At 36.8% G+C, this 57,671-nt stretch carries 38 protein-coding genes, 1 tRNA gene and 6 rRNA genes (1 of these 45 running past the window's edge); 6 read left to right on the top strand and 39 right to left on the bottom strand.

What is annotated here, in order from left to right:
• The 3 genes in view from addA to AC0GLY_RS00215 are tightly spaced (at most 10 nt apart) and all read right to left on the bottom strand, a layout consistent with a single transcriptional unit that may run on beyond the window.
• Positions 1-2,365, bottom strand: the 5' portion of a protein-coding gene (addA, locus tag AC0GLY_RS00225) for a helicase-exonuclease AddAB subunit AddA (protein ID WP_496611571.1). The gene continues 1,358 nt to the left of window position 1, outside the view; only the first 2,365 of its 3,723 coding nucleotides appear in the window; the start codon lies at positions 2,363-2,365; the stop codon falls past the left edge of the window.
• Positions 2,355-5,915 carry a PD-(D/E)XK nuclease family protein gene (locus AC0GLY_RS00220; RefSeq protein ID WP_496611570.1) on the bottom strand — a complete coding sequence of 1,187 codons (3,561 nt, stop codon included), beginning with the start codon at positions 5,913-5,915 and terminating at the stop codon, positions 2,355-2,357. Before AC0GLY_RS00220 ends, addA begins: the two co-directional genes overlap by 11 nt.
• 10 nt (positions 5,916-5,925) lie before the next feature.
• On the bottom strand, positions 5,926-6,480 hold the full coding sequence (locus AC0GLY_RS00215; protein WP_496611569.1) for an SDR family oxidoreductase: 555 nt from the start codon (positions 6,478-6,480) through the stop codon (positions 5,926-5,928).
• Between the two features lie 158 nt (positions 6,481-6,638).
• Here AC0GLY_RS00215 and AC0GLY_RS00210 point away from each other — a divergent pair, with 158 nt between their 5' ends.
• On the top strand, positions 6,639-7,949 hold the full coding sequence (locus AC0GLY_RS00210; protein WP_496611568.1) for an NCS2 family permease: 1,311 nt from the start codon (positions 6,639-6,641) through the stop codon (positions 7,947-7,949).
• Positions 7,950-8,090: 141 nt separating this feature from the next.
• On the opposite strand, the gene rrf (AC0GLY_RS00205) is transcribed toward AC0GLY_RS00210, so the two are convergent.
• From rrf (AC0GLY_RS00205) to AC0GLY_RS00175, 7 genes are all read right to left on the bottom strand, one after another.
• A 5S ribosomal RNA gene (gene rrf, locus AC0GLY_RS00205) occupies positions 8,091-8,207 on the bottom strand.
• A gap of 82 nt (positions 8,208-8,289) precedes the next feature.
• Positions 8,290-11,205 (bottom strand): 23S ribosomal RNA (locus tag AC0GLY_RS00200).
• 219 nt (positions 11,206-11,424) lie between these two features.
• A 16S ribosomal RNA gene (locus AC0GLY_RS00195) occupies positions 11,425-13,001 on the bottom strand.
• The 16S, 23S and 5S rRNA genes sit together here, the layout of an rRNA operon.
• A 394-nt stretch (positions 13,002-13,395) precedes the next feature.
• Complete coding sequence (locus tag AC0GLY_RS00190; RefSeq protein ID WP_496611567.1) at positions 13,396-13,713, bottom strand: hypothetical protein; 318 nt, start codon at positions 13,711-13,713, stop codon at positions 13,396-13,398.
• A 287-nt stretch (positions 13,714-14,000) separates the two neighbouring features.
• Positions 14,001-14,258: a hypothetical protein gene (locus AC0GLY_RS00185; protein WP_496611566.1), complete on the bottom strand. Its 258-nt coding sequence runs from the start codon at positions 14,256-14,258 to the stop codon at positions 14,001-14,003.
• Positions 14,259-14,387: 129 nt separating this feature from the next.
• Complete coding sequence (locus tag AC0GLY_RS00180) at positions 14,388-14,663, bottom strand: DUF3892 domain-containing protein (protein ID WP_496611565.1); 276 nt, start codon at positions 14,661-14,663, stop codon at positions 14,388-14,390.
• Positions 14,664-14,783: 120 nt separating this feature from the next.
• A complete protein-coding gene (locus AC0GLY_RS00175; RefSeq protein ID WP_496611564.1) occupies positions 14,784-15,782 on the bottom strand; it encodes a D-2-hydroxyacid dehydrogenase in 999 nt (332 codons plus the stop codon).
• A 135-nt stretch (positions 15,783-15,917) separates the two neighbouring features.
• On the opposite strand from AC0GLY_RS00175, the gene AC0GLY_RS00170 reads away from it, so the two are divergent.
• Together AC0GLY_RS00170 and AC0GLY_RS00165 are read left to right on the top strand one after the other, a co-directional pair.
• Positions 15,918-16,301 carry a fluoride efflux transporter FluC gene (locus tag AC0GLY_RS00170; protein ID WP_496611563.1) on the top strand — a complete coding sequence of 128 codons (384 nt, stop codon included), beginning with the start codon at positions 15,918-15,920 and terminating at the stop codon, positions 16,299-16,301.
• A complete protein-coding gene (locus AC0GLY_RS00165) occupies positions 16,298-16,657 on the top strand; it encodes a fluoride efflux transporter FluC (protein WP_496611562.1) in 360 nt (119 codons plus the stop codon). Before AC0GLY_RS00170 ends, AC0GLY_RS00165 begins: the two co-directional genes overlap by 4 nt.
• A gap of 46 nt (positions 16,658-16,703) precedes the next feature.
• Here the strand turns inward: AC0GLY_RS00165 and rrf (AC0GLY_RS00160) are convergent.
• The 4 genes from rrf (AC0GLY_RS00160) to AC0GLY_RS00145 all read right to left on the bottom strand — a co-directional run bounded on the left by rrf (AC0GLY_RS00160) (position 16,704) and on the right by AC0GLY_RS00145 (position 24,534).
• Positions 16,704-16,820 (bottom strand): 5S ribosomal RNA (gene rrf, locus AC0GLY_RS00160).
• Positions 16,821-16,904: 84 nt separating this feature from the next.
• Positions 16,905-19,820, bottom strand: a 23S ribosomal RNA gene (locus tag AC0GLY_RS00155).
• 219 nt (positions 19,821-20,039) lie between these two features.
• Positions 20,040-21,616, bottom strand: a 16S ribosomal RNA gene (locus AC0GLY_RS00150).
• 386 nt (positions 21,617-22,002) lie between these two features.
• Positions 22,003-24,534: a M1 family metallopeptidase gene (locus AC0GLY_RS00145; RefSeq protein WP_496611561.1), complete on the bottom strand. Its 2,532-nt coding sequence runs from the start codon at positions 24,532-24,534 to the stop codon at positions 22,003-22,005.
• Between the two features lie 173 nt (positions 24,535-24,707).
• Here AC0GLY_RS00145 and AC0GLY_RS00140 point away from each other — a divergent pair, with 173 nt between their 5' ends.
• The gene (locus tag AC0GLY_RS00140; protein WP_496611560.1) at positions 24,708-25,901 is read left to right on the top strand and encodes an MFS transporter; all 1,194 of its coding nucleotides are present in this window, start codon (positions 24,708-24,710) and stop codon (positions 25,899-25,901) included.
• A 40-nt stretch (positions 25,902-25,941) separates the two neighbouring features.
• On the opposite strand, the gene femX is transcribed toward AC0GLY_RS00140, so the two are convergent.
• On the bottom strand, positions 25,942-26,955 hold the full coding sequence (femX, locus tag AC0GLY_RS00135; protein ID WP_496611559.1) for a UDP-N-acetylmuramoylpentapeptide-lysine N(6)-alanyltransferase: 1,014 nt from the start codon (positions 26,953-26,955) through the stop codon (positions 25,942-25,944).
• Between the two features lie 110 nt (positions 26,956-27,065).
• A complete protein-coding gene (locus AC0GLY_RS00130; protein ID WP_496611558.1) occupies positions 27,066-27,848 on the bottom strand; it encodes a sulfite exporter TauE/SafE family protein in 783 nt (260 codons plus the stop codon).
• 303 nt (positions 27,849-28,151) lie between these two features.
• Here AC0GLY_RS00130 and AC0GLY_RS00125 point away from each other — a divergent pair, with 303 nt between their 5' ends.
• Positions 28,152-29,420: an MFS transporter gene (locus AC0GLY_RS00125; RefSeq protein ID WP_496611557.1), complete on the top strand. Its 1,269-nt coding sequence runs from the start codon at positions 28,152-28,154 to the stop codon at positions 29,418-29,420.
• An 812-nt stretch (positions 29,421-30,232) separates the two neighbouring features.
• Here the strand turns inward: AC0GLY_RS00125 and AC0GLY_RS00120 are convergent.
• From AC0GLY_RS00120 to yycF, 10 genes are all read right to left on the bottom strand, one after another.
• Positions 30,233-31,528: an arsenic transporter gene (locus AC0GLY_RS00120; protein WP_496612276.1), complete on the bottom strand. Its 1,296-nt coding sequence runs from the start codon at positions 31,526-31,528 to the stop codon at positions 30,233-30,235.
• Between the two features lie 125 nt (positions 31,529-31,653).
• A complete protein-coding gene (gene spxB, locus AC0GLY_RS00115; RefSeq protein ID WP_496611556.1) occupies positions 31,654-33,468 on the bottom strand; it encodes a pyruvate oxidase in 1,815 nt (604 codons plus the stop codon).
• 112 nt (positions 33,469-33,580) lie between these two features.
• Positions 33,581-34,339: a YibE/F family protein gene (locus AC0GLY_RS00110; RefSeq protein ID WP_496611555.1), complete on the bottom strand. Its 759-nt coding sequence runs from the start codon at positions 34,337-34,339 to the stop codon at positions 33,581-33,583.
• Entirely contained in the window at positions 34,336-35,454 is a 1,119-nt protein-coding gene (locus AC0GLY_RS00105; RefSeq protein WP_496611554.1) for a YibE/F family protein, read from the bottom strand. Before AC0GLY_RS00105 ends, AC0GLY_RS00110 begins: the two co-directional genes overlap by 4 nt.
• 36 nt (positions 35,455-35,490) lie before the next feature.
• Entirely contained in the window at positions 35,491-35,970 is a 480-nt protein-coding gene (gene rlmH, locus AC0GLY_RS00100; RefSeq protein ID WP_496611553.1) for a 23S rRNA (pseudouridine(1915)-N(3))-methyltransferase RlmH, read from the bottom strand.
• A gap of 609 nt (positions 35,971-36,579) precedes the next feature.
• Positions 36,580-37,383 carry an MBL fold metallo-hydrolase gene (locus tag AC0GLY_RS00095; RefSeq protein ID WP_496611551.1) on the bottom strand — a complete coding sequence of 268 codons (804 nt, stop codon included), beginning with the start codon at positions 37,381-37,383 and terminating at the stop codon, positions 36,580-36,582.
• Complete coding sequence (locus AC0GLY_RS00090; RefSeq protein WP_496611550.1) at positions 37,376-38,230, bottom strand: two-component system regulatory protein YycI; 855 nt, start codon at positions 38,228-38,230, stop codon at positions 37,376-37,378. The genes AC0GLY_RS00095 and AC0GLY_RS00090 overlap by 8 nt, the downstream gene beginning before the upstream one ends.
• The gene (gene yycH / locus AC0GLY_RS00085) at positions 38,220-39,539 is read right to left on the bottom strand and encodes a two-component system activity regulator YycH (protein ID WP_496611549.1); all 1,320 of its coding nucleotides are present in this window, start codon (positions 39,537-39,539) and stop codon (positions 38,220-38,222) included. The genes AC0GLY_RS00090 and yycH overlap by 11 nt, the downstream gene beginning before the upstream one ends.
• Entirely contained in the window at positions 39,523-41,370 is a 1,848-nt protein-coding gene (gene walK / locus AC0GLY_RS00080; RefSeq protein WP_496611548.1) for a cell wall metabolism sensor histidine kinase WalK, read from the bottom strand. Before walK ends, yycH begins: the two co-directional genes overlap by 17 nt.
• A 16-nt stretch (positions 41,371-41,386) precedes the next feature.
• Entirely contained in the window at positions 41,387-42,100 is a 714-nt protein-coding gene (yycF, locus tag AC0GLY_RS00075) for a response regulator YycF (protein ID WP_496611547.1), read from the bottom strand.
• Between the two features lie 211 nt (positions 42,101-42,311).
• Here yycF and AC0GLY_RS00070 point away from each other — a divergent pair.
• Positions 42,312-42,384 (top strand) — tRNA-Lys (locus AC0GLY_RS00070).
• Positions 42,385-42,479: 95 nt separating this feature from the next.
• Here the strand turns inward: AC0GLY_RS00070 and AC0GLY_RS00065 are convergent.
• The 13 genes from AC0GLY_RS00065 to dnaA form a co-directional block, all read right to left on the bottom strand.
• Complete coding sequence (locus AC0GLY_RS00065; RefSeq protein WP_496611546.1) at positions 42,480-43,433, bottom strand: DMT family transporter; 954 nt, start codon at positions 43,431-43,433, stop codon at positions 42,480-42,482.
• A 102-nt stretch (positions 43,434-43,535) separates the two neighbouring features.
• The gene (gene dnaB, locus AC0GLY_RS00060) at positions 43,536-44,969 is read right to left on the bottom strand and encodes a replicative DNA helicase (protein ID WP_496611545.1); all 1,434 of its coding nucleotides are present in this window, start codon (positions 44,967-44,969) and stop codon (positions 43,536-43,538) included.
• A 28-nt stretch (positions 44,970-44,997) separates the two neighbouring features.
• Complete coding sequence (gene rplI, locus AC0GLY_RS00055; RefSeq protein ID WP_496611544.1) at positions 44,998-45,450, bottom strand: 50S ribosomal protein L9; 453 nt, start codon at positions 45,448-45,450, stop codon at positions 44,998-45,000.
• Between the two features lie 24 nt (positions 45,451-45,474).
• Entirely contained in the window at positions 45,475-47,493 is a 2,019-nt protein-coding gene (locus tag AC0GLY_RS00050; RefSeq protein ID WP_496611543.1) for a DHH family phosphoesterase, read from the bottom strand.
• Positions 47,494-47,603: 110 nt separating this feature from the next.
• The gene (rpsR, locus tag AC0GLY_RS00045) at positions 47,604-47,858 is read right to left on the bottom strand and encodes a 30S ribosomal protein S18 (RefSeq protein ID WP_395319749.1); all 255 of its coding nucleotides are present in this window, start codon (positions 47,856-47,858) and stop codon (positions 47,604-47,606) included.
• Between the two features lie 41 nt (positions 47,859-47,899).
• Positions 47,900-48,412, bottom strand: a complete 513-nt coding sequence (ssb, locus tag AC0GLY_RS00040; protein ID WP_496611542.1) for a single-stranded DNA-binding protein — start codon at positions 48,410-48,412, stop codon at positions 47,900-47,902.
• Between the two features lie 31 nt (positions 48,413-48,443).
• Positions 48,444-48,740 carry a 30S ribosomal protein S6 gene (gene rpsF, locus AC0GLY_RS00035; protein WP_496611541.1) on the bottom strand — a complete coding sequence of 99 codons (297 nt, stop codon included), beginning with the start codon at positions 48,738-48,740 and terminating at the stop codon, positions 48,444-48,446.
• Positions 48,741-48,936: 196 nt separating this feature from the next.
• Positions 48,937-51,462, bottom strand: a complete 2,526-nt coding sequence (gyrA, locus tag AC0GLY_RS00030; protein WP_496611540.1) for a DNA gyrase subunit A — start codon at positions 51,460-51,462, stop codon at positions 48,937-48,939.
• A gap of 29 nt (positions 51,463-51,491) precedes the next feature.
• Positions 51,492-53,441, bottom strand: coding sequence for a DNA topoisomerase (ATP-hydrolyzing) subunit B (gyrB, locus tag AC0GLY_RS00025; protein ID WP_496611539.1), 1,950 nt, complete (start codon positions 53,439-53,441; stop codon positions 51,492-51,494).
• Positions 53,442-53,461: 20 nt separating this feature from the next.
• On the bottom strand, positions 53,462-54,574 hold the full coding sequence (gene recF, locus AC0GLY_RS00020; RefSeq protein WP_496611538.1) for a DNA replication/repair protein RecF: 1,113 nt from the start codon (positions 54,572-54,574) through the stop codon (positions 53,462-53,464).
• An 8-nt stretch (positions 54,575-54,582) separates the two neighbouring features.
• Positions 54,583-54,801: a S4 domain-containing protein YaaA gene (gene yaaA / locus AC0GLY_RS00015; RefSeq protein ID WP_496611537.1), complete on the bottom strand. Its 219-nt coding sequence runs from the start codon at positions 54,799-54,801 to the stop codon at positions 54,583-54,585.
• Between the two features lie 165 nt (positions 54,802-54,966).
• Positions 54,967-56,106 carry a DNA polymerase III subunit beta gene (dnaN, locus tag AC0GLY_RS00010; protein ID WP_496611536.1) on the bottom strand — a complete coding sequence of 380 codons (1,140 nt, stop codon included), beginning with the start codon at positions 56,104-56,106 and terminating at the stop codon, positions 54,967-54,969.
• Between the two features lie 209 nt (positions 56,107-56,315).
• Positions 56,316-57,665 (bottom strand): chromosomal replication initiator protein DnaA, encoded by a 1,350-nt coding sequence (dnaA, locus tag AC0GLY_RS00005; protein ID WP_496611535.1) that lies wholly within the window; start codon positions 57,663-57,665, stop codon positions 56,316-56,318.
• Positions 57,666-57,671: the final 6 nt, after the last annotated feature.

Genomic DNA, 57,671 nt, shown 5'->3' with positions numbered 1-57,671 from the left:
CCGAATTTGGATCAATCTCAGCTGTGGCTTCTGCTAAATCATCATCACGATTTTGAAGTCGTTTCACAAATTGAACAAAGGCAAAAAGCCCTTTAAATCCATTACGCTCATATTCTTCCGCCCGTTGATAAAGGGCATGTAAATTAGCTTGCCGTTTCTTGCCAGCTGGCATTCCTCCCGTATAATCAAGGAAGCCTGTTTGATCATAGATATACCAAATTAATTCAGCTAGGCTGTGTTTAATCGCATAGTTTTTAAAATCAGCTAATTGTTTTAAAAAGACTTTAACCTTTTGATCGACAATGTCACCAAATTCAGTCGTCCCATGCTGACCATAATTTTTAGCAAACTCTAAAACTGATTCAAAATAATTTCCTGTTTTATGATTAATTCGTAAATAGGCCATTTGATTTTCATCCATTTGAACCATCGGTGAGCGGAGCACAGCAACCAAAGGAATATCTTGGTAAGGATTGTCGATAATTTGTAACAGTGACATCATAATTTGGACTTCGGTCGTTTTAAAATAACTTTCGGAACCATCAATTGTAACTGGAATTTGATGCTCAGCAAAGATGCTTGAGATATCAAAATTATTATGTTTTGTAGCGGATAAAATGGCAATGTCTCCATACGTTAAAGCTCGGGTCGTTTGCGTTTTACGATCATAAACTTGATAATGACTAGCCACCAAATCATCAATTTTTTCCGCAATCATTTCCACTTGATGTTGTTCATTCGTCACAACCTGAGCTTCATCGGGTGTTTCATCAGTTTCGGCATAAAGTATAATATCCGTTTTGGTATCTAAATCAGCTGGATAGTCCTTTGCCCCAAACTGCAAATGAGCATCACCAGTGTAATCAACTTCACCCAAATCTTCATTCATAATTTGTTCAAACACTAAATTAGTGAAGTCATCAACGTTTTTCACAGATCGAAAATTATCGGGCAAAGTAATCCGAGTGTCTTTTTCACTAGCTGGATAGGCATTAAATTTATCCATAAACATGCTAGGATCAGCTAACCGGAATCGATAAATCGATTGTTTGACATCCCCCACCATGAACATATTGGCGTGTTCTGGATTTTTCATGGAATTCAAAATGGCATCTTGAAGATGATTATTATCCTGATATTCATCGACCATAATTTCGGCAAAATAATGCTGAAATTGGTTCCGCAAATTTTGACTATCAGTACTATCCCCTGTCAAAATATCCAAGGCAAAATGTTCAATATCAATAAATTCATACGCATGCCTTTTCCGCTTAGCCACTTGATAAGCCTGGGTAAATTGATGTTCGACTTCCACTAATTTAGCAATCATTTTTTGTGCATTTTCAATTGTATTTAAGTTATCAGTTTCGTTGGCAAAAAAATAACGCTCGGTTAGTTTATTTAAACTCTTTTTAGTAGCATCACGGACGGCTTTAATTTGATCTTTGACTAATAATTGCGTTTCATCAGCATTCTTTTTGGTAATGCTGGGAAAGCGATTCCATTTAAAGTCTTGCAAAACCTTACGTAACTCATCCCAAACCAACGTTTTCGCATCCGTTTTTAACGTCTGGAACTTAACTAATTCCGCTTGCAAAAAATCAGCTAATTTCGTAATTCCTTGTTTTTCGGCTTTATCAATCTGTTGCTGATGACTACTAATCATTTGATCAAGTTTATTTTCCAGATCTGGTAACAAATACCTTTGATACAGTTGACTTTGCGTCAAGCGACCATCGATTTGATAAAAATCAGTTAATTGGTCAAGCCATTGCTCTGGATTTTCGTTAACATTGGCAAAATCGTACAACTTAAATAAAACTTCCGTTAACCCTTCATCACTACGATCATTGGAGAAATTTCGGGTTAATTGAGCAAAACTACCGTCTAAATCATTAGTATATAATTGTTCGCGCAAATCATTCCAAACGCGATCACGAATCATACCTAACTCACTCACGTCCGTCAAAACACGAAAGTCTGGATCTAAATTAATAATGTAGTAATACTTTTTCACAAGCCATTGACAAAAGGCATCCATGGTTTCGATATGGGCCGAGTTTAGTTTTCGTAATTGTTGCAAGAAATAATGTTTTTGTTCATTATCTTGAGTTTCATTAACTTTCTCGCGAAGTTTAGCCCCAATTCGATCCCGCATTTCTTTAGCGGCGGCATTCGTAAAGGTCACAATTAGAAGTTGATCAACGTTAATACCCGGACGGTCAGTAGTTCCCGTTACTTTATCCATTACTCGTTCCGTTAGGACACTGGTTTTTCCTGATCCAGCAGAAGCCGACACTAAGGCATTCCCTGAAAAGTCATTGTAAATTGCCTGTTTTTGTCCAGCAGTCCACTCATTGGCCATTGTTTTTCAGCTCCTTTCGCACTCGTTCAAAGATTTCTTCATCACTTAATTTCACAATTTTTCGGTAATTATTTTCTTTTAACATCGGATCAAACTGCATAATCGGCTTGTATGGTGAATATTGAATCAAAGAATTCCCATCATATTCAGCCGGAGCTAATTGGATTTCTCCATTAAAGATTCGTTTCGCCGCAGCTTCAATTAATTTTTCGGTGTGTTTCAACATATTATCTAAGTCAGATTGGGAAATGAGCCCTTTTCCTTTAGCTAAATCACCATCTCGTTTAAATTTAAACGGATAAATATCACTAATCTTAGTTTCACCAACGTTTTTTAATAAATTGAGATCTTTCACTAATAACCCGTTGTACTTATGCTTTTTTAATAGCACATCATCAATTTGACCTGGGTCTTCCCAGTTTTTCACTTCACTTGGTTTTAAAATCGGATCAAAAATGTGCATGTATAAAGCACCAGCTAACTTAGCATCTTTCGTCTCAGCTAATAAATTGATGTTTTTTAAAACAGCATCCATATAAGTCATCATTTGCATAGCCGTTCCATCATAAATCTGCGACATGTCAATTACTTTATCACCAGATTTGTAATCAACTACGCCGAGATATTCCGTACCATCAACTTTAATTGCATCAAGCCGATCAATTCTTCCTTGAACATTAACTTGTTTTTGCCCCGGTAGATCAAAGCTAAGTGGGTCGAATTTTTTACCAGGACCAAAGGAAATTTCCGTTTGTTTCGGCCGAAATTTGGACCAGTGAAATTGATTCCGTAAGGTTTCTGCCATCTGTTGTACGGTCGCAATTAATTGATTCGTAATGTATTCCATTCGTTGAGAACTTTTTAAAATTTCATATTGATAATTAACGTCTGCCTCAATAATTTTATGCGTTACTTCTTCAACTAATTCATGAATCGTTTGATGATCCATTTCTGCTATATCAAGCTTTTGGTCATGTACCGCTTGAATAAATTTATCTAAAGCTTCATGGTAAAATTGCCCTGTATTGGCGGGACTAATTTCGAACTCTTCTCGTTCCCGTAGTCGAAGACCATATTTTAAAAAGTATTCATAAGGATCGGTGTAAAATTCTTCTAATTTGGAAATAGAAGTGACAATCCGATTTCCATAAAGTTGGATTACTCGCTCAGGTGATAAATCAACTGGTTGATTTTTATAATGTAAACTTCCCAATAAGTTTTTGGTTAAATCACGAATTTCACTTGTAGGGCTGTTCTCTAGTTGATGTTGCACTACTTTCCAAGCTACACTAAGTGGCTGGTTTGTTTTTTTAGCAACTAGTGAAGCTTGGACTAAATATTTCAAAGTGGTCCGATCTGATCCTAAAAATCGTTCAATTTGATTACTATCAGCGGCTGGAAGACTCTTAAATTGTTGTTCTGGTAGCGAAAACTGATTTTGAATATGCTCAACATAAGGTGATATTTGACGTAATCCTTCATCACCATTTCCTCCTAAATTATAGGAAAAATAAAGATGGTCACTTGGGGTCATGAAAACTAGATAATCTTCATATGGCTCACTTACCATCTGAAGCTCACTGGTATCAACCATGTACTGATCATCAGCTAAAAAGTTATCCATTTGATCTCGGTCATTATCATTTAAAAGATTATGATTATCAATTTTAGCGGGCATATTAACATCGTCCGCTCCCATCACAAAGGTAATTTTTTTATCAGGCAATTGAATTCGTCCAGTTTCAGAAATCGCTACTTGATCTAAAGTTGACGGAATTTGCGAATAACTGGCTCCAACAAACCCAGCTTTTAGCAATTCCAAAAAATCATCCATAACAAACTCATGGTCACCAAGCACCGTTACATAATCATCAAGAATGCTACAAAACTGATTCCAAACTTGTTCAGCTTGTCCCGCTTCTTCCAAATTACCAGCTTCAGTGGCTTGAATTTGCCAAGTCTTAAGTTGCTTTGTCACCCCATTTTGCGTTAAAAATTGATATAAAATTAAAGCAGCCTCGCGCCCATTTTGGGCTTTATTCATTTTTCGATAAAACGGTGGTAAGGTGTTTTTGATGAAATGACGAATAACGTTAATCTTTTGCGAAATTTTAACATTTTTATCAATCAAGTTATCATCACTGTCAAGATAGGTTGCATACATCCAGTCTTGTTTTTGCGTCCAGCGAGTGCCGGTATATCCATTCTTAAGCACTAAATTTTCACACAAAGCTAAATCTTGCCGATATTCATCGATATCTAAATAATGATCATCATCAACTTTAGGAATTAGTAATTCAGTTTTCAAAAGGCGCATCACATCATCATAGCCATAGTTTTGTGCCCGATTAGGTCGATAAATGGAAAAAAGGGCGTCAATTAATTCGACTAAGGGATGATTATCCATGTGTTTTTGAATATCAGTGAAATATGGAATTTGTTGCATCGTAAAAATAGGATTAATAATATTTTGATATTGACTCAAATTGCGTGTTACCACTAAAAAGTCACGATAGCGATATTTACCCGTAGCAACTAATTGGCGAATTTTAATTGCAATTTGACTTAATTCTTCAAAAACATTATTAGTCTTTAAAATTTCAATGGCATCATTCTTAATTGATTTAGCAGGAATTGGTCGTCCTATTTCATTACTGGAAATCCAATAATCTTCCAATTGGTTAAAACCTGGATTAAGCTCCCGTTTTTCAGCCATTTGGTCGGTATAAATCTGCGCCCCAATGTTTTTAGCATATTGATAGAAATAATGATAAATTTTACCTGATTGATAAAAAAATTTATTTTCGTCTGGTTCTGCTTGGTCATATTTACGATCCAAATTTAAATCAATTACCACGTGAGATCGTGCAATTAATAATTGAATAATTTGAAGTTGTTGAGCACTAAATTTTTCAAAATTACCAAAGAAGAAATGCATAGTTGAAATTTCTTGATCAGGAAGTTTCGCTAAATATTCTCGTAGTAATTCAAAATTAGCTCCATTGTAGGTATATTTACCATCAGTTTGTTGGATAAATTCACGATAAATTAAACTAATATCGTGTAATTTACTACGAAGCTCAGGATTAATTTGATTAGCTTCTAAGTCAGCTAAACGATCTAAATCGTCTGGACTTAAATTCCCCTGCTGTAATTCTGAAATTTGTTGGGCAATCTGTTGAATAAACCCAGCTTGTTTACCTTCTCCGCGATAAATCGTTAACTGTTCTTCATGATCTTCAATAATTTGATAAATAATCATGTTAATCGCCGTTTGTGATAATTGTGGAAGTTGGTAATCAGCTTCTCCATTCAAAAAGTACCAAATTAAACGAGAAAATGAGAAAACCTGAACTTGATTTTGAGCATAAGTAGCTTTATTTTTCGCGTTCAATTTTTTTAAAGTATTTAACTCGGATTCAAATTTAACATTATTTGGTACGATATAAAAAGCTTGATCGTCCGAATTTTCACTAGTTTTCTTAAGATTGTCAATTATTTTACTAAAGTGATCATCACTAGCTTTGCCTAAAATAAATTGAAGTGACATTGTTGCCTCCTTACTCAGTTTCGATTAGCGCAATGGATTGATTTTGATATTGATTAGTTTGAACTGCTTGCACAATAAAATCAGCAACAGTTTCACGTGAAACATTTCCAGCTGGAACTTTTTTACCTTCATTAATTACAACTGGTGTGCCCACTCTTTCATTAATTACGTTAACGGGACGAAAAATGGTATACGGAATTTCTTCTTCATCGATAACTTTAATGGCATAGCGTTGTTCCCGAAGATATTCCGTAACATCATTAACCCCTGGATACTTTAAATTACCAGCAACTTCATTATCAATTCCAGCAGTTGATAACATCAATACTCGTTCCAATTTAAGGTGTTGTTTCCGTATGGTTGAAAAAAAAGCTTCCATAACTAAGTCGACATCCATCGGACCAACTAAAGAGATCATCATTGCTAAATTTTCTGGTAGTTTTTGATAAGTTTCTTCCTTAGTAAAATCTCCATTAGTTATTTCAATAACGTTAAACCTGTTGTGCAATTGTTGTGCTACTAATTCTTCTATTTGGTTGTTGCCAATTAAAGCAATTGTTTTCATTGTCGTTCACCTCATTAATAGTTCTATTTTAACATTATTTTATCTTACTAAATTCTTAGAACATCGTTCGTAATTTGCCAAATCATGATGTTTAGTATATGATGGATAAGTATTTTAACGATAAAATAACGAACGTTTTTATCAAAGGAGAAATTTTTATGGCTGATAAAATTGCTTCATTTTTTAAATTTAAAGAGCTAGGAACCAATTATAAAACAGAAACCCTAGCTGGAATTACTACCTTCATTTCAATGGTTTACATTTTATTTGTTAATCCCGAAGTGTTAGGCGCTGCAGGTATGGATAAAGGAGCTGTTTTCACTGCCACGGCTTTTGCATCTGCGTTTGGTTGTATTTTAATGGGTATCATTGCAAATTATCCATTTGCCATTTCAGCAAGTTTAGGAATTAATGCTTTCTTTGCCTACTCGGTATGTATCGGAATGCATGTCCCATGGCAAACAGCAATGAGTGGTGTTTTCATAGCAGCTATCTTATTTGTTATTTTAACTGCCTTAAAATTACGAGAAAAGATTATTGATTCAATTCCTGCTGATTTAAAAGCTGCTATCGCTGGTGGAATTGGACTCTTCATCGCCTTTATTGGTTTAAATAATGGTGGCTTAATAGTGGCTAATAAAAGTACTTTAATTAGTATGGGACCATTAACTAGTCCTACTTCATTACTAACCATTGCTGGATTAATTATTGTATTTGTTTTAATGAGTGCTCGGGTCCCCGGAGCAATCTTTATTGGAATGGTAATTTCATCGATTATTGGTATGATAACAGGAATTATTCATATCCCAACTCATGTAGTTGCAGGAATTCCAAGTATTCATTCAACCTTTTTAGCAGCACTTAATAATGTTGGAGAAATTAATACTCCACAACTATTTGTGGTTGTTTTAACCTTCTTATTAGTCACTTTCTTTGATACTGCTGGAACTTTAATTGGTTTAGCAGAACAAGCTGGTTATATGAAAAATAACAAGCTTCCTCGTGCAGGCCGAGCTTTAGCTGCCGATTCAACTACCATGTTGTTTGGATCATTATTAGGAACCTCTCCAATGGGTGTTTATGTTGAATCTTCTGCCGGAATTGCAGTTGGTGGTCGTTCAGGTTTTACTGCAATTATTACTGGAATTATGTTTATTCTAGCCACCTTCTTTTCACCTTTACTTGCAGTAATTACTGCGCAGATTACTGCCCCCGCTTTAATTGTTGTTGGAGTTTTAATGGCTAAGTCATTATCACAAGTTAACTGGAATAAATTTGAGCTTGCCGCTCCTGCATTCTTAATTACAATTGGAATGCCATTAACTTACAGTATTTCAGACGGAATTGCCCTTGGTTTTATTGCTTATCCAATTACAATGATTGCTGCTAAACGTGGTAAACAAGTTGGTTGGATGATGTATGGATTAGCGATTATCTTTGTGATTTTTCTTTTAGTCTTAAAAGATTAATTTACATATACATTAAAAGATAAGAAGCCATCATCAGTTGAAATTCCCAAATAGGGATAATTTACTAATGATGGCTTTTTTAATACTATTTTGTGAAATCACAAAAAAAGACCTTAGCGTATGCTAAAGTCTTTTTCATTTGCGTGGCAACGTCCTATCCTCGCAGGGGGCGATCCCCCAACTACTTTTGGCGTGCTGAAGCTTAACTTCTGTGTTCGGCATGGGAACAGGTGTATCCTTCAGGCTATCGCCACCACACTTTTTTTGTGAGAACTTCGTTCTCTCAAAACTAGACAATATTATTTTCTTCCGATTAACTTCCATTGAATCTTCATTCTACTTGGTTAAGTCCTCGACTGATTAGTATTAGTCCGCTTCACGTATCACTACGCTTCCACTTCTAACCTATCTACCTGATCATCTTTCAGGAGTCTTACTTCCATATAGGAATGGGAAATCTCATCTTGAGGCGAGTTTCACACTTAGATGCTTTCAGCGTTTATCTCATCCATACATAGCTACTCAGCAATGCGCCTGGCGGCGCAACTGATACACCAGCGGTATGTCCATCCCGGTCCTCTCGTACTAGGGACAGCTCCTCTCAAATTTCCTGCGCCCGCGACGGATAGGGACCGAACTGTCTCACGACGTTCTGAACCCAGCTCGCGTACCGCTTTAATGGGCGAACAGCCCAACCCTTGGGACCAACTACAGCCCCAGGATGCGATGAGCCGACATCGAGGTGCCAAACCTCCCCGTCGATGTGAACTCTTGGGGGAGATAAGCCTGTTATCCCCAGGGTAGCTTTTATCCGTTGAGCGATGGCCCTTCCATTTGGTACCACCGGATCACTAAGTCCGACTTTCGTCCCTGCTCGACCTGTATGTCTCGCAGTCAAGCTTGCTTTTGCCTTTACACTTTTGGAATGATTTCCAACCATTCTAAGCAAACCTTTGAGCGCCTCCGTTACTATTTAGGAGGCGACCGCCCCAGTCAAACTGCCAACCAGACACTGTCTCCGCGCACGATCAGTGCGCAGGGTTAGAGTGTTCACATAACAAGGGTAGTATCCCACTGACGCCTCCACCGAGACTAGCGTCCCGGCTTCTATGGCTCCTACCTATCCTGTACAAGTTATGTAAACACCCAATATCAAGCTACAGTAAAGCTCCATGGGGTCTTTCCGTCCTGTCGCGGGTAACCTGCTTCTTCACAGGTATCTTAATTTCACCGAGTCTATCGTTGAGACAGTACTCAAATCGTTACGCCTTTCGTGCGGGTCGGAACTTACCCGACAAGGAATTTCGCTACCTTAGGACCGTTATAGTTACGGCCGCCGTTTACTGGGGCTTCATTTCGGTGCTTCGCCGAAGCTAACACTTCCACTTAACCTTCCAGCACCGGGCAGGCGTCAGCCCATATACTTCATCTTACGATTTTGCATAAACCTGTGTTTTTGATAAACAGTCGTTTGAGTCTTTTCACTGCGGCTGGCCGTGAGGCCAGCACCCCTTCTTCCGAAGTTACGGGGTCATTTTGCCGAGTTCCTTAACGATAGTTCTCTCGCTCACCTGAGGATACTCTCCTCGACTACCTGTGTCGGTTTGCGGTACGGGTAATTAATTACTAACTAGAAGCTTTTCTCGGCAGTGTGACGTCAGATCCTTCTCTACTTAAATTTCGATCCTCATCATCGCTTGTCAACTCGCTTAAAAGCATTTAACTCTTAAACTGACTTACGATTTAAACACACCTTTCCATTCGTGTGCTAATCTTAGCCTACTGCGTCCCTCCATCGTTCAAACATAATTAACTAGTACAGGAATCTCAACCTGTTATCCATCGCCTACGCTTCTCAGCCTCGGCTTAGGTCCCGACTAACCCTGGGTGGACGAGCCTTCCCCAGGAAACCTTAGTCATTCGGTGGATCAGATTCTCACTGATCTTTCGCTACTCATACCGGCATTCTCACTTCTAAGCGCTCCAGCAGTCCTTACGGTCTACCTTCATTGCCCTTAGAACGCTCTCCTATCACGCAACGTAGTTGCGTCCGCAGTCTCGGTAATATGCTTAGCCCCGGTAAATTTTCGGCGCAGAATCACTCGACTAGTGAGCTATTACGCACTCTTTAAATGGTGGCTGCTTCTGAGCCAACATCCTAGTTGTCTATGCAACTCCACTTCCTTTTCCACTTAGCATATATTTAGGGACCTTAACTGGCGGTCTGGGCTGTTCCCCTTTCGACGATGGATCTTATCACTCATCGTCTGACTCCCGGACATAAATCAATGGTATTCGGAGTTTATCTGAACTCAGTAATCCTAGATGGACCCCTTGCTCAAACAGTGGCTCTACCTCCATGATTCTAATTCCGAGGCTAGCCCTAAAGCTATTTCGGAGAGAACCAGCTATCTCCAAGTTCGTTTGGAATTTCACCGCTACCCACACCTCATCCCAGCACTTTTCAACGTACACGGGTTCGGACCTCCGGTGCGTATTACCGCACTTTCATCCTGGACATGGGTAGATCACCTGGTTTCGGGTCTACGGCAACATACTATGGCGCCCTATTAAGACTCGCTTTCGCTACGGCTCCGCTTTTTCGGCTTAACCTTGCATGCAACTGTAACTCGCCGGTTCATTCTACAAGAGGCACGCCATCACCCATTAACGGGCTCTGACTGCTTGTAGGCACATGGTTTCAGGAACTATTTCACTCCCCTTCCGGGGTGCTTTTCACCTTTCCCTCACGGTACTGGTTCACTATCGGTCACTAGGGAGTATTTAGCCTTGGGAGATGGTCCTCCCAGATTCCGACGACGTTTCACGTGTGTCGCCGTACTCAGGATCCTGAACTGAGGGTATTTGATTTCATTTACGAGACTATCACTCTCTTTGGTGTAGTTTCCCAACTACTTCAACTATCAAATACTTTTGTAACTCAAATGTTCAGTCCTACAACCCCGAACCACAAGGGTTCGGTTTGGGCTATTCCCCGTTCGCTCGCCGCTACTTAGGGAATCGAAATTTCTTTATATTCCTGTGGGTACTTAGATGTTTCAGTTCCCCACGTCTGCCTCTGCATAGCTATGTATTCACTATGCAGTGACCAGTCATAACACTGGTCGAGTTTCCTCATTCGGAAATCTCCGGATCAAAGCTTACGTACAGCTCCCCGAAGCTTATCGCAGTTAGTTGCGTCCTTCATCGGCTCCTAGTACCAAGGCATTCACCATGCGCCCTTATTAACTTAACCTATAATCCGACGGATTATAAATTATTTGAGTTTCAGCGATTAAAACTAATTAAAAAACTCAAAAATAACACAATGGTTATTTCTCGGTTCAATTATATAAAAATATAATTATTACAGAAAATAATATTATCTAGTTTTCAAAGAACAAAATTAAGAGAGTAGATACTCTCAAAACTGAGCAAGATTTTGATTAATGTAAGGTTCCGAATTATTCCTTAGAAAGGAGGTGATCCAGCCGCAGGTTCTCCTACGGCTACCTTGTTACGACTTCACCCTAATCATCTGTCCCACCTTAGGCGGCGGACTCCTAAAAGGTTATCCAACCGACTTTGGGTGTTACAAACTCTCATGGTGTGACGGGCGGTGTGTACAAGACCCGGGAACGTATTCACCGTGGCATGCTGATCCACGATTACTAGCGATTCCAACTTCATGCAGTCGAGTTGCAGACTGCAATCCGAACTGAGAACGACTTTAAGAGATTAGCTTGACCTCGCGGTTTCGCAACTCGTTGTATCGTCCATTGTAGCACGTGTGTAGCCCAGGACATAAGGGGCATGATGATTTGACGTCGTCCCCACCTTCCTCCGGTTTATCACCGGCAGTCTCTCTAGAGTGCCCAACTTAATGCTGGCAACTAAAGACAAGGGTTGCGCTCGTTGCGGGACTTAACCCAACATCTCACGACACGAGCTGACGACAACCATGCACCACCTGTCATTCTGTCCCCGAAGGGAACCTCTAATCTCTTAGAGTGGCAGAAGATGTCAAGTCCTGGTAAGGTTCTTCGCGTAGCATCGAATTAAACCACATGCTCCACCGCTTGTGCGGGTCCCCGTCAATTCCTTTGAGTTTCAACCTTGCGGTCGTACTCCCCAGGCGGAATGCTTAATGCGTTAGCTGCGGCACTGAAAGGCGGAAACCTTCCAACACCTAGCATTCATCGTTTACGGCATGGACTACCAGGGTATCTAATCCTGTTTGCTACCCATGCTTTCGAGCCTCAGCGTCAGTTACAGACCAGATAGCCGCCTTCGCCACTGGTGTTCCTTCATATATCTACGCATTTCACCGCTACACATGAAGTTCCACTATCCTTTTCTGCACTCAAGTTTATCAGTTTCCGATGCACTTCTCCGGTTAAGCCGAAGGCTTTCACATCAGACTTAATAAACCGCCTGCGCTCCCTTTACGCCCAATAAATCCGGACAACGTTTGCCACCTACGTATTACCGCGGCTGCTGGCACGTAGTTAGCCGTGACTTTCTGGTTAGATACCGTCACACTGTGAGCAGTTACTCTCACAGCCGTTCTTCTCTAACAACAGAGTTTTACGAGCCGAAACCCTTCTTCACTCACGCGGCGTTGCTCCATCAGACTTTCGTCCATTGTGGAAGATTCCCTACTGCTGCCTCCCGTAGGAGTATGGGCCGTGTCTCAGTCCCATTGTGGCAGATTACCCTCTCAGGTCTGCTACGTATCATTGCCTTGGTGAGCTATTATCTCACCAACTAGCTAATACGCCGCGGGTCCATCCAAAAGCACTAGCACCAAGGCCAGCTTTCAAACAAGAACCATGTGGTTCTTGTTGTTATACGGTATTAGCATCTGTTTCCAGGTGTTATCCCCTTCTTCTGGGCAGGTTACCCACGTGTTACTCACCAGTTCGCCACTCAGTCGGATCCAAAATCAGTTTGGTGCAAGCACCAAACTTCAAATGGGCGACTTCGTTCGACTTGCATGTATTAGGCACGCCGCCAACGTTCGTCCTGAGCCAGGATCAAACTCTCATTTTAGAAATGAGAACTTTACTAGCTCTTATTTATTTATTTGTTTTTGCAAATTGACATTGAATTTGTTTAATTTCTAAACCAAGTTTAAAAATTATCCTTACACTTTATTGTAATCAAAATCTTGTTCAGTTTTCAAAGATCTACTCAAGCACTATTTTCAGTGCATATAATATATTACTCGGATTAGTTGACTATGTCAACTCTTTTGAATAATATAATTAAAAAAGTTTTTTAGGTTAAGAGTGACTTCGTCCCTCTTAACATTTATAACTATAAACCATTGGTCAGGAAAGGTCAAGGGTTCTGTACAAAAAAGTTTATTTTAATAATCAAATAAAAAGACACTCATTAAAATCTTTCAAAAATTATGAGTGTCTTTATTTATATTTTTAAACTTTTATTTATCAAAAATGTTTTCTAACGGGAGTAATTTATCAATTAAACGACGATGGGCTTGTCCTAAATCATTCATCTTATCATCAACATGACGATTTTTGTCCATTCCGCGTTCTTTATCATCTTTGGGTTCTTCAACGTGTTCATCACGTAAAGCATTAGTTTGTTCTTCATTATCAATTAACTTTTCTACAATATCCAATCGCTCTTCATAGTTAGCTAAATGCTTAGCATCAAACTTAGAAGAATTTTCTTTTTCAAATTTTTCTTGATCTTTGATTAACTTTTTAAGTTCTTTTTTCTTTGAATGTGCATCCATAATTAAAAATCTCCTCATCTATTTACATTAATCTTACTATAAAAATCCATCAGATTATAGTTTTTACGTATTTATTCTAAAAGCAATTATCAAAAAAACATAATGCTATTACAATATTAATTTTTACGAACGTACTCAAAGTATCCAAAATGATTTAACTTAATTAAATTTTTAAAATACTAATAAACTCTCTTTACTAACAAAGCTGAAAATTATCGTTGTAAATCTATCTATAATTTACCCCACTAAAAAAAGGCCTCAAATGAGACCCTTTTATTAAAAAAAGTTTAGTCATCTAAATCTTTTAAAACTTTTTCATAGTCTTTAACGAAGTGATTGTAACTTTCTTCATCGTATTTATCGATTTTACCAACTTCATGAAGGGTACGTTTGATTTCATGAAGAGCACGGTGTTCTTCAAACCAAGCACGAACTTTGTGACCTTCAGTTGTATCGGTACTATCCTTTGCTACTGCTTCATCAAGTTTATTGATAATCTCAGCAATTTTAGCAACTGCCTTTTCTTCTTTAGCTTGTTCTGTCATAATTAATTCCTCCTTTTGTAATTACTATATTCTATCACCATATAACTATAAATTCATCCATTCTTGCATTAAAAATTAAATGATTTGAAAAATCTTAATTTTCGTTAGAACTAGTTAATATTATCTTAATTAGAATCGTGGGAGATTTAACAAACTTTGTCCATTCAAAAGCTGATTATGCTTAGTTTTAATATAAGGTGCCTTATTTTGCGGATAATAGTCTTCAATAACTGCTTTAATTTTATCCCGACTAACAAAATAATAAGGTATATCAGAATTAATATATCTAACCACCAAATCAACAGGTTCAATGGTTCCATCATTAAGTAATACATCTGTGATATTTCGCTCTTTATTTGACTCATTATCTTTTAAGTGAATACCAACTATTTCATATGAAGCCAAACAAATCACCTCTTTATAATTAAGTATAGCAGTAAAAGCGACTAATATCCCATCCTTAATCTTACAAATGAAGCAAAAAAAGATTACTAACTGTTACCAGTCAGTAATCTTATTCTCTAATTACATTTTAACTTCGACATCTGATTTACCATTTTTAATTAAATCAGCATTAGCAGTCATTGAAATTTCAACCATGTTTTTAACGGCTTCTTTAGTATAAAAAGCGATATGAGGAGTAATTAAAACATTATCCCGTTTCATCAAATTCTTAAGTCGAGCATCTGGAATTTTATCAAAACTACCAAAGTCAACATTAAAAATTCCGACTTCATCTTCATAAACGTCAAGAGCAGCACCAGCGATTTTTCCGCTATCAAGCCCCCGAATTAAAGCATCAGTATCAATTAAAGATCCCCGAGCACAATTAATAATTCTAATTCCAGGCTTCATTTGAGCAATTGTATCATCATTAATCATATGATCGTTTTCTTTTAAAGCAGGAGCATGCAATGTTAAAATATCTGATTTAGCATACAATTCAGCTGGTGTATCAACATAAATTCCTTCTTTTTGTAATTCAGGATTAGGATATGGATCATAAGCAATAACCTTAGCACCAAAGCCTTGAACAATCTTAACTACTTGGCGACCAATTCGACCAGTTGCATAAACTCCAACGGTTTGTTGATTCATTTCCTCAGCAATTTCAGGAGCCCACGTTAAATTACCATGGCGACCCTTGTCTTCATATTTTTTGGTATTTCTTAGCAAACGCATCATTTCAGTCACTGAAAGTTCAGCAATTGCTGCTGGAGAGTAAGCTGGAACGTTTGAAATTTTAAGCTGGTTTCGTTTAAGTGCATCAGCATCAACATTATCAACTCCAACATTTCGAAGTGATAAGGCTTTGATTCCAAAACTACCTAACTTATTTAAAACTGAAGCAGTATAAGGCTTTTGTTGATAGGCATCAACCCCATCAAATCCCTTAGCTTTATCAACTGTATTGTCATCTAAAAGTTCTGAAACTATTTTTACTTCAACATCTGGATGAGCTGCTTTCCATTCGTCAAAATAAGGCTTTTCATCTTCACGTACACCATAAGCAATAATTTTCATATTAAATCCTCCCCCTTTGTGATTATTATAACATTGCACACGTGTTACAGATTATAAAAGAACCTTATATTAATTTTACAAGCAAACATAAGCAGTATAAGATAAAGATTATTGAATTTAATTTAGGAGGATATTTTGGAAATCACTTTAATTTTCATTTTGGGAATGTTAGGTGGCTTTTTCCGCTTAAGTATTACCAACTTAATCAATTATCATGTTTTCCCATTGGCTACCTTAATAATAAATCTTGCTGGAGCATTTTTCTTACCTTTATGGAACAACTATCTTGGTAAAAGGTTAAAACTCCCTCTTATAATAATTCGTAGCTTTGGGACCGGTCTAATTGGTTCTTTTACCACTTTTTCTGGAATAATGTTGGATGTTTTTAAATTAATTAAATTCCACCAAATTTTATTTTTAATTATTTATCTTAGTTTTAGTTTAGTCTTAGGAATTACTTTGGCAATTTATGGAAATCAGTTAGCTACTAAATTAGAAAAAAGGACAAAACTTGAATGATAACTTACTTTTTCTTCGTACTAGGAACAGGACTTGGTGCAGTTACTAGATTTAATATCATCAATCTCTTCAATCAATTTCACAAAAAAAATATAGCAACTTTTGCAGTTAACATGCTAGGATGCTTGATTGCAGGTGGATTGTTCTCATTGACACTATCAACTTGGTACATTACTACCATCCTTGGATTTATTGGAGGATTCACAACTTATTCCACTTTTAATAATGAAGTTGCCAATTTATTTTTGAAAAAGCAAAAAAAATTATGCATAATATATATTTTTTTCAGTTATTCAATTGGAGTATTATTATTTTTATTAGGCTATTTAATTATAAAAATACTTATCTTAAATTAATATCCACAAAAAAAGACCTTAGCATATGCTAAAGTCTTTTTCATTTGCGTGGCAACGTCCTATCCTCGCAGGGGGCGATCCCCCAACTACTTTTGGCGTGCTGAAGCTTAACTTCTGTGTTCGGCATGGGAACAGGTGTATCCTTCAGGCTATCGCCACCACACTACTTTTTTGTGAGAACTTCGTTCTCTCAAAACTAGACAATATTATTTTCTTCCGATTAACTTCCATTGAATCTTCATTCTACTTGGTTAAGTCCTCGACTGATTAGTATTAGTCCGCTTCACGTATCACTACGCTTCCACTTCTAACCTATCTACCTGATCATCTTTCAGGAGTCTTACTTCCATATAGGAATGGGAAATCTCATCTTGAGGCGAGTTTCACACTTAGATGCTTTCAGCGTTTATCTCATCCATACATAGCTACTCAGCAATGCGCCTGGCGGCGCAACTGATACACCAGCGGTATGTCCATCCCGGTCCTCTCGTACTAGGGACAGCTCCTCTCAAATTTCCTGCGCCCGCGACGGATAGGGACCGAACTGTCTCACGACGTTCTGAACCCAGCTCGCGTACCGCTTTAATGGGCGAACAGCCCAACCCTTGGGACCAACTACAGCCCCAGGATGCGATGAGCCGACATCGAGGTGCCAAACCTCCCCGTCGATGTGAACTCTTGGGGGAGATAAGCCTGTTATCCCCAGGGTAGCTTTTATCCGTTGAGCGATGGCCCTTCCATTTGGTACCACCGGATCACTAAGTCCGACTTTCGTCCCTGCTCGACCTGTATGTCTCGCAGTCAAGCTTGCTTTTGCCTTTACACTTTTGGAATGATTTCCAACCATTCTAAGCAAACCTTTGAGCGCCTCCGTTACTATTTAGGAGGCGACCGCCCCAGTCAAACTGCCAACCAGACACTGTCTCCGCGCACGATCAGTGCGCAGGGTTAGAGTGTTCACATAACAAGGGTAGTATCCCACTGACGCCTCCACCGAGACTAGCGTCCCGGCTTCTATGGCTCCTACCTATCCTGTACAAGTTATGTAAACACCCAATATCAAGCTACAGTAAAGCTCCATGGGGTCTTTCCGTCCTGTCGCGGGTAACCTGCTTCTTCACAGGTATCTTAATTTCACCGAGTCTATCGTTGAGACAGTACTCAAATCGTTACGCCTTTCGTGCGGGTCGGAACTTACCCGACAAGGAATTTCGCTACCTTAGGACCGTTATAGTTACGGCCGCCGTTTACTGGGGCTTCATTTCGGTGCTTTGCCGAAGCTAACACTTCCACTTAACCTTCCAGCACCGGGCAGGCGTCAGCCCATATACTTCATCTTACGATTTTGCATAAACCTGTGTTTTTGATAAACAGTCGTTTGAGTCTTTTCACTGCGGCTGGCCATGAGGCCAGCACCCCTTCTTCCGAAGTTACGGGGTCATTTTGCCGAGTTCCTTAACGATAGTTCTCTCGCTCACCTGAGGATACTCTCCTCGACTACCTGTGTCGGTTTGCGGTACGGGTAATTAATTACTAACTAGAAGCTTTTCTCGGCAGTGTGACGTCAGATCCTTCTCTACTTAAATTTCGATCCTCATCATCGCTTGTCAACTCGCTTAAAAGCATTTAACTCTTAAACTGACTTACGATTTAAACACACCTTTCCATTCGTGTGCTAATCTTAGCCTACTGCGTCCCTCCATCGTTCAAACATAATTAACTAGTACAGGAATCTCAACCTGTTATCCATCGCCTACGCTTCTCAGCCTCGGCTTAGGTCCCGACTAACCCTGGGTGGACGAGCCTTCCCCAGGAAACCTTAGTCATTCGGTGGATCAGATTCTCACTGATCTTTCGCTACTCATACCGGCATTCTCACTTCTAAGCGCTCCAGCAGTCCTTACGGTCTACCTTCATTGCCCTTAGAACGCTCTCCTATCACGCAACGTAGTTGCGTCCGCAGTCTCGGTAATATGCTTAGCCCCGGTAAATTTTCGGCGCAGAATCACTCGACTAGTGAGCTATTACGCACTCTTTAAATGGTGGCTGCTTCTGAGCCAACATCCTAGTTGTCTATGCAACTCCACTTCCTTTTCCACTTAGCATATATTTAGGGACCTTAACTGGCGGTCTGGGCTGTTCCCCTTTCGACGATGGATCTTATCACTCATCGTCTGACTCCCGGACATAAATCAATGGTATTCGGAGTTTATCTGAACTCAGTAATCCTAGATGGACCCCTTGCTCAAACAGTGGCTCTACCTCCATGATTCTAATTCCGAGGCTAGCCCTAAAGCTATTTCGGAGAGAACCAGCTATCTCCAAGTTCGTTTGGAATTTCACCGCTACCCACACCTCATCCCAGCACTTTTCAACGTACACGGGTTCGGACCTCCGGTGCGTATTACCGCACTTTCATCCTGGACATGGGTAGATCACCTGGTTTCGGGTCTACGGCAACATACTATGGCGCCCTATTAAGACTCGCTTTCGCTACGGCTCCGCTTTTTCGGCTTAACCTTGCATGCAACTGTAACTCGCCGGTTCATTCTACAAGAGGCACGCCATCACCCATTAACGGGCTCTGACTGCTTGTAGGCACATGGTTTCAGGAACTATTTCACTCCCCTTCCGGGGTGCTTTTCACCTTTCCCTCACGGTACTGGTTCACTATCGGTCACTAGGGAGTATTTAGCCTTGGGAGATGGTCCTCCCAGATTCCGACGACGTTTCACGTGTGTCGCCGTACTCAGGATCCTGAACTGAGGGTATTTGATTTCATTTACGAGACTATCACTCTCTTTGGTGTAGTTTCCCAACTACTTCAACTATCAAATACTTTTGTAACTCAAATGTTCAGTCCTACAACCCCGAACCACAAGGGTTCGGTTTGGGCTATTCCCCGTTCGCTCGCCGCTACTTAGGGAATCGAAATTTCTTTATATTCCTGTGGGTACTTAGATGTTTCAGTTCCCCACGTCTGCCTCTGCATAGCTATGTATTCACTATGCAGTGACCAGTCATAACACTGGTCGAGTTTCCTCATTCGGAAATCTCCGGATCAAAGCTTACGTACAGCTCCCCGAAGCTTATCGCAGTTAGTTGCGTCCTTCATCGGCTCCTAGTACCAAGGCATTCACCATGCGCCCTTATTAACTTAACCTATAATCCGACGGATTATAAATTATTTGAGTTTCAGCGATTAAAACTAATTAAAAAACTCAAAAATAACACAATGGTTATTTCTCGGTTCAATTATATAAAAATATAATTATTACAGAAAATAATATTATCTAGTTTTCAAAGAACAAAATTAAGAGAGTAGATACTCTCAAAACTGAGCAAGATTTTGATTAATGTAAGGTTCCGAATTATTCCTTAGAAAGGAGGTGATCCAGCCGCAGGTTCTCCTACGGCTACCTTGTTACGACTTCACCCTAATCATCTGTCCCACCTTAGGCGGCGGACTCCTAAAAGGTTATCCAACCGACTTTGGGTGTTACAAACTCTCATGGTGTGACGGGCGGTGTGTACAAGACCCGGGAACGTATTCACCGTGGCATGCTGATCCACGATTACTAGCGATTCCAACTTCATGCAGTCGAGTTGCAGACTGCAATCCGAACTGAGAACGACTTTAAGAGATTAGCTTGACCTCGCGGTTTCGCAACTCGTTGTATCGTCCATTGTAGCACGTGTGTAGCCCAGGACATAAGGGGCATGATGATTTGACGTCGTCCCCACCTTCCTCCGGTTTATCACCGGCAGTCTCTCTAGAGTGCCCAACTTAATGCTGGCAACTAAAGACAAGGGTTGCGCTCGTTGCGGGACTTAACCCAACATCTCACGACACGAGCTGACGACAACCATGCACCACCTGTCATTCTGTCCCCGAAGGGAACCTCTAATCTCTTAGAGTGGCAGAAGATGTCAAGTCCTGGTAAGGTTCTTCGCGTAGCATCGAATTAAACCACATGCTCCACCGCTTGTGCGGGTCCCCGTCAATTCCTTTGAGTTTCAACCTTGCGGTCGTACTCCCCAGGCGGAATGCTTAATGCGTTAGCTGCGGCACTGAAAGGCGGAAACCTTCCAACACCTAGCATTCATCGTTTACGGCATGGACTACCAGGGTATCTAATCCTGTTTGCTACCCATGCTTTCGAGCCTCAGCGTCAGTTACAGACCAGATAGCCGCCTTCGCCACTGGTGTTCCTTCATATATCTACGCATTTCACCGCTACACATGAAGTTCCACTATCCTTTTCTGCACTCAAGTTTATCAGTTTCCGATGCACTTCTCCGGTTAAGCCGAAGGCTTTCACATCAGACTTAATAAACCGCCTGCGCTCCCTTTACGCCCAATAAATCCGGACAACGTTTGCCACCTACGTATTACCGCGGCTGCTGGCACGTAGTTAGCCGTGACTTTCTGGTTAGATACCGTCACACTGTGAGCAGTTACTCTCACAGCCGTTCTTCTCTAACAACAGAGTTTTACGAGCCGAAACCCTTCTTCACTCACGCGGCGTTGCTCCATCAGACTTTCGTCCATTGTGGAAGATTCCCTACTGCTGCCTCCCGTAGGAGTATGGGCCGTGTCTCAGTCCCATTGTGGCAGATTACCCTCTCAGGTCTGCTACGTATCATTGCCTTGGTGAGCTATTATCTCACCAACTAGCTAATACGCCGCGGGTCCATCCAAAAGCACTAGCACCAAGGCCAGCTTTCAAACAAGAACCATGTGGTTCTTGTTGTTATACGGTATTAGCATCTGTTTCCAGGTGTTATCCCCTTCTTCTGGGCAGGTTACCCACGTGTTACTCACCAGTTCGCCACTCAGTCGGATCCAAAATCAGTTTGGTGCAAGCACCAAACTTCAAATGGGCGACTTCGTTCGACTTGCATGTATTAGGCACGCCGCCAACGTTCGTCCTGAGCCAGGATCAAACTCTCATTTTAGAAATGAGAACTTTACTAGCTCTTATTTATTTATTTGTTTTTGCAAATTGACATTGAATTTGTTTAATTTCTAAACCAAGTTTAAAAATTATCCTTACACTTTATTGTAATCAAAATCTTGTTCAGTTTTCAAAGATCTACTCAAGCACTATTTTCAGTGCATATAATATATTACTCGGATTAGTTGACTATGTCAACTCTTTTGAATAATATAATTAAAAAAGTTTTTTAGGTTAAGAGTGACTTCGTCCCTCTTAACATTTATAACTATAAACCATTGGTCAGGAAAGGTCAAGGGTTTTGTGCAAAAAAGTTTAATTTATTTTCAAACTAAACAAAAAAGTTGATTTCAACTAACGAAATCAACTTTTTCTACTATAGTGATATTAAACTTCTTTTGCAACTGCTTGATTAACTGCTTTCTTTTCTTTTTCAACTAAATCAACTTTACCTTGAATCAATTTGAAATCCATTTTAATTTCTCTTGTTAATCCAGGAGTATTAATCTTTGGATTAAAGAAATCATTAAACTCATTCAATCGTTCTTGAGTATGGAAAACATTTGCAGTAACAGTGATAAACGTTGCAAATTCCATATCGCCACCAACTGTAGCTTCAAGCCAATCCCAGTCATTACGAATCCAATCCCATGCAGCTTGTTGACTTTCTTCATTAGCTAACACGCCTCGATACCAAGCTCGCAAGTCTTGTGGTTTAATCACATCCACATTTTCAAAATCACCAACTAGTGATTTTACTAGTTCAGGATCAGTAACATTTGGAACCGCCATACAGATATCTTGTTTATAACTAGGATCAACCGTTTCATGGTATTCCTTCATCAATTGATCAAATAAAGCTTTACTACTAAAATTTTGCACTTCATTTTTCAAAACCAATCCCCGAACGGAAGCTGGAATTTTAGATAAGTCATCAGCATTATCTTCAAATAATTCGTGGGCTTGAGCAATTGAAACCGCATCATGGGCATATAGTGAAGCATTCAAAATATATGGCCGAACTAATTGATCATCATTTGAATCCGTTGATTTTGGCGTCCAATCTAAACGTTCAACTTGTTTTCGACTCAAGTCACCGAAAAATTCCCGTAATTCTTGTTCTTCGGGGCTACCAGGCAACACAAATTGTTTTAAGGAGTTAGCAATTCGGTAAAGTACTGAAATCACGGCCACCGATTCATCATTAGAAAATTCGACTAATAATGGAACTAGCTCTGCATATGACAAACGTTGTGCCGAAGCCAAAAGCTGTGCATCTTGAAGTAACTGACGCTTACTAATTGGATCTAATTGATCAGCATGATTCAAAATGTCTTTCATTAATTGATCATCATATTGAACAATAAAATGAGAATCATTACCAACATTTAAACGGAAAGGTTCATTATTTTCTGATCGTAGAGCTTCGTAGTTGCCTAAATTAAGCTCTTTATCTTTCATAATTTGCGGAGTTCCATAATTACCATTTAATGGAATTTGCCAGATTCGACCTTTATTATCACCACCACCGATAAAGAATTGTTGTTGATTAAGTACTAATTGCCCCGCATCATTAACGTTAGCAGTTGCAACTGGATATCCAGGTTGATCTAACCACGACTTCATGATTTCACCAACATTAATTCCAGATGCTTTACCTAATGCACTCCATAAATCATTACCCGTTGAATTCCCATATTTATGAGCAGCAAAATAGTTTTTCAACCCCTCACGAAGTGCCTTATCACCAATTAAAGCTCGAACCATAACTAACATCCGGGCACCCTTAGCATAAACAATCGCACCATCAAAAAGCGAATCAATTTCAGCTGGATTATTTACATCAACATGAACTGATTGAACTCCATCAGTTGCATCTCGATTTAACGCAGATGGCACATCAGATCTTTGGAATAATTCCCAAACATTCCATTCAGGATTCAAAGCATCAACTGAAACATATTCCATCATATTGGCAAAACTTTCATTTAGCCAAAGATCGTCCCACCACTTCATAGTTACTAAATCACCAAACCATTGATGAGCAAGTTCATGTGTAACCACCGTGGCAACCAATTCTTTAGTATCTAAAGGAGTATTTTTAGGATCTAACAATAGGTAAGCTTCACGATAAGTAATCAAGCCCCAGTTTTCCATTGCTCCCGCTGAAAAATCAGGAAGTGCTAATTGCCAAGAATGAGGAAGTGGATATGGAGTTTGGTAAAAATCTTCATAAAATTCAATCGCACGCTTTGCAATATCTAAAGCAAAATCTAATTCATCTGCTTTATGCGCTTTGGTTGCAAAAACACCAACTTTAACTCCGCTATCAGTAGTTGTAAGTTTACTTTGTAGATCACCAAAAGCAAACGCTACTAAGTAAGTAGACATTTTAACAGTTGGTTCAAAATAATGAACGCCATTGTCTTCATGATCTTCTGGCATGTTAGCCAAAACCGTTTCTCCTGGTTTTTCATCAAATTTAATTGCTAAACTAAACGTCGCCTTAGCTTCGGGTTCATCAACACAAGGAAAGGCTTGACGTGCAAATGTGGTTTCAAATTGAGTCCCAATAATTTGTTGTTTTTTACCATTCAATTCATAATATGAAGGGTAAATTCCCATCAAAGTATCCGTTAAATCAGTATGGTACTTAATCGTTATCTTTACATTCCCATCATTTGGTAATGTAATACGAACTGCTTCAGCATCATTATCAGTCGTAAATTCAACTAGTTGATCATCCGCTAAAACTTCATCAATCACCAAATACTTCTGATTTACTGCAATTTTAGCTTGAGTTGCAGTCCCAGTAATTGTAGTTTCACCAACGATTGTCTTCTTTTCTCGATTTACATCAACGTAAACATCATAGTGTTCTGGTTGAAAAGTATCATAAAAACGTTCAATTTTAGCCATCGTTCAACCTCTTTTCGAATTGTTACCGTCATTATATAACGGATTCTACTATTAAATTAAGCATTTCGCTTTACTAGTTATCATAACCTAACTTATTGATAGTAAAAATCAAATATTTTCCTAAAAATCATGCTAGAATATAGATTACTTATTAATTTAAAGGAGGTTTGCTATTGGCAAAAGAAACTAAACGTGCCATCTTAATTATTGTTCTCGCTAACTTCATCATTTGTTTAGGTTGGGGACTAATAATTCCAGTGGAACCATTTATTAAACTTGAATATCACTTAACAGCAGGACAGATGGGAATCATGACCTCACTATATGCCTTTGCCCAATTTGTTTTTTCACCAATTGTTGGTAAAATTTCAGATAAATATGGTCGTGCCCCAATTCTAACAACTGGACTACTACTATATATGATTGCAGAATTGCTTTTCGCAATTTCTGGAACTGTCCTGCTATTTAATATTTCTCGAATTATTGGGGGAATTTCTGCTGCAATGGTAGGAACAACTTCCATGGCTATGGCAGCTGATTTATCCAGTAATCGTGATCGCGCTAAAGTAATTGGTTGGATTTCAGCAGCTTTTAGTGGGGGGTTAATCATTGGACCTGGAATTGGTGGCATACTAGCAAACATCAGTTACAAAACTCCTTTTTGGTTTGCAGGTATCTCTGGTTTAATTGCTGCCATAGTTTTTGTAGTAGGACTTCCTCCTCATCTAAAAGTTCAAAATCATAAAAAGTCTTCTACAGAGTTGCCAATTTCGGAACGAAGTTTTAAAACAATCATGAGTAAAGCAGTATTTGTATTATTTGCGATGATTCTAATTTCATCATTCGGATTAGCTGGTTTTGAAAGTATTTATACTTTATATGTCAATCAAGTTTTCCACTTTAACTTAAATGAAATTGCTCTAGTACTAATTTTAAATGGAGTCTTCTCATTAATTTTGCAAGTTATTTTGTTTGATAAAATGGTAGATCTCTTTAGTGAAATCGGTTTAACTCGAATTTGTTTCATAATTGGCTCATTAAGTACTGTTTGGATTTTAATTGCCCATACCCAATTAGAAGTAATCATTGCAACTTTACTTATTTTTTGCTCATTCGATGTTTTACGACCATCAATTACAACCATGTTAACTAGATTTGGAAAAAACAATCAGGGATTGATAAATGGAATTAACATGTCACTAACAAGTATTGGTAACATCATTGGTCCAATTTTTGCTGGTGGATTAATGGATATCAATCCACATATTCCTTACATTATTGTTGCAATTATCTTAGGAATATCTGCTCTAATTACCTTTGTCGTAAGCCACGAAATGAAAATCAATCAAAATATTAAAACAAACTAAAAAGCAGATCCCAAAATGAGATCTGCTTTTTTAATACATATTAATCTTTCACTAATTCTTTGTAAACATCTTCATCAAGCACTGCATCAATTTCTCCAATATATTCCACGGGAGTTGCTTTCACAAATGTATGCTTAAAGACCCAAAGTGGGTCACTGGTTGATTCACTTTCAATTCCACCCATATCGTACAAGGTAATATCTGGCTCATCAAGGGCCCACTGAATCATTTCAGTTTGGATTGCATAAGGAGCGTAATAAGTATTTCCGTCCATTGATCCGGCATATACATACCAAATCTTGTCTCCATACTTCAAAGCAATCCCAGTTGAAAGTAATTCCCCATCACGTTTAGCGACATAAATTCTCATAGTATTTTCATCAAAGGCATCTAACATCCGTTGGAAATATTCTTTAGGACGATATGTGATTCCATGACGATCAGCCATCGTTTGGTAAGTCTCATAAAAATCATCAAGGGCAGCAGCAGCATGTCCCCAGGTAACTTCAACACCATCACGAATTGGTCGTTTTAATTTGCTTTTAGTCTTGGAAGGATATAGGTCTAAAGTTTTTTCTTTGCCAGGAAAATCAGCTAAATTTAAGACCATATTCAACCGTGGTTGAATTGTAGCATGCATACCCTCATCAGCAACATTGTGATTACGAGTTTTGTATCCACGCTTTTTAAGTGCTTCATTTAATTCATCTGAATATTCAATTTCTGGATCCATCCGTAAAACATAAGCATCTGGTAAAATCTTTTTAGCTTCAGCAACTAATTTATCCAAAAGATCTAGGTCAAATTGATTAGCAATGATTGGTCCTTTCGAAGCGTAAGCAAATTTTTTCCCTGCTGGAGTATCAGTCAACAGCATTGACATTGCTGCCACAATCTCTCCATTTTCATTTTCGACAAATACTTCGCGTGATTCCCAATTATTTTTAACTTTTGCCCAACCAAGGTCTTGGGTAAGACGTCCCTCTTTAGTACTACGCATGAACTTTTCGTAGCGCGCTACCATTTCTTTATCTTTTTGGTCTAAAACTGGCATCTATTTCCCACTCCTTCTAATTATCTATTACTGCTAATTATAGCATATTCAAATCAGTTTAATTCCAACAAAAAACTCATCTTTTAAGTAAGAGATGAGGTAATCTGTTCTTATAAATAAGCTTTGTAAGCTAAGTAACCGGCCAACACAAATGAAGCAATTGCAATCAACATTCTAAGCAATTTAACGTTCACATGCCGTACAATCAAGGGACCAGTATACCCACCAATTAGTAACCCAATTCCAAGTGGAACAACCGCAGACCAATCAATCGTGGCTTTAAAAATAAACAAAATGGTAGCTGCTACATTACAAATACAACACATGAAGTTTTTTACCGCATTATATTCGGCAAAATCCTCATGAGTAATTACTCCTAAAATGGCAAGTAAAACCACTCCTCCAGCAGCACCAAAATAACCTAAATATCCACCAACAAACACAATTCCAAAATAACTAATTAACTTAATAATTCCTGCTCGATGTGGATTTTGATCATCACGTTTTAATCTACTTTCAACAGTACTTTCAGTTCCGCGACCGGAAATAATTAACAAAATTCCTGCTGATAAAATGAAAAATGGCACCACTTTTTCAAAAGTTGAAGCCGGTGCAACTAACAAAAGCGAACTTCCAATAAAACTTCCAATTACAGCTAAAATTGTATAGCCAATTACTCGATGCCATTGGCCCTTTAGTTCTCGCAATGATGCTGGAATTGCGCCCAATCCCGTACTAATCAAGGCCACTGTATTAGAAACATTGGCAACGACTGGGGGAATTCCCACGATTAGCAGTGCTGGATAAGAAACAATTGATGCCAATCCAGCAATCGTGGCTAATAAACCAGCGAAAAAACCGGCAACAATTAAAAATAAAATAGTTAACAACATTTTTTAGAAATCTTCTTTCTGTATGCGAATTGTCTAACGTTATTAACCATTATACATGAAATTATTCTCAACTCGACCTTAGATTTTAAGTTGATTATTGTTCGTAAATTTATCAAAAATATAAAATATTATTATTTATTATTTGTGTTTATAGCGATCTTTTGTATAATATTTTACAATACTTTAAAAAGGAGCGGGAATAATCATGTCAAAATCAAAGAATGTTATTGCAAATTCAAAATAAAAAGTAGCCAAATTTAATTTTTTAATATATAGACTACTTAATTAGGGAGCTTCTATTATATGAAAAGTTTAAAAAATCCTGTCGTCCGCTATCTATTAATTTTGTCTATCATTGGAGCTTTAGGAAGTAGTCTTTATCGAATTGTCCTAGTTCAATATGCGGCTGCCTTAGAATTTGCCAAATGGGCAATTATATTCGTTTCTGTTTCTCAAATTTTACCTTTTCTATTACAGGTAATTCCAGGTAAGTATGCTGATAAAACTAAACAAAAGTTCGGTGCAATGTTTTATACTCAATTAATCGCTGGATTTATATTCATTGGCATTGGATTGTTATTAGATTTAAGCAATTGGTTTGCATTAACGATTATTCTTTTTTTAGATGCTATTGTTACCTTAATTTCCCTCTATGAAAGTGGACTAATTGCAGTAATTCAAAAACGATATATTTGTAAAGATCTTATGGAATCATCAACGGGACTAATTAATGGTTTATCCATTTTAATTAACATGATTGGTCAATCTCTAGGAGTAGGCATCCTATTAGTTTCTCATAACGATTTTCAAATTGTGGCTTATATTAATTCATTAACTTTTTTCATTTCAGCAGCATTTATTTATCTAAAACGAAAAAAATTTAATGATCAAAATTTAGCTAATCTTATCCAGCCTTCTGTTTCACGTGAAACAACTAACTCAAAAGCAATGATTAATAAATCTGAATTTTGGAACAATGTTCAAATTATATTCCAGGCTAATCCATATATTATGTTAACTAGTCTAATTTTTGAAAACTTTGTTTTCTCAGGAATGTTTGCTTATGTTAGTATTACTTTGTTAAATGACAAATATATTAAATTGCCTTATTCTGTTAGTATCTTAATTTTTTCAATTTCTATTAGTGCTGGATTCTTTATCGGGAGTTTACTTGCTGATAAAATTTTGAATAAAGTCCCCTTAACAATAATTAGTATGGTAGTTGACTTTTTAACGATTTGCTTTTTTATTTCCATGTTTATCTTTCATCAAGCTTATCTCGCATTTGCAATTATTTTTTTGATTTATCTACTATTTGGTAAATTTGATACTAAAGTTTACTCACGAACCGTAACAACCGTCAAAGAAAAAGTTTTAGCAAGTTTTCGAACTAAAATGAATTCATTGATTAACGCTTCATTGCCGATTGGAACCTTTGCACTCCCCTTCATAGCTACCACATTAGGAAGCATGTCCAGTTGTTTACTAGTAATCTTATGTATGACAATTAATCTGATTATTTTATTATTTGCTACTAAAAAATCCTTTAATCTAAAAAAAATTAAAAATTAAAACAGTCACCACTGAATAACTATTTAGTGGTGACTGTTTTGTTAATTATTTTTAAATTCTTCAATTTTGTTGTATAACTCAGCTTCTACATCTAATAGCATTTTTTCTTTAATTTTTAATTTCTTTTCTTCCTTTTTTAAAATGTCCAATTCCGATTTTATAATAGTTAAATTGTCTTTCAACTGGTTACTTGTGCCGCAATTATTGTCATGGTTAGCTTTTATTTTTTGAATTACTTTTAATGACAATCCTAATGATTTAAGTTGAACTATATTATTAGGATTGTCACTTTCTTTTGGTGTAAAAAGATACCAATTATTCTTTTTTTCGGTGTCAACAATTTTAAATTTATATAATACTTAACTGTATCTACAGTTGTATTATGTTTTTTTACAAATTTAGAAATATGCATTTCTTCTCCTTGTCAGAGGGTTAACCCCCTATGTTTAAATAATCATATAAAAACAATTGGAGGTATACTATGAATATTTTATTTTATCTTTTAATATATCTTTATGGAGTGGGTATGGGAGGCAGTTCAATTGCCCTTTTCACGAGTGGTACTCTGCCATTTTGGGCACTAATAATTAATTGTATAGGGCCAATAACTTTATTTTTAACCCCCAAATCAAAAATTTTCTTTTATGTAGGTTTGTTATTAATAATCATAACTTCAATAATTAATGGCTTTCTACTAAATGGCTTTCCAAATCCAATTCATTTATTAATTAGACTTCTCTTCTCATTATTAATGATATTTTTATATAAATACATTAACAATTAAGCAGCTCAAATATGAGTTGCTTTTTGTTTTATTTGAAAACCAATAACGAAAAACATAATGCTAATAAAGTAATTAGCAAGACTGGAATCGTAATTACAAAACCAATCTGGCAATACTTTTTCCATCCAATTTTAATTCCTTGCTTATTTAAAACTTGAAGCCAAACTAAGGTAGCTAATGATCCAATTGGAGTTAGCTTAGGCCCCAAATCTGAGCCAATGATATTAGCATAGATTAAAATTTGCTGAATAATTCCAGTTTGTCCAGCCGCCTTAATTGATAGTGCATTAATCATAGTAGCAGGTAAGTTATTCATTATTGAAGAAAGTAAAGCCGCTAAAAATCCCATGCCTAGTCCAGCACCTAAAGTCCCTAGCCTAGTAAGTTGCTTAATGAGCGTACTTAAAATATTAATCAACCCGATATTTTGTAAACCATACACAACTACATACATCCCAATTGAAAATATTACAATATTCCACGGCGAACCTTGAATTATTTTTTTAGCATTAATTTTAGGATTTTTATGACAAACAAATAAAAATAGCCCCGCAATTGGTAACGCAATTAAGGAAACGGGAATGTTTAAAGGTCCACTAACGAAGTATCCAATTAGTAAAAAAAATAAAATAATCCATGATAATTTAAATAGTTTTTTACTTACGATAGCGTTCTCAGGATTCCCAAGTAAGTGAACATCATAATGCTGAGGAATGTTTTTTCTAAAGTACCAATACAAAATTCCCATACTACTTAACAAAGCAACCAAATCAGGAATTAGCATAATAGTAGCATATTTTCCAAAACTGATATTAAAAAAATTGGCAGAAATAATATTGATTAAATTACTTACAACAAATGGTAAGGAAGTCGCATCCGCAATAAATCCACATGCAATGATAAACGGAAAAGTTGCTTTTTTACCAAAATGCAAGGCATGCATAATTTCAATTACGATAGGTGTCAAAATTAAAGCCGCACCGTCATTAGCAAATAATGCTGCTACTAAAGAACCAAACATAATAATTAAAATAAATAAGGTCGTTCCATTTCCGTTGGCTAAACGTGCTAGACGTAGTGCAGCCCACTTAAAAAAACCAATTTCATCCAAAGTAAGCGAAATTATCATAATTGCTACAAATGCCAAAGTTGCATTCCAAACAATCCCAACAACTGTATTTACATCATTAAAACTGACTATTCCAAATAATAAGGCAAGAATTGCCCCAATTGTGGTTGGCCAACCAATTGATAGATTTTTAGGCTGCCAAATCACAAAAACTAAAGTTACTATAAAGAGACAAATTGCTAAAGCTATCTTAATCAAGATTGGTACCACCTTTTTAAATTAGAAGCATTGTCTCTATTTTAACCACAAATTACTTTTTTTTAAATCATATAAAACAAAAACACTCCGCAAATTTGCGAAGTGTTTTTTTAGCTATAGTTTTAAAGTTTTACATTATATTCAGCGAAATATTCAGTTAATGGTTTTAAATCTTGACCATCAAACTTATCAAAAAATTCTTCAAGACTATAAGTTTTTCCATCATTTTCAAGATATTTAGGACTAACACTTTCTTCTAGTTTTCCATCAACAACTTTAACCACTAAATCTTCAACTGGTAAAGCCCGATGATCATTAATCTCAATATCAAGTAAAAATGGTTTTCCAGCTTTAGTAACCTTGATTGCTGTATCAAAAGCTGCACGAAGTTCAGAATAATCTTTAACTTTAAGGGCATCAATTCCCATTCCTTTAGCAATCATGGAGAAATCTTGACGTTGTAAATCAAGTCCAAAGATATTCATAGGAAGATCTTCTTGTTCACCTTCAATAAAACTTAAATCACCATTTTGAGTCACAATGTTAATAATGGGAAGATGATACTTAACCATAGTAACTAAATCCTGCATGACCATTGATAGAGCTCCATCACCAGCAATATTAAAGACTTGTTTATTTGGTTCATCTAACTTAGCAGCGATAGCACCGGGAACTCCAAACCCCATCGTGGCAAACAATGCAGAAATAATCCATTGATTAGTAGGTTTTAAATTCAAATATCTAAAGGCACTAATGATATTATCACCAACATCAATTGAAAAGACGGCATCTTGATCAGCAACTCGGTTAACTTGTTCGTAAACCTGAGCTGGAGAAAGACTCTCATTTTGACTAGCTTTAATTTTGGCTAAGTATTTTTTCCAATTTTGTTGATCAGCTGCTGCTGCTTCAAAGAATGGAGATGCTGAAACTGGTTGGCTAGCGGCGATTGCCTTTTCTACAAACGCAGTTGCATCAGACCAAATAGCTAAATCAGGAACATGGTGACGACCAATTTCAATTTCAGCATTATCAATTTGGATATATTTAAAATCATGCCCAGCATAATAACTCTTAGCAAATGGGAAATCGCCACCAATAGCAATTACTAAATCAGCAGTTCCTAAAATTTCATCCGCAGCTTTTGAAGCGGCCCGATTTGCAGTTCCTAAATTACCTTCGTAATCTGGATCAATTAATCCAATTGCTAATCCATCCATAATCAAAGGAATCTGAAGCCGTTTAGATAATTCAATTAATTTTGATCCACCTTGTTTAATTCCACGTCCAACGTGAATTACAGGACGCTTAGCATCTTTAACCATGTCTAAAAATTCAGCCACTTCTGTATCTGTAGCAACTGGTTCTGGCATTGGTTTTTCATAAGTCTTTGAAGCTGAGTCATAGCGAACATCAGGAATTTGCGTAAATCCAAAATCATTCGGAATCACAACAACGGCAACTCCTTTTTTAGCATAGGCCTCATGAATTGCTCGATCAATGACATGAGGTAAACTTTCAGGACTCATTACTAATCGATCATAAACAGCAACATCAGAAAAGATTGGTGTCTCTGGCATTTCTTGGAAATAATTGTAGTTCATATTATCATGACCAACTTGACCAACTAATGCTAAAACGGGTACATGGTCTTCTTTTGCATCATATAAACCATTCAATAAATTAACTGCTCCTGGACCAGCTGATCCAAAGGCAACTCCAATTTTACCCGTCAATTTAGCGTGAGATGCGGCTGCCAAAGCACCGACTTGTTCATGACGAACTTGAATATATTCAAGCCGATCTTTTTCTTCGTCAAGAGCGTGCAAGGTAGAGTTAATTGACCCACCAGGATAACCATAAACTTGTTTAACCCCATATGCTTCAATAACCTTTAACATTGCAACTGCTGCTGGTACTGTTTTTACATCTTTCATAAGAATACCTCCTTTATTTGACTTAAGCATAACCCCATTTGTAAGCGGTTACAACAGTTTTGCTTATGAATTTAATCACAAAAAAATACATCATCAACCGATGATGTATTAACTATTTAGTTAAACTACGTTGTCTATAACGTAAAAAAATTCCAATGGTAACTGGAATCGTTAAAATGACTCCAATCGAAGAAATCAACGTCATAATAAATTCAGAAATAAAAATTTTATCATTAATAATCATTCCAAAGCTATAATGTAACCGCGAAAACCAGATAAAAAGTGCTAACAATTCTCCATAAAAACCAAAGAATAACGTATTAAAGGCCGTTCCAATAATTTCTTTTCCAACTACTAATCCCTCACTACGTAATTTAGCAGATGTAATAGCTGGATTATGTTCTTCAATTTCAAATAAACCTGTTGCGATAGCAATTGAAGCCTCTGCCACCGCCCCTAAACAACTCAAAATCGTCATTGCACATGATACATCAATAAATTTAACCCCGAGTTGTAAAGAAAGTCCTTCTAAGTCTTCTGTATTTTCGGGTCCAAATCCTTGAACTTGTGCCCAATGTTCAACTGGAATAATTAGTAAAATTACAATTCCCACCACAATTAAAGAAGTGATAAAAGCAATGTCAGCATTTCGCCCTTGTTGATTCCCAAAATAAATCGAAATTACTAAAATAATCACTGCATTAATTAATGTCACCATTAAATAAGGAAAACCATACGAAATTAAAACAACTGAAATAAATACTAAACAAAAATTAAACATTAACCCTAAAAAAGAAACAAAGCCTTGTTTTCCTCCAGCTAACAGCATTGATCCAAATAAAATCAAAACTAATAATGTAATCGTCGTCATTTAATCACCTTCGTTTTACAAATTGTACCAGCAATCAACCCCGTAATTGGAACCGTTAGCGCAATTCCAATTCCACTAATTAAACTTTGGACAATTCCTAATGACATAATCATCGAATATGAATATCCCCAACTATTTCCATTTTTCAAAAATAGGACCATCATTGGAAAAGTTCCAGCTACAAAAATTAAAAATAGAACATTAATTAAAGGACCCATAATTGAACGTCCAATCTTACGAGCATCTTCGAACAATTGCCAAAAGCTTAAGGTCGGCTCTTCACGATTAACAGCAAATAAACTTGAAGTAATATCAGCTGACAAATCCATAATGGCACCTAAAGAACCAATCATACTTCCCGCAAAAAAAAGCGGTAATCGTTGTTGTGTAACGTAGTCCATCATTTCAAACTTCATTCCACGTTGATTAGTAAAGGATAATACCAAATAAGCAATTAAGATTGCCGAAAAGGTTCCCATAATTGTAGCCGCAATTGCAACAACGGTCTCCTTCGATCTTCCAAAGATCAAACAAGCTGTTACCACCGTAAAAACAATTGAGAGAATTGCAAAAAGCAGAAAGGGATTAACGCTAGTATGTACGTCTAATTCAATTGCCAAAAAGAATAGCAATCCATTAACCACTAAACTCAACAATGCCATTGATCCACGAAATTTAAGAATTAATAATAAAAGCGTGACAGTTAACCAAATTAGACAAACAATTACCGTATCTCGTTTAAATCCTGTAATCATAATGGCCGACGTCTTTAACTTATGACTACCAAGATGAACAAAAACTTGTTGTCCAACGTGATATTCTTGATCGGTTGCCCCCGTCCCACTAAATTGGTTTTGTGCAGTCACCGTTTTTCCCGCTGCTTTTCCATTTAGAATTTTCAATGTTAATTTTTGATTTTCTTGATAATCATGATTTTGAAATTCATCGGTAGTTTTTGTTTTTCCATAATTATGGACTTGTTCTACTTGTGCCACGGTTTGTTGATAAATTGGTGCATCGTAATGCGTTAAAAAAACAGCTAATAACCCAGTTATCAAAATAAGCAAAATGGTTAGCCACTTAACCTTGGTTTTCGGCTTAATTCTTGTCAACATATCATCTCCTACAAGCTTTTATTTTTAATTTTAGCATCATTTATGATAAGGACTTCCCTGATTAATCATGAAGGCCCGATAAATTTGTTCACAAAAAACTAACCGCATTAACTGATGTGGTAATGTGAAGCGTCCAAAAGAAATTGTCGCATCAGCACGTTGCATCACTTCTTTAGAAAGTCCGAGCGATCCACCAATCACAAAGGTCAAATCCGAGTGTCCGTAAGTCGTTAAATCCTTAATTTTAGCAGCAAATTCTTCAGAAGATAATTGCTTCCCTAAAATAGCTAGAGCAAAAACAAATTCTTTATCGTTAATTTTACTAAGCATCCTAGCACCTTCTTTTTGTTTAACCTCATCCATTTCAGCTTCACTTAAAGATTCGGGTGCTTTTTCATCAGAAACTTGGACAATTTTGAATTTACAAAACCGTGAAAGTCGTTTTTCATATTCAGCAATCCCTTCGCGAAAATATTTCTCTTTGATTTTTCCCACTACCACTAATTTAATGTTCATAACTATCCTCCTTTTAACAATTTATCCACAAAGTTATCCACAGAAATTACAGTGAATTATTTCTTTTTGTGGTTTTATCCACCACGCTTTTTCTGGGAATATTGTCAATTATTTTTTTGTTTTTTACTGTTTTCCACAGCAACGTACGTTCGTTAACCCAAAAATCAGTCGCTGTGATTACTTATACTAAAGGGATAGAAGCAGCAGCTTGATTGTTTCTCAAAGTTATCCACAGTAGTTGTTGATAACTAGATGATTTTTATAAACACTTAACAAATCCTTAATTAACAACCATTTAGCATTCCACACAAAGTTTTGCACAGATTTATCCACAGGATATTAACTAAGTCTGTTTAGTTATAATTTTTTTCTTAATTATTAATTTTAAATAAATAGCTTTGTTCGTAATTAAAAAAACAAACTAACAGAAAGTGGGATTGCTTTTTTTAGTTTACAAAGGACTTCAACATTATTATAACCGACTTTTTGCTTGATTTTTAACTTTTTTAAGCTTCCACACTGCGTTAGACTAAGTACTCATTTATCTTTAATTTCCGTTTAGCCAATTGTGCACACAAAAAGCGCAATTATTCTTACGAAAATCACGCTTTATAAAGTATATAAATCTGAAGGCTTCTCTACGTCAGTTCCATGAATTTGAAAACTTTTGCCAACACCTAAACCATTATTTTTCATCATTGATGCCACCGTTAGGCGTTGTAACTCTTTGGTATTATTGTGATGACTACGATGAGCTAAAAAGATATGTTTAGTTTTGGGACCCATTACGTCCATAAGGACCTGAGTTCCTTCTACATTGGATAAATGCCCAGTATCACTTTGAATCCGAAGCTTTGTGTAGTAAGAATAGTCTCCATTCATCAACATGTCAGTGTCATAATTACATTCAAAAAGATAACCATCTGCATCTCGAATAATTCCAGCTACATTATCAGAAATTGTCCCAGTATCAGTGACCACAACAAAACTTTTACCATTATGATGATAATTATAAAATTGTGCCTGCGCCGCATCATGCGAAACTGCGAAACTTTCTACGTCTAAATCTCCAAATGATTCAGTTTGATCAGGATTAAAAATGTATTTTTGTTCTACGGGAATTTTACCAATTTTGCCATTCATTGCTTGCCAGGTTGGTTCATTAGCATAAATATTCATTCCATATTTTCGAGCTAAAATACCAACTCCTTTCGCATGATCAGTATGTTCATGCGTCACAAACATGGAATCAACATCTTTTAAATCCTTGCCAATTGATTGCATCATTCGTTCAATTCGTATCCCCGACAATCCGGCATCTTGAATGATTTTATGTTCCGGCGTTTCAATGTAAGTGCAATTTCCGCCGCTTCCGCTCGACAATACACAAATTTTAAAATCATCGTTATTCATCTTTACTATTCACACTTTCTAATCCCCGTTGGCTTTCTACTGTGTTTTGAACCTGTTCAGTTTTAAATGATTCCCCAGTAAAAGCATTAATGCGATGAATTTTTATCTCAGAAGTAGCCTTTGCTTTAGTTGCAATCACCCACGTTGGAATATATACATCCTTACCATTAATGTGAAGCAACTTAGTATAAGCTAATTTGATCCAAACCACATTTGAATTATTAGGAATTCCATTATATTGGTACAAGTAAATCACAGCACGTTCTTGCGAAATCAAATCTGCTTTTTCATGTAGGATTTTTATATCATTTAATTTTTGTTGCTTATAACCGACCAACCGCTGATTATCATTCAAATTAAACGTAATCCGAGCTTCGGAAGTATAAAATAAACCATCAACTGCTTTTTGATCATAAACTAATTTAGACTTGGTTGAAGCAATTCGATCAAATTTATATTGCTTACCATCTAAAACAAAACCAGGTTTTTGCATTAATTGATTAATGGTTTTTTCAGGATGTTTTTCATCAACTCTAAGTGGATTATGAAAAGTACTACTAATTGTATCATTTTCATCAATTAGAGCATCCTGATTACGTAAAGTACTAACTTCCTTATCCAATCCATTATCTCGTGTAGCCGCAATGTAATAGCCCGATTGCTTCTTATCAGATAATTTACCTACAGCAATGTTATCACGCTTCATTTCTTTAATAACTGCACTATTTACGTTTTCAGGTTCAGAATTATCATTTTGCATGTTATTAGTTTTCGTCATTAGTACCAAAAAGATATCAATCACAATGAAAGCAAAGAGGAAAACGGCTTGAATTCTTTTAAAGTTCATTAGAATCATCCTTTCCCAGATGCGTATCTAAATAACGATAGCTAATCCATTGATTATTGTATTTAATAAACCAACTTGGCTGAAGGGTCACAATCAGCTTATTTTGAGTATCAGGGATAACTTGGTATCCCAAACGAATTCCACTAATTTTTTTCATGTTAACATTACTTTTTTCCAAATCCATCAACAAAGTCCGGGAACTTGGTAACGTCGTATTTTGCTTATCAGTTGGCACGGGTACTTGAAAATCACGCAATGAGAAAGTATAGCTTTCTGTACTACCATTTACAAACTTATAAGAATAAATTCCAAGTTGTTGGTCACTATAAATCGGAAAGCCTTCAATATAAAATCGATAATTAACGTTATGCCCCTTAGGATGATACGTATCAAACTTAGTATTTTCTAACGGTACACCCAATTGAACAGCATTTTGGTAAGCAGATTTTAGGGCTGCCATTTGTGACGTAATTTTTTGATTAGGGTGATAATTGTTATAAACCACATCATCATTATTATCAAACGTCAAATCTTGATTTTGAGAGCTGTAAATTGTTTTATCCTTTTGATGCTTCACAGAAGCGGTCGTCACATTTCCAATAATCCGATTCAAATATGAATTTTGGGTCTGTTCTTGCAACATATAACCGTAATCTTTCATCTTAACTTGATTAGGGAAGTAAATATACGGATGCCCATTGACCGAGCGTAATTCAACCCGATTACGATTCATTTTTTGGCTAAGAATCTGATTAATTTTTTTCAGTTTAAGCGACTTTACCTCAACTTTATAAACTGACATTTGTTCGTCATTAAGTAAGTAAATGTAATGATCATCCCTATGTAAGGGCACAACGATGCACTTAATGTTTTCTTTATCCTTAAACTGACTACTATGTAGAATTTCAGACAGCATGTCAGAAGCAATCGGACTATTATAATTTAATACCAACGAATTCGACTTATTCACAACTTGATTATATTTAGTTTGGCTTCCTTGTGACACCCTTTCAATATGAGAATAATCGTAATGTTGCATCGTTTTGAAGATTTCAGAAACTAAGTTTGTGGATGAACTAGTCAATAACCACTTCTCTTTTGCTGAATTTTCAATTAATTGCGTTGGAGAATAAACATCAATCATGCCCCGTGAAGTTGCATCCATCTGCAAAGTAGCAGCTTTTTTTTCGTGAACTCGACTACCAAAACGTGCTGGATTAGTTAATAAGGAAACGGATAAAATCACACTAATTAAAACTGAGATTCCTAATAAAATGGGTAGTGCATATCGTCTAAGCTTTACCATCATCCCACAAATCCTCCTCAATTGTTTCACAAGGTAAAGTAATATAAAAAGTTGATCCTTTGCCTTCAGTACTACTTACGTGAATATTTCCACCAAATGATTCCATGATTTCTTTTGAAATTGCAAGACCTAAACCACTTCCGCCTTGAGCACGAGCACGAGCCTTATCAACTCGATAGAAACGATCAAAAATATGTTTAAGCGCTGACTTGGGCATTCCTAGTCCTTGATCAGTAATACTCATCACAATCTGATTGTGATTTTCGTAAAGTCGACAGGTAATAACTCCACCATCAGGAGAGTATTTAACCGCATTATTCATAATATTATCAACCACTTGGGTAAATCGATCGGTATCAATTTCAGCCCACAAGTCTTGTTTCGTAAAATATCGTTTAATTTGATAACTTTTCTTGGTATCATCACTTTTTACAATCATATCAAAACGATCAAGCACATAATTAAACAACCGGGTAATATTGACTACTTCCTTATTATAACTTTGTGTCCCAGAATCCATCCGCGACAACGTCAATAAGTCATTAATCATCCGAATCATCCGATTAGTTTCGTCTTGAGTAACGTTTAAAAATTTAGGCGCTAACTCTTTATCTTTCCAAGCCCCATCTAGTAAAGCCTCAATGTAAGAATGAACGCTTGTTAATGGGGTTCGAAGCTCATGCGATACATTTGATACGAATTGCCGCCGATCAGCATCAATTTTTTGTTGTGCAGTAACATCATGAAAAACACAAACAATCCCATTAATAAATCCGGATTTACGTTGGATTAAAGAAAAATGAGTTGAAAGTATCAATTGATGCTGGTCATTGGAAAAATCTAGAATTAACTGTCCAGGATCATCAATTAAATTTTTCAAAGTATATTTATTTTGCAACTTTAAAACTTCTAAAATTGGAAGACCAACCACTTGCTCTTTTTCATCGTCTAGTAGGTCTAAAGCTTCATCATTAACAATTGTTACAATTCCACGACGGTTAGTTGCCATCACTCCATCGGTCATATTATCAAGAACCGAATCCAAACGTCGCCGTTCCGATTCAGTCGATTCTTGTGATTCTTCAACTTGAACAGATAAATTATTAACAGCATGAGCTAGTTGACCCAGCTCATCATTTCCGTAAACCTGTACGTGACCAGAATAATCACCACGTGCAATTTGTTCAGTTTGTTTCTTTAGTTCATCAATTGGTTTCGTAATCGCACGTGAAATCACTAACGTTAAGATAAAACCTAAAATGATTGATAAAACTGCAGCAAATAAGTAAATCGTCGTTACTCGATTAATATTACGATAAACGGGACTTAAATTAGCCCTTACATAAACAGCTCCCTCAACGTTATTTTGACTTTTATCATCATTAACTAAGGGAATAATCATCGTATAATAACGATTATTGTTATTAGAAGTATTTTTTTCAATCGTTTTTCCGCTGTAAAGTGCACTTTTAATGTCACTGTCAGTATTCTTTTGTCCAACTAAAGACTGTTCACTAGTTTGACTAGTTCCACGGATGTTATCGCGATCATCAACTACCGTAATTTCATCAACATTATTCACATCTGCATCTTGTAAAATGGACCGAATTTGTTTATTCGCTTTAATTTGGTTTTTATTGGCTAATTGATTTTTTAAAGCAGTTGTCACGTAAGGTTTAAGCTGAATGGAATCCTTAAATGTATTTAAGTTTTGATACTCTAGTTGCCGAACGAAGACGGTTCCCACAATTTCAAGGGTTAGTAACATCATCAAGACGAAAATCAGGGCGATCTTAAAATGAATTGATTTAAAAACTTTCCACTGCTTTTTCATTACGCGTTCCTCTTAATTATTTGTTTTCTTCTGCATCACGGACATAGTATCCAACTCCCCGACGAGTTACTAACCAAACCGGATGGCTAGGATCGTCTTCAATTTTTTCCCGTAAACGACGTACGGTCACATCCACGGTTCGAACATCACCAAAGTAGTCGTAACCCCAAACTGTTTGGAGCAGATGTTCTCGCGTCATAACTTGGCCTGCATGTTTTGCTAAATAATGAATTAATTCAAACTCACGATGAGTTAAATCAACCGTAGAACCATTTTTCGTTACTGAATAAGATTCTGGATGAATGGTTAAATCACCAAACGTAATTTCCTTATTTTCATCATCTTCATTACCACTATTTTCGCTAGCAACTGATTGACGACGTAAATTAGCCTTAACTCGTGCTACCAATTCTCGGTTAGAAAATGGCTTAGTCACATAATCATCCGCACCAATCTCTAATCCTAAAACTTTATCTAATTCTGAATCTTTAGCCGTTACCATAATAATTGGCATATTGTGCGTTTTCCGAACTTCTTTAGCAACTTCTAGCCCATCAATTTTTGGTAGCATTAAGTCCAAAATAATTAAATCGGGACTGTTTTCTTCAACTTTTTTTAGGGCATCTTCACCATCATAAGCAACCACGACTTCGTACCCTTCTTTTTCTAAACTAAATTTTTCAATATCGGTAATTGGTTTTTCATCATCTACTACAAGAATTTTAGACATTATTTTCGCTCCTATTAATTGTACATTTTCTAATTCATGATTTAAGTTTGACCAAGACTTAGCTTATGCTCAGTCACCCCTAAGTATAACATAAGTATTTTAAGCACCTTAACCTTAGTGTTTGCTTCCTCTTTAAAAATTACGTATTTTATTGAAAATAGTATTGATTTGATTTGGGGCGTATGATAATATATTAAATGTACTTTGATATGGGCAGTTAGCTCAGCTGGCAGAGCAACGGACTCTTAATCCGTGGGTCCAGGGTTCGATCCCCTGACTGCCCATCATATCAAGCAAGGGCTTACCAATTGGTAAGCCCTTTTTTGTTGACTAAATTTAATCAACAAAAAACGGAACTAGATTCCAGTTCCGTTTAAAGTTATTCGATTTCTTGTTGCTCATCAGTATTCGCTTTATAGCCTACTATCGTAACAATCGATCCACAAATGATAATTGCAATCCCAATCATTGTCTGTAAGTTAATATTTTCACCAATTAAAAAGTACGCAAAAATTGGAGAAAGGACCGGTTTAAAAAAGAAAACTAGTGAAGCCATTGAAACTCCACCATCTTGTAATGCTAGGAAATAAAAAGCAAATCCACCACCGGTAACTGCTAAACCAACAAAGGCTAAAATCCATAAATTAGATAAATTAACGTTAGTAAAAATCGGAATCGCCGCAAATTCTTTGAGCCAACTAATTGAACTCATCCAGTTCGCAACTACAGGAATTTTAGTAATTAAAATAATTATTAATAATTCAGCAGCACCTGCGATAAAAGTAAATCCAGTCATCACAACCCCATCTAAATGAACTTTTAAAGAACTAGCTTGTGACATAATTCCATAAAATCCAAAAGTTGCAGCTGCCAAAATCGCTAATGAAATCCCAATTGGGTTGGTTAATTTAAATGGATTAATAATTACCAATAATCCAATTACTGATAAGACTAGTGAAATGATATCGGAACGAGAAATGTGTTCTCGCAAAATAAAATAAGCAAAAATCACAGCAAATACGGGGTTACAACTAAATAACACAGCAACAATTGCTGGTTCCCCATACACAATTGCTAACTGGTATAGAGTCATTGAAACTACTACACATAAAAATCCAGTCAATGAGAATGTTTTCCAATCTTCCCATCGGAGCTGATGATGTAATTTTTTTAACCGAGAAATGGCAAATGGGAGGATTACAAGACCCCCTAATGTAAATCGAATTAAATTTAACTGAATCGGATTAAACTGATTTCCAGCAATTTTCAATGCAATTTCCATTAAACTAAATAATACGGTTGAAATACAAACATAGATTAAAGATTTTTTCATAATATGTATCGGCTCCTTACTTATTCCAAAATACAAAAGATTACCTAAAATTGCAAATTATACTAAAAAAGCCAGACCAGTCTTAAAACTGGCTGACTTTAGTTATTCACGATAAGAAACATTAGAAAACTTATTAAACGCTTTGATAAACAAAAGCGGAACTGTTCCACGTGCTCCTGAACGGTTCTTTTCGATAATAACTTCTACTTCACATTGTCCATTATCATCTTCATCTCCGCTTGCTGCTTGTGGCAACTTCGGTGCTCCAGAAGCACCATCATTTTCCTCTGCACCATCACGTTCATAATAATCATCTCGATACAAAAAAGCTACGATATCAGCATCTTGTTCAATTGAACCTGATTCTCGAATATCAGAAAGAACTGGCCGTTTATCTTGTCGTTGTTCTACACCACGAGAAAGTTGCGATAAAGCAATAATTGGAACTTGTAGTTCATTCGCTAACTTCTTTAATTGTCGCGAAATTTCAGAAACTTCTTGTTGCCGACTTTCTTTATTATTACCTTCAATCAGTTGTAAATAATCAATCACAATTAAACCCAAACCGGGATCATCGACCCCTTGCTCATGCTCAGCTTCTTTTTTCAGACGACGACAATTAGCTCGAATCGATGCAATTCGATTCCCAGGAGTATCATCAATAAAAATACGTGATTCGGAAAGAGTCCCCATTGAAACAGTCAAAGCTTGCCATTCATCACTAGTTAGTTCTCCGGTTCGCAAATGATTCGATTGAATGCTTCCTTCAGCACAAAGCATCCGATTAACCAATGATTCTGCACTCATTTCCAAGCTAAAAATTGCGACCGTTTTATTGGTTTTTGTCCCTACATTTCGGGCAATATTTAAGGCAAAGGCCGTTTTACCAACGGCTGGACGAGCTGCTAGGATAATTAATTCTCCTGGATGTAATCCCGTAGTCATTTTATCCAATTCAACATAGCCAGTGGCTGTCCCAGTAACTGCTTCACCACCATTTTCCGCTAAGTCCTGAATATTTTTCCAGGAATTATTAATTACCTCACCAATTTTTTTAAAACCACTCTGATTACGTTTTTCAGAGACGTCCATAATTTCGCGTTCAGCGTTATCCAATAAGTCATCGAGACTTTCGTCTTCATTATAACCATCATTAGCAATTTTATTGGCGGTTTCAATTAAGCGTCGTTGAGTAGCCTTTTTGTGCACAATTTTTGCATAATTTTCAATACTAGCTGCCGAAGGAACTGAGTTAGCTAATTCGACTAAATAAGCTACCCCACCGACGTCTTCCAATTGATTCTGTCCCTTTAATTTATCAGCAACTGAGACAGCATCAATTACCTCATCAGCATCAGATAAATCAAGCATGGCTTGAAAAATGAGTTGATTGGCACGACGATAAAATTCATCTGGCGTTAAAAATTCTGCCGCTGTAGCAATTGCTTCAGGACTCAAAAAAACAGCACCAAGGACTGCTTTTTCGGCATCTGGATTGTTAGGGGGCGTATGATCTAGCAAAACGTCATTATTCATACATATCCTCTTTTCTAATTCCTAGCCATTATTTTTCAGAAACATGAACTCGAATCGTAGCAGTCACTTTTGCATGCAATTTAACAGGTACATTGGTGTATCCCATGGTTTTAATTGGTTCTGGTAATTCGATTTTACGTTTGTCAAGATCCACTTGATATTGATCAGCTAAGGCTTTCGCAATTTGTTTGCTAGGAATTGAACCAAATAAACGGCCATCTTTACCCTCTTTAGCCTTTAGTTCAACGACTGTGCCATCCTTTTCCAAGAACGTTTTGAGCTTTTCAGATTCTTCTAATGCAGCTTCTGCATCTGCCGCTTCATGACGTTGAACAGCTTTAACCTTAGCAATTGCTGCTTTAGTAGCCGCTTCAGCTAAACCATTTTTAATTAAGAAGTTTTGTGCATAACCAGTTGGAACATTTTTAACTTCTCCCCGTTTACCCTTACCCTTTACATCTTCTAAAAAAATAACTTTCATGATTAATTCTCCTTTTAATTTTAATTACTCATTAGTGGTTTCAGTTTCTTGCTCCCCATGCAACACATCTAATAGCATTGTTTGAACTTCATCAACTGATTTATCAGCAATTTGCGTTGCTCCAGCACCAAGGTGTCCACCGCCACCTAAGGCTTCCATAATCAATTGCACATTTACATCGCCATTACTTCGAGCAGAAATCCCCACATTACCATCATTACGCCGGAAAATAACAAACGAAGCCGACACTCCATCAACTTTCATCAAAGAATCAACTGACTTAGCTGCTGTTACTGAATCATATTCTTTATCATCCTCAGCCGTAATTAAAGCTAAATTACCATCGATAAATTGTACCATGGATATCAAATGATTTTCATCCATATAGTTGTTAACATTTTCTTTCATAAAGAGCGATATTTCGTCAACATTGGCTCCAGAAGAACGCAAATAACTAGCTGCATCAAAGGTTCTCGTTCCGGTTCTTACGGTAAACGACTGTGTATCGACTACAATTCCTGTTAACATCGTAGTTGCTTCCAAAGTGTTAATCGGATCAGCAGTTTGTGATTGGTATTCAAACATTTCAGTAATCAATTCACAAGCTGATGAAGCATATGGTTCTACGTAAGCTAGTAGTGGATTTTCGGGAAAGTCTTCCCCCCGACGATGATGATCAATAATTACTACTCGGTTTTGTAGCCGTTCAAATAGGCTAGGCGCAAGTCCAATGGTTGGATTAGAATGATCTACCATTACAAGTAAACTATCGTCAGTAGCCATTTTAACTGCCTTATCAGATGTAATAATTGAATCACGAATATCAGGGTAATCATCAATTTCATCTAAAAGACGCTGAATATCACTGTAGACATTCTTTTCATCAAAAACGATATAACATTCTTTGCCATTCATCTGTGCAATCCGACGAATTCCTAAAGCAGCACCCCAACAATCCATATCTGGATGAGAGTGACCATCCACAAAGATTTTGTCAGAACCTTTCATTAAGTCCTGCAAAGCTGAAGTAATCATTCGTGCTCGAACTCGAGTCCGCTTTTCCATTGGATTAGTCTTTCCACCAAAGAAGCGGGCTTCTCCATCACTTGGCTTAATTACTGCTTGATCTCCGCCTCGACCAAGAGCTAGATCTAAATTACTTTGTGCTTGATCAGCTAATTTGTTTAAATCAATGTCATCATAAGCAATCCCAATACTCAACGTAATTGGGAAGTTTTGCTTAGACGTTCCTTGCCGAATTATATCTAAAATATTAAATTTATCAGTTTCAATGGCTTCTAAAGCTTTCATATACATCATAATCATATAATGATCGGAATCAATTCGTTTCAAATAAACTCCATAACGTTTAGCCCAAATACTCAACTGATTGGTAACGTAGTTTTTTAAGTTAGAAATTTCTTGGTCAGTCATTGACTGACTAACTTCATCAAAATTATCTAAATAAACTTCGCCAATTACCACACGTTCAGCAAGATAACGTTTTTCAATTGCAGCATAGTGCGTAATATCAACCATATAAATGGTATTATACTGTCGCTGGATTAGAATCATAAATTGTCTACCACGCCATGTTACTTCAAAAAAATTATTTTGTTCCCAGTGATTTTGAATAATATCAAATAGTTCAGGATCAACTTCCTCTAAAGAACGTTGGATCACTTTTTTACCTTCAAAATAAGGTTGTAAATATGGATTAACCCAAGAAATTCGTTTCGCACGATCCAGCAATAAAACCCCAATTGGCATTTCCAAAAGTGCTTCTTGTTCACCGCGAGAGATTAAGTATGATAAATCAGTCAAATAGTTATTAGCATTTTCCTCAACAGTATTTAAATCTTTTATCGTATACACTAATCCAATACAAGCTAAAATTAAAAGACCAAATCCCAAAAAAATATTGTACAAAAAAGAAATCACTAATCCCAAAATTAGACTAATGGCAATAAAGACTGAAATACTCCGTAAACGCTTGTTTCGCAAAAACGGTGGTAAATTATTCTTTTTTACTTTTTTTTCCATAAATCCACCCCTACATTTAAACTACTTTGTCTTCCATTCTATCACATGCAGTTTACAAATTTCTTAAATAAAAAGAGATCTAGCGGATGCTAGATCTCTTAATTATCAAATTAGTCTTCAACTACAAATGGTAGTAAAGCCATGATACGGGCACGCTTGATTGCACTAGTCAACTTACGTTGGTTTTTAGCACTAGTTCCAGTAACACGACGAGGTAAAATCTTACCTCGTTCTGAAATGAAACGTTTCAATAAGTCAGTATCTTTATAATCGATGTATTCAATGTGGTTAGCGGCGATGAAGTCTACCTTACGGCGACGGTGTCCGCCTCTTCTTCCACCTCTAGAATGTCTTTGTTCAGCCATGTTTTTTCCCTCCTCGGTCATGATTCAGATCAGCGCATTAATTAAAATGGAAGATCATCATCGGAAATGTCAATTTGGTCACCACCAGCAAAAGGATCAGCTGAATTGTCTGAACCTTGACTAACATTTTGGTTGTTATTGTTACTACCAAAATTATTATTAGCTGGAGTGCCAAATGGATTTTGTTGAGGAGCAGCATTGCTAGCGTTGTTTGCACCAGGTTGACCACCATTTTGACGTGGTTCCAAGAAAGTGAAGTTTTCAACAACTACTTCGGTCACATAGACCCTTTGACCTTGTTTGTTTTCGTAGTTTCTAGTCTGTAAACGACCTTCCACTCCGATTAACGAACCTTTATGAACGAAGTTAGCAAGGTTTTCAGCTGATTTGCGCCAGATAACACAATTGACAAAATCAGCTTCCCGTTCACCATTAGAACTGGTGAAACGACGATCAACAGCTAAAGTAAATGTACCAACAGCTGCGCCGCTTTGGGTGTATCGCAAATCGACATCTCGTGTTAAACGTCCAGTTAGGACAACGGTATTAATCATACTGAAAAAGCTCCTCTCAGTTTAAAGTTTATTATTTGTCATTACGAACAACAATCATATGACGTAAAATATCGCCACTGAATTTTGCAAGACGATCAAATTCGTTGATTGCATCAGCGTTATCAGAAGTTAAGTTAATCACGTGGTATAAACCTTCGTTATAACCGTTGATTTCGTATGCAAGGCGACGTTTTGACCAGTCTTTTGAATCGATAATCTTAGCATCCTTGTCAGTTAAAATCTTGTCGAAACGTTCTACTAAAGCTGTTTTAGTAGCATCATCAAGATCGGGACGAATGATGTAAGTAATTTCATATTTGTTTTCCATGAATTGCACCTCCTTATGGACTATAGGCCCTCCAGTGATTTGAAGAGCAAGGGTGAATTAATTTTACTTAGTTCACAATTAAAAATTATATCACGAATAATAATATTATTCAAACCACGACATGCTTTTTTACGATACTTCAATAAATACGGAAATAAAAAGAATTTCGTTTTTTGCAACGAAATTCTTTAATTAATTATGCTTGATTATCATTATCATCTGTAGCTTCATCATCTGTAGCTTCATCATTTGTTTCATCAATAACTTCTGGTTGAACAATTGCCATTGTAGCAACCATTGAATCATCATCGACCCGAATCAGATGAACTCCTAAGGTAGAACGTCCTGTTTCAGAAACGTTTCCAGCTGCAAAACGAATCATGACTCCTTGATCGGTAATTAACATGATATCTTCATCACCATTAACTACCCCCATTCCAACCAGAGGTCCATTTTTCTCGGTAATATTTGAGGTTTTAATCCCTTTACCACCACGTCCCTTAATTGGGTATTGGTTGACTGGAGTACGTTTTCCATAACCTTTTTCTGAAATAACAAATACATCAGAACCAGGCGTCAAAAGAGCGGCCCCAATTACGTAATCATCATCACGTAAACGGACTCCCCGAACTCCAGAAGCAGAACGTCCCATTGCTCGAACATCTTCCACCTTGAAACTAACAGCATAACCCAAGTGGGTTCCAATAATCACGTTCTGATCTTCACCCACTGCGGAAACTTTAATTAGTTCATCATTATCATGAAGACTAATGGCCTTCAAACCATTATTTCGAATATTAGTAAATTCATCAATTGGAGTTCGTTTAACTGTCCCTAACTTAGTAGTAAAGAACAAGTATCGATGTTCATCATTACCATCAGCTTCAATTCGTAAAACTGTTTGAATTTTTTCTTTTTCACCTAAATTAATCAAGTTGACAATGGGAAGTCCTTTCGCAGAACGACCATATTCTGGAACTTCATAAACTTTCATACTGTAAACTTTCCCAGCATTGGTAAAAAAGAGTAATAAATCATGAGTAGATCCGTTAATTAGATGCTCAATAAAGTCATCTTTGTTAACGCCCATTCCTTTAATTCCTCGACCGCCACGATTTTGGGTCTTAAAATCATCAGTAGGAATTCTTTTAATGTAACCATTATGAGTCAACGTAATCGTAACGTTTTTATCTTCAATCAGATCTTCATCTTCAATGTTAGTAATTTCACCAATCATTAATTCCGTACGTCGATCATCACCAAATCGTTTTTGAATATCTAATAATTCATTGTAAATAATTTCATTAACTCGATCATGACTAGCTAAAATTTCTTTGTAATCTTTAATTTGGGTGAGCAACTTTTCGTGTTCATCACTAATTTTTCCTCGTTCAAGTCCCGTCAAACGCACTAAACGCATATCTAAAATTGCTTGAGCTTGTTTGTCATCTAATTCAAATTGTGAAATTAATTCATTTTTGGCAATCTCAGCAGTCTTTGAACCCCGAATAATCGAAATAATCTTATCAATATGATCAAGAGCAATTAATAATCCCACTAAAATGTGGGCCCGAGCTTCAGCTTTCTTTAAATTAAACCGCGTTCTCCGTGTAATAACTTCTACTTGATAGTTAAGATAACTATTCAAAATTTCTTTCAAGCTCAATGTCTTAGGCGCACCATCAATAATGGCTAACATATTAAAGCTAAAAGACGTTTGCATTAACGTTAACTTAAATAAATTATTTAAAACCACTTCTGCACTGGCATCTCGTCGAATATCAATTGCAATCCGCATTCCTTCACGGTCAGATTCATCGTTAATTGCTGTAATTCCATTAATTCGTTTATCTCGAACTAAATCTGCAATTCGTTCAATTAACTTAGCTTTGTTGACCATGTAAGGCAATTCAGTAACTACAATTGTCTGTTTGCCATGTTTATCTTCTTCAATATCCGTCTTAGAACGTACTACAATGTTCCCACGACCGGTTTCGTAAGCTCGTCTAATTCCCGATTTACCCATTACGATTCCACCAGTTGGAAAATCAGGTCCTGGAAGAGCTTCCATCAAATCATTAACATCTGCATCCGGATTTTTCATCAAAATATGGATAGCTGAAATGACTTCACTTAGATTATGTGGTGGAATATTAGTAGCCATACCAACGGCAATTCCCGTAGCTCCATTTAGCAACAAGTTAGGAATTCGAGCTGGTAAAACAACTGGTTCACGTTCAGTTCCATCATAATTAGGAACGAAGTCAACAGTATCTTTATTCAAATCACGCAACATTTCCATTGAAATTTTACTGAGTCGTGCTTCCGTGTAACGCATGGCAGCTGCTCCATCTCCATCAACAGAACCAAAGTTACCATGCCCATCAACTAACATGTACCGGTAACTAAACTCCTGTGCCATCCGCACCATTGCTTCATAAATTGAACTATCACCATGAGGATGGTACTTACCCATAACATCTCCAACAATTCTGGCAGACTTTTTATATGGTTTTTCAGGCGTTACTCCTAATTGATCCATACCATACAAAATTCGACGATTTACAGGTTTCATTCCATCTCGAACATCCGGCAAAGCTCGGGCTACAATAACACTCATGGCATAATCAAGGAAGGAGGATTTCATTTTTTTCGATAAATCAACATTTGTAATTCGTGTTTCTGGCGTCTCGGTTTCATTTGCCAAAGGATTAACCTCCATTCGTGTCCGTTAATGTTTCACATGAAACATTAAACATCTAAGTTTTCTACAAATTTCGCATTATTTTCAATAAATTCACGTCTAGGAGCGACCTTTTCTCCCATTAACATCGTAAAGGCTTCATCTGCAGCTTCAGCATCATCAGAAGTAACCCGAAGTAAGCGGCGATTTTCTGGGTTCATTGTCGTTTCCCATAATTGTTCCGCATCCATTTCTCCTAAACCTTTGTATCGTTGAATTGATGGCTTAGGTGAAACCGGTAGTGAAGCAAGTAAGGTTTGCAATTCTTCATCAGAATCAACATACTCTTGAAATTTATTTCCTTGGCGAACCCGATACAAAGGTGGTTGTGCAATATACACATAACCATGATCAACCATTGGACGCATAAAATTGTAAATTAAAGTTAATAATAAAGTCTGAATATGAGCCCCATCAACATCCGCATCCGTCATAATAATCAACTTATGATAATTAACTTTATTAATGTTAAATTCTTCTCCAAAACCAGTTCCCATTGCTGTAAACAATGATCTAATTTCTTCGTTAGCGAGAATTCGATCCATCGTAGCTTTTTCAACATTCAAGATTTTTCCTCGAATTGGCAAGATTGCTTGAGTTAACCGTGAACGGCCCTGCTTAGCAGAACCACCAGCAGAATCCCCTTCGACAATAAACAATTCAGAAACAGAAGGATCCTTACTGGTATTGTTAGCTAGCTTACCAGGTAAATTATTAATCTCAAGTCCACTTTTTTTCCGCGTTACTTCTCGGGCCCGCTTAGCAGCTGCTCGAGCACGAGATGCTAACATTCCCTTTTGTACAATTTCTTTAGCAATTTGAGGATGTTCATCCATGAATTTAGAAAATTCTTGACTAAAGACGTGATTAGTAGCGGTTCTTGCATCCGAATTACCTAATTTGGTTTTCGTTTGCCCTTCAAATTGAGGATCTGGATGTTTTACACTTACAACAGCCGTCAAACCTTCTCGAACATCGGGGCCAGTCAGATTATCTTCGTTGTCTTTAATAATATTATTGTTTCGACCATAGGTATTAATAATCCTAGTTAAGGCTTGCTTAAAACCTTCTTCGTGAGTACCACCTTCATAGGTATTAATGTTATTAGTAAACGTTTTTAGAGTACTGTGATAATCATTAGTGTACTGAAGAGAAACTTCAACGGTAATGCCGTTTTCCTTTCCTTCTACGTAGATTGGGTCTTTAAAAACAGGAGAGCGACCCCGATCCAAGAATTCAACATAATGCCGAATTCCACCTTCGTAAAAGAAGTCATGTTCCACTGGTTTTTCTGGTCGTGTATCTTTGACAGTAATGCGGAGTCCTTTATTTAAAAAGGCTAATTCACGAACTCGAGTCGTCAATGTTTCCATGTCATAAGTAGTATTTTCTGTAAAAATATCTGGATCAGGTAAAAAATGAACTTTAGTACTATGATCATCTTGCGGTGCATCACCAATTACTTTCATGGGGGTTTTGACATGTCCACGAACAAAATCCATGTAGTACTGCTTACCACCACGGGTAACGGTAACATCTAATTCTGATGAAAGTGCATTTACAACTGAAGCACCAACTCCATGTAATCCACCAGAAACTTTGTAACCACCACCGCCAAACTTACCTCCAGCGTGCAAGATAGTGAACACTGTCTCAAGGGCAGATTTTCCAGTTTCCTTTTGCATATCAACTGGAATTCCTCGACCATTGTCAATCACGGTAATACTGTTGTCTTTTTCAATGATGACATCAATTTTAGACGCAAAACCGGCTAAGGCTTCATCAATCCCGTTATCAACAATTTCCCAAACTAAATGGTGTAACCCTTGGGAATTAGTAGCACCAATGTACATTCCGGGACGTTTTCGAACTGCTTCAAGTCCTTTTAAAACTTGAATTTGACTCGCATCATAATCTCGAGCACGTTCTGCTTTGGTTTCTTGTGGCTTGTCTGTCATGTAAATCCTCCTCAATCAAGTTACTTGGAAATCATTCCATCTTTGATATGAAACATTTTTGGATGATGAATTAATTCGGTAGCAACATCGCTCATGCTCGTTGTTGTCAAAAAAGTTTGGACTTTGTCTTGAATCGCAGTTAAAAGATGGGTTTGTCGTCCCTTATCAAGCTCTGACAAAACATCATCAAGTAAGAGTATCGGATATTCTCCAGTCTCTTCCTTCATCACATCAATTTCTGCCAATTTAGTTGCTAGGGCTGCTGTTCGTTGCTGACCTTGTGACCCAAATTGGGCAACATCCTTTCCATTTACAATAAAACGTAAATCATCTCGATGTGGTCCAAAAATGGAAGTTCCTTGCCGAATCTCTTTTTCGTGATTTTGTTTGAATTTAGTAAGTAAAATCTGATAAATCTGATCAACCGAACCTAATTCTTCTTTTTTTAAAGAAGTCATGTACTTAAACTTTAAAATTTCGCGTTGCTGGGAAACATCACTATGAATCTTTTGCGACCATTTTTGTAATTTCCCTAACAGTTGGACTCGTTGATAAATAATTTCGGCAGCATAGGCTGCTAACTGATCTGATAAAACATCTAAATAAACGATATCAGTTGCTTTATGAAAATGAAGTTGGCGCAAATATGCGTTACGTTGCTTTAAAATTCGACGATACTGCGTTGTATTGTAAAGATATTTATTACTCATTTGCCCAAATTCAATGTCCATAAAACGACGACGTATCTGTGGAGATCCTTTAACAATTTTTAAATCTTCTGGGGCAAATAGAATTACGTTCAATTGACCGATATAAGTTGAAAGTTTCGCTTGCTCAAGGTGGTTAACCTTAGCTCGTTTCCCCTTAGAACTTAGCGTCAATTCTAACTGTAACTTACCCGAACTTCGTTGCACTAGTCCCCAAATGTCAGCTGCTTTATCATTCCAGTTAATTAAATCGCGGTTATTATTAGCCCGATGACTTTTAGTTAAGGCCAATACATAAATTGCTTCCAGTAAATTGGTTTTTCCCTGGGCGTTTTCTCCAATTAAGACGTTGACTCCGTCGGAAAATTGAACATCCACGTCCCCATAGTTACGAAAATTTCGTAATTTTAACTCATTTACCTTCATTTATTTTCCTACTTTGATTTAATCAGAAACATTCCAACATCAGGAACTCGAACTACATCACCATCGTAAAGCTTCTTACCACGTCGATTTTCCGGTTCATCATTGTAATAAACGGTTTTTTCGCGTAAATACCATTTCGCTTGACCACCAGAATCAATGACATCTTCCATTTTGAGAAGTTGGGCCAACGTGATATATGGAGTTGTAATTATGACTTCTTTTTTCATGAATCCACCTGCTTTCAATTAACTTAAATTGTATCATTTTTTGGGTAAAAAGTATATAAAATCCCGCGTCAGTTGCCTTGTAACAAAAATTACACCCTTGCAGCTAAAGGATATTGAAAACAAACAAAAAAGCTCATATCGCAAAATATGAGCTTTTTTTAATTTTTAAAAAGTCCGCACTGGTGTAATCAATTGAATAAAATCTTGATTATTTTCTGTCGGGGTTAAAGTAAACGGACGCAAGGGAGAAGTGAAAGCCACTTCCACATCCATTTTCCCAAAGGCTCTAAGTGCTTCTTTCATATAATCAGGATTAAACGAAATTTCTAACTCTTCACCAGAAATTTCTTTTGGTTGTAAATCTTCTTCTACCTTACCCACGTCAGGAGAGTTTCCAGTAATTGTAACAACTTGATCATTAGGTTTGATGGTTAATTTAATGACATTGTTCCGTGACTCATGAGACAACAGAGAGGCACGTTCAACGGCAGCTAGCAAATCAGGAGCCGAAAATTGAAGTTTAGTAGCGGATGATTCTGGAATTAACCGAGATGTATCTGGATAAACTCCCTCTAATAGACGAGAGTAAAATTTTGTAACTCCAAAATTAAACATCACTTGATTTTCAGATAGATCCATTTTGATTTGTGCTTTTACACTGTCTAACATATGAGAAAGTTCTTTTAAACTGTCTCCTGGAATTACAATGTTATAAGCTCCATCATTTTCAGCTGGCAAGTTAACTTTCCGTTGACTTAATCGATGGCTATCAGTTGCGACTGCTAATAACTGATTTTTTTCTAAAGTAAAATGTACTCCAGTTAAGATTGGTCGACTTTCTTGTTTCGAAACGGCGATTACAGTTTGGCCAATGACTTCCTTAAAAATTTCAGCAGGTAAATCAATTGAATTTTCTGGATTAATTTCAGGAAGATGGGGATATCCGTTAGCATCTAATCCATTAATGATAAATTCAGAATTTCCAGATGTGATTTTGGTTTGAAAATTATCGCCAACTTCTACAACTAACTCTGTGTTAGGTAATTTTTTAACAATTTCACTGAAAAAACGTGCCGTTAATACAATGCTACCAGTTGAACTAATTTTTAAATCATTGTCGGGATTTTCACCACTAATTGTGGTTTGAATTGAAATATCAGCGTTACTGCCAGTTAATGTAATGTCATTTTCAGTAACATCTAATTTTAAACCCGTTAAAATTGGAATTGTAGTTTTAGAAGAAATAGCTCTTTGAACGATACTTAAAGCTTTAATGAATGCAGCACGATTGATTGAAAATTTCATTTTTTGCATAGCTCCTTAGTGTGGTTTTAGTTTAGTTATTTAATAAAAGAATAAAAGCAGTAGTAGTAGTTGCTGTTAATTGTGGGGAAAACTTAATTAAACGCAAGCAAGCGTTAGTTAACATCCTGTGGATAAAGCTGTTGATAAAAATCTAAAATCTAAAATTTTATCCACAGTGCAAATTATACCATTTCTCTTGTTATTCATGCTTAGTGTCTAATTTCGTTTTTTAAATCATCGATTTGATTGCGTAAATCAACATCGGTTGTTATTTTTTTTGAAATTTTATCATAAGCATGAATAACGGTAGTGTGATCTTTTCCACCAAAGGCTTCACCAATTTTTGGAAGGGAATTATCAGTTAATTCTCTTGAAAGATACATTGCAATTTGCCGTGGAACGACGATGGCTTTGACCCGTTTCTTTCCCTTAATATCCTTAGCAGTAGTGTGGAAATAATTCGCTGTGGTTTTAATGATTGTTTCTGGGGTAATCGCACTTCGTTCTTTATCAAGTTTGAGGGGGCGTAATGCTTCTGATACTAAATCAATTGTAATTGGTTCTCTTTTTAATTGAGAAAAGGCTTTAATTCGTGCTAAAGCTCCCTCTAACTCACGTACATTAGAGTCGATTTGACTGGCGATATAGCTCATAATACTTGAATCAACCTTTAACCCTTCTGATTCAGCTTTAGCTCGCAAAATAGCAGCTCGAGTTTCTAAATCTGGAGCCGTAATATCAACAGAAAGCCCCCATTTAAATCTAGAAACTAGACGATCAGTTAGTGAATTAATTTCGTTAGGTAACCGGTCAGCAGTCATCACAATCTGTTTATTGTTTTCATAGAGGGCATTAAAGGTATTGAAAAATTCATCTTGGGTTCCCTCTTTATTAGCTAAGAACTGAATATCATCGACTAATAAAAGATCAATTTCCCGGTACATTTTTCGAAATTCTCGCATTTTACCATTTTGAATAGCATCAATGAAGTCATTAGTGAACTTTTCGGTGGTGACATATTTAACAATGGCGTTGGGATTAGCAGCGAGCACTTTATTTCCGATAGCTTGCATTAAATGAGTTTTTCCTAATCCAACTCCTCCATAAAAAAACAGAGGATTATAAACTTTTCCAGGATCTTCAGAAACTGCGAGAGCCGCAGCATGGGCCATTTGATTTCCCTGACCAATTACGAAACGATCGAAAGTGTAATCAGGATTTAGATGTGGATCAACTCGAGGATGATCAGGGACACTATTTTTTTTATGATAGTCGCGGATATTGTCAGTATTAGCGTTGGGTAAATTTTCACCCTTAACGATGAATTTGGGAGTGACATCAGTTTGCGTAATTTCATACGCATACTCAATAAACTTCGAAACGAGTTGTTTTTCCCAATAGTCCCGGTGTAAATCAGTTGGGAGTTCTAAAACAAAAACGTTCCCATCATATGAAATCGGAGTTGCAGGGCCAATCCAAGTATTAAAATTGATGTTGTCATATTTTGGATCAGTTCTGAATTTACTTTTTATTTTGTTCCATAGTTCAATTTGATTCACTGAAGT

The organism is Fructilactobacillus sp. YLN 2507 (assembly GCF_059614085.1).
This window is presented reverse-complemented; position numbering and strand designations above follow the sequence as displayed.

What these genes read in the sequence shown, in the direction of transcription:
- AC0GLY_RS00220 (WP_496611570.1), bottom strand. Translation starts at nt 5,915, where the DNA reads ATGTCACTTCAATTTATTTTAGGCAAAGCTAGTGATGATCACTTTAGT.
- AC0GLY_RS00215 (WP_496611569.1), bottom strand. Translation starts at nt 6,480, where the DNA reads ATGAAAACAATTGCTTTAATTGGCAACAACCAAATAGAAGAATTAGTA.
- AC0GLY_RS00210 (WP_496611568.1), top strand. Translation starts at nt 6,639, where the DNA reads ATGGCTGATAAAATTGCTTCATTTTTTAAATTTAAAGAGCTAGGAACC.
- AC0GLY_RS00190 (WP_496611567.1), bottom strand. Translation starts at nt 13,713, where the DNA reads ATGGATGCACATTCAAAGAAAAAAGAACTTAAAAAGTTAATCAAAGAT.
- AC0GLY_RS00185 (WP_496611566.1), bottom strand. Translation starts at nt 14,258, where the DNA reads ATGACAGAACAAGCTAAAGAAGAAAAGGCAGTTGCTAAAATTGCTGAG.
- AC0GLY_RS00175 (WP_496611564.1), bottom strand. Translation starts at nt 15,782, where the DNA reads ATGAAAATTATTGCTTATGGTGTACGTGAAGATGAAAAGCCTTATTTT.
- AC0GLY_RS00165 (WP_496611562.1), top strand. Translation starts at nt 16,298, where the DNA reads ATGATAACTTACTTTTTCTTCGTACTAGGAACAGGACTTGGTGCAGTT.
- AC0GLY_RS00145 (WP_496611561.1), bottom strand. Translation starts at nt 24,534, where the DNA reads ATGGCTAAAATTGAACGTTTTTATGATACTTTTCAACCAGAACACTAT.
- femX (WP_496611559.1), bottom strand. Translation starts at nt 26,955, where the DNA reads ATGCCAGTTTTAGACCAAAAAGATAAAGAAATGGTAGCGCGCTACGAA.
- AC0GLY_RS00130 (WP_496611558.1), bottom strand. Translation starts at nt 27,848, where the DNA reads ATGTTGTTAACTATTTTATTTTTAATTGTTGCCGGTTTTTTCGCTGGT.
- AC0GLY_RS00125 (WP_496611557.1), top strand. Translation starts at nt 28,152, where the DNA reads ATGAAAAGTTTAAAAAATCCTGTCGTCCGCTATCTATTAATTTTGTCT.
- spxB (WP_496611556.1), bottom strand. Translation starts at nt 33,468, where the DNA reads ATGAAAGATGTAAAAACAGTACCAGCAGCAGTTGCAATGTTAAAGGTT.
- AC0GLY_RS00110 (WP_496611555.1), bottom strand. Translation starts at nt 34,339, where the DNA reads ATGACGACGATTACATTATTAGTTTTGATTTTATTTGGATCAATGCTG.
- AC0GLY_RS00105 (WP_496611554.1), bottom strand. Translation starts at nt 35,454, where the DNA reads ATGTTGACAAGAATTAAGCCGAAAACCAAGGTTAAGTGGCTAACCATT.
- rlmH (WP_496611553.1), bottom strand. Translation starts at nt 35,970, where the DNA reads ATGAACATTAAATTAGTGGTAGTGGGAAAAATCAAAGAGAAATATTTT.
- AC0GLY_RS00095 (WP_496611551.1), bottom strand. Translation starts at nt 37,383, where the DNA reads ATGAATAACGATGATTTTAAAATTTGTGTATTGTCGAGCGGAAGCGGC.
- AC0GLY_RS00090 (WP_496611550.1), bottom strand. Translation starts at nt 38,230, where the DNA reads ATGAACTTTAAAAGAATTCAAGCCGTTTTCCTCTTTGCTTTCATTGTG.
- yycH (WP_496611549.1), bottom strand. Translation starts at nt 39,539, where the DNA reads ATGATGGTAAAGCTTAGACGATATGCACTACCCATTTTATTAGGAATC.
- walK (WP_496611548.1), bottom strand. Translation starts at nt 41,370, where the DNA reads ATGAAAAAGCAGTGGAAAGTTTTTAAATCAATTCATTTTAAGATCGCC.
- yycF (WP_496611547.1), bottom strand. Translation starts at nt 42,100, where the DNA reads ATGTCTAAAATTCTTGTAGTAGATGATGAAAAACCAATTACCGATATT.
- AC0GLY_RS00065 (WP_496611546.1), bottom strand. Translation starts at nt 43,433, where the DNA reads ATGAAAAAATCTTTAATCTATGTTTGTATTTCAACCGTATTATTTAGT.
- dnaB (WP_496611545.1), bottom strand. Translation starts at nt 44,969, where the DNA reads ATGAATAATGACGTTTTGCTAGATCATACGCCCCCTAACAATCCAGAT.
- rplI (WP_496611544.1), bottom strand. Translation starts at nt 45,450, where the DNA reads ATGAAAGTTATTTTTTTAGAAGATGTAAAGGGTAAGGGTAAACGGGGA.
- AC0GLY_RS00050 (WP_496611543.1), bottom strand. Translation starts at nt 47,493, where the DNA reads ATGGAAAAAAAAGTAAAAAAGAATAATTTACCACCGTTTTTGCGAAAC.
- rpsR (WP_395319749.1), bottom strand. Translation starts at nt 47,858, where the DNA reads ATGGCTGAACAAAGACATTCTAGAGGTGGAAGAAGAGGCGGACACCGT.
- ssb (WP_496611542.1), bottom strand. Translation starts at nt 48,412, where the DNA reads ATGATTAATACCGTTGTCCTAACTGGACGTTTAACACGAGATGTCGAT.
- rpsF (WP_496611541.1), bottom strand. Translation starts at nt 48,740, where the DNA reads ATGGAAAACAAATATGAAATTACTTACATCATTCGTCCCGATCTTGAT.
- gyrA (WP_496611540.1), bottom strand. Translation starts at nt 51,462, where the DNA reads ATGGAGGTTAATCCTTTGGCAAATGAAACCGAGACGCCAGAAACACGA.
- gyrB (WP_496611539.1), bottom strand. Translation starts at nt 53,441, where the DNA reads ATGACAGACAAGCCACAAGAAACCAAAGCAGAACGTGCTCGAGATTAT.
- recF (WP_496611538.1), bottom strand. Translation starts at nt 54,574, where the DNA reads ATGAAGGTAAATGAGTTAAAATTACGAAATTTTCGTAACTATGGGGAC.
- yaaA (WP_496611537.1), bottom strand. Translation starts at nt 54,801, where the DNA reads ATGAAAAAAGAAGTCATAATTACAACTCCATATATCACGTTGGCCCAA.
- dnaN (WP_496611536.1), bottom strand. Translation starts at nt 56,106, where the DNA reads ATGAAATTTTCAATCAATCGTGCTGCATTCATTAAAGCTTTAAGTATC.